The organism is Hydrogenophaga sp. FG152 (assembly GCF_057809615.1).
The window spans coordinates 111,213-167,264 of record NZ_JBMDKH010000006.1; the positions used below are offsets into that span (position 1 = coordinate 111,213).

51 protein-coding genes and 1 other RNA gene (2 of these 52 running past the window's edge) are annotated in these 56,052 nt (G+C 67.5%); 21 read left to right on the plus strand and 31 right to left on the minus strand.

Annotation, left to right across the window (positions count from 1 at the left end; translation table 11 throughout):
- A protein-coding gene (locus tag ACODTB_RS09245; RefSeq protein ID WP_291118892.1) for a sodium-translocating pyrophosphatase crosses the window boundary here: on the plus strand, positions 1–962 show its end. Its footprint begins 1,102 nt before the window's first position; only the last 962 of its 2,064 coding nucleotides appear in the window; the start codon falls outside the window, past its left edge; its stop codon occupies positions 960–962.
- Positions 963–978: 16 nt separating this feature from the next.
- On the opposite strand, the gene ACODTB_RS09250 is transcribed toward ACODTB_RS09245, so the two are convergent.
- The gene (locus ACODTB_RS09250) at positions 979–1,602 is read right to left on the minus strand and encodes a TetR/AcrR family transcriptional regulator (protein ID WP_291118889.1); all 624 of its coding nucleotides are present in this window, start codon (positions 1,600–1,602) and stop codon (positions 979–981) included.
- Between the two features lie 119 nt (positions 1,603–1,721).
- On the opposite strand from ACODTB_RS09250, the gene ACODTB_RS09255 reads away from it, so the two are divergent.
- The 4 genes from ACODTB_RS09255 to moeA all read left to right on the plus strand — a co-directional run bounded on the left by ACODTB_RS09255 (position 1,722) and on the right by moeA (position 5,696).
- On the plus strand, positions 1,722–2,552 hold the full coding sequence (locus ACODTB_RS09255) for a metal-dependent hydrolase (RefSeq protein WP_291118886.1): 831 nt from the start codon (positions 1,722–1,724) through the stop codon (positions 2,550–2,552).
- 92 nt (positions 2,553–2,644) lie between these two features.
- Entirely contained in the window at positions 2,645–3,760 is a 1,116-nt protein-coding gene (moaA, locus tag ACODTB_RS09260) for a GTP 3',8-cyclase MoaA (RefSeq protein ID WP_291118883.1), read from the plus strand.
- An 8-nt stretch (positions 3,761–3,768) separates the two neighbouring features.
- Positions 3,769–4,392 (plus strand): molybdenum cofactor guanylyltransferase MobA, encoded by a 624-nt coding sequence (mobA, locus tag ACODTB_RS09265; protein WP_291118881.1) that lies wholly within the window; start codon positions 3,769–3,771, stop codon positions 4,390–4,392.
- Positions 4,393–4,418: 26 nt separating this feature from the next.
- Entirely contained in the window at positions 4,419–5,696 is a 1,278-nt protein-coding gene (gene moeA / locus ACODTB_RS09270; protein WP_488929258.1) for a molybdopterin molybdotransferase MoeA, read from the plus strand.
- A 6-nt stretch (positions 5,697–5,702) separates the two neighbouring features.
- On the opposite strand, the gene ACODTB_RS09275 is transcribed toward moeA, so the two are convergent.
- The 4 genes from ACODTB_RS09275 to ACODTB_RS09290 all read right to left on the minus strand — a co-directional run bounded on the left by ACODTB_RS09275 (position 5,703) and on the right by ACODTB_RS09290 (position 11,339).
- Entirely contained in the window at positions 5,703–8,792 is a 3,090-nt protein-coding gene (locus ACODTB_RS09275; RefSeq protein WP_291120809.1) for an efflux RND transporter permease subunit, read from the minus strand.
- 16 nt (positions 8,793–8,808) lie between these two features.
- Complete coding sequence (locus ACODTB_RS09280; RefSeq protein WP_291120807.1) at positions 8,809–9,966, minus strand: efflux RND transporter periplasmic adaptor subunit; 1,158 nt, start codon at positions 9,964–9,966, stop codon at positions 8,809–8,811.
- 116 nt (positions 9,967–10,082) lie between these two features.
- Positions 10,083–10,517, minus strand: coding sequence for a ribonuclease HI (gene rnhA, locus ACODTB_RS09285; protein WP_291120805.1), 435 nt, complete (start codon positions 10,515–10,517; stop codon positions 10,083–10,085).
- A gap of 42 nt (positions 10,518–10,559) precedes the next feature.
- Positions 10,560–11,339: a class I SAM-dependent methyltransferase gene (locus ACODTB_RS09290; RefSeq protein ID WP_291120803.1), complete on the minus strand. Its 780-nt coding sequence runs from the start codon at positions 11,337–11,339 to the stop codon at positions 10,560–10,562.
- Between the two features lie 102 nt (positions 11,340–11,441).
- Between ACODTB_RS09290 and gloB the strand changes: the two genes are divergently transcribed.
- Both gloB and ACODTB_RS09300 read left to right on the plus strand, forming a co-directional pair.
- Positions 11,442–12,215, plus strand: a complete 774-nt coding sequence (gloB, locus tag ACODTB_RS09295) for a hydroxyacylglutathione hydrolase (protein ID WP_291120802.1) — start codon at positions 11,442–11,444, stop codon at positions 12,213–12,215.
- On the plus strand, positions 12,212–13,879 hold the full coding sequence (locus ACODTB_RS09300) for a transglycosylase SLT domain-containing protein (protein ID WP_291120801.1): 1,668 nt from the start codon (positions 12,212–12,214) through the stop codon (positions 13,877–13,879). Before gloB ends, ACODTB_RS09300 begins: the two co-directional genes overlap by 4 nt.
- A 23-nt stretch (positions 13,880–13,902) precedes the next feature.
- Here the strand turns inward: ACODTB_RS09300 and ACODTB_RS09305 are convergent, their stop codons facing one another.
- The 5 genes from ACODTB_RS09305 to dnaX form a co-directional block, all read right to left on the minus strand.
- Entirely contained in the window at positions 13,903–14,967 is a 1,065-nt protein-coding gene (locus ACODTB_RS09305; RefSeq protein ID WP_291120799.1) for an ABC transporter substrate-binding protein, read from the minus strand.
- A gap of 143 nt (positions 14,968–15,110) precedes the next feature.
- On the minus strand, positions 15,111–15,515 hold the full coding sequence (locus ACODTB_RS09310; protein WP_291120797.1) for an MAPEG family protein: 405 nt from the start codon (positions 15,513–15,515) through the stop codon (positions 15,111–15,113).
- 33 nt (positions 15,516–15,548) lie between these two features.
- A complete protein-coding gene (gene recR / locus ACODTB_RS09315; RefSeq protein ID WP_488929259.1) occupies positions 15,549–16,160 on the minus strand; it encodes a recombination mediator RecR in 612 nt (203 codons plus the stop codon).
- A gap of 30 nt (positions 16,161–16,190) precedes the next feature.
- The gene (locus ACODTB_RS09320) at positions 16,191–16,523 is read right to left on the minus strand and encodes a YbaB/EbfC family nucleoid-associated protein (protein ID WP_066266019.1); all 333 of its coding nucleotides are present in this window, start codon (positions 16,521–16,523) and stop codon (positions 16,191–16,193) included.
- A gap of 38 nt (positions 16,524–16,561) precedes the next feature.
- Positions 16,562–18,475 (minus strand): DNA polymerase III subunit gamma/tau, encoded by a 1,914-nt coding sequence (gene dnaX / locus ACODTB_RS09325; protein ID WP_291120791.1) that lies wholly within the window; start codon positions 18,473–18,475, stop codon positions 16,562–16,564.
- 74 nt (positions 18,476–18,549) lie between these two features.
- Between dnaX and ffs the strand changes: the two genes are divergently transcribed.
- From ffs to ACODTB_RS09340, 3 genes are all read left to right on the plus strand, one after another.
- An RNA gene (gene ffs / locus ACODTB_RS09330) (signal recognition particle sRNA small type) lies at positions 18,550–18,646 on the plus strand.
- Positions 18,647–18,662: 16 nt separating this feature from the next.
- Positions 18,663–19,016, plus strand: a complete 354-nt coding sequence (locus ACODTB_RS09335; protein ID WP_291120790.1) for a DOPA 4,5-dioxygenase family protein — start codon at positions 18,663–18,665, stop codon at positions 19,014–19,016.
- A 10-nt stretch (positions 19,017–19,026) separates the two neighbouring features.
- Positions 19,027–19,359, plus strand: coding sequence for an SMR family transporter (locus ACODTB_RS09340; RefSeq protein ID WP_291120788.1), 333 nt, complete (start codon positions 19,027–19,029; stop codon positions 19,357–19,359).
- A 1-nt stretch (position 19,360) separates the two neighbouring features.
- On the opposite strand, the gene ACODTB_RS09345 is transcribed toward ACODTB_RS09340, so the two are convergent.
- From ACODTB_RS09345 to ACODTB_RS09355, 3 genes are read right to left on the minus strand one after another with little or no spacing between them, the layout of a single operon-like run.
- A complete protein-coding gene (locus tag ACODTB_RS09345; RefSeq protein ID WP_291120787.1) occupies positions 19,361–20,623 on the minus strand; it encodes a TIGR03862 family flavoprotein in 1,263 nt (420 codons plus the stop codon).
- Positions 20,620–23,970 carry a UvrD-helicase domain-containing protein gene (locus ACODTB_RS09350; RefSeq protein WP_291120785.1) on the minus strand — a complete coding sequence of 1,117 codons (3,351 nt, stop codon included), beginning with the start codon at positions 23,968–23,970 and terminating at the stop codon, positions 20,620–20,622. The genes ACODTB_RS09345 and ACODTB_RS09350 overlap by 4 nt, the downstream gene beginning before the upstream one ends.
- Positions 23,967–26,591, minus strand: a complete 2,625-nt coding sequence (locus ACODTB_RS09355) for a PD-(D/E)XK nuclease family protein (protein WP_488929260.1) — start codon at positions 26,589–26,591, stop codon at positions 23,967–23,969. The genes ACODTB_RS09350 and ACODTB_RS09355 overlap by 4 nt, the downstream gene beginning before the upstream one ends.
- 124 nt (positions 26,592–26,715) lie before the next feature.
- On the opposite strand from ACODTB_RS09355, the gene trxA reads away from it, so the two are divergent.
- The 4 genes from trxA (at position 26,716) to ACODTB_RS09375 (ending at position 30,665) form a co-directional block, all read left to right on the plus strand.
- On the plus strand, positions 26,716–27,048 hold the full coding sequence (gene trxA, locus ACODTB_RS09360) for a thioredoxin TrxA (RefSeq protein WP_291120781.1): 333 nt from the start codon (positions 26,716–26,718) through the stop codon (positions 27,046–27,048).
- A 183-nt stretch (positions 27,049–27,231) separates the two neighbouring features.
- Positions 27,232–28,494 (plus strand): transcription termination factor Rho, encoded by a 1,263-nt coding sequence (rho, locus tag ACODTB_RS09365; protein ID WP_159594444.1) that lies wholly within the window; start codon positions 27,232–27,234, stop codon positions 28,492–28,494.
- An 86-nt stretch (positions 28,495–28,580) separates the two neighbouring features.
- Entirely contained in the window at positions 28,581–28,835 is a 255-nt protein-coding gene (locus ACODTB_RS09370; RefSeq protein WP_382157412.1) for a type B 50S ribosomal protein L31, read from the plus strand.
- A gap of 96 nt (positions 28,836–28,931) precedes the next feature.
- Entirely contained in the window at positions 28,932–30,665 is a 1,734-nt protein-coding gene (locus ACODTB_RS09375; RefSeq protein WP_488929261.1) for an ArnT family glycosyltransferase, read from the plus strand.
- Here ACODTB_RS09375 and phoR read toward each other — a convergent pair.
- The 7 genes from phoR to pstS form a co-directional block, all read right to left on the minus strand.
- Positions 30,655–31,974: a phosphate regulon sensor histidine kinase PhoR gene (gene phoR, locus ACODTB_RS09380; RefSeq protein ID WP_291121917.1), complete on the minus strand. Its 1,320-nt coding sequence runs from the start codon at positions 31,972–31,974 to the stop codon at positions 30,655–30,657. The genes ACODTB_RS09375 and phoR overlap by 11 nt on opposite strands.
- Positions 31,971–32,702, minus strand: coding sequence for a phosphate regulon transcriptional regulator PhoB (phoB, locus tag ACODTB_RS09385; RefSeq protein WP_488929262.1), 732 nt, complete (start codon positions 32,700–32,702; stop codon positions 31,971–31,973). Before phoB ends, phoR begins: the two co-directional genes overlap by 4 nt.
- Complete coding sequence (gene phoU, locus ACODTB_RS09390; RefSeq protein ID WP_382157403.1) at positions 32,699–33,400, minus strand: phosphate signaling complex protein PhoU; 702 nt, start codon at positions 33,398–33,400, stop codon at positions 32,699–32,701. The genes phoB and phoU overlap by 4 nt, the downstream gene beginning before the upstream one ends.
- A 33-nt stretch (positions 33,401–33,433) precedes the next feature.
- Entirely contained in the window at positions 33,434–34,228 is a 795-nt protein-coding gene (gene pstB / locus ACODTB_RS09395) for a phosphate ABC transporter ATP-binding protein PstB (RefSeq protein WP_488929263.1), read from the minus strand.
- A 42-nt stretch (positions 34,229–34,270) separates the two neighbouring features.
- Entirely contained in the window at positions 34,271–35,125 is an 855-nt protein-coding gene (gene pstA / locus ACODTB_RS09400; RefSeq protein WP_488929264.1) for a phosphate ABC transporter permease PstA, read from the minus strand.
- Between the two features lie 11 nt (positions 35,126–35,136).
- Positions 35,137–36,117: a phosphate ABC transporter permease subunit PstC gene (gene pstC, locus ACODTB_RS09405; RefSeq protein WP_291112945.1), complete on the minus strand. Its 981-nt coding sequence runs from the start codon at positions 36,115–36,117 to the stop codon at positions 35,137–35,139.
- Between the two features lie 108 nt (positions 36,118–36,225).
- Complete coding sequence (gene pstS, locus ACODTB_RS09410) at positions 36,226–37,257, minus strand: phosphate ABC transporter substrate-binding protein PstS (RefSeq protein WP_291112943.1); 1,032 nt, start codon at positions 37,255–37,257, stop codon at positions 36,226–36,228.
- 210 nt (positions 37,258–37,467) lie between these two features.
- On the opposite strand from pstS, the gene ppx reads away from it, so the two are divergent.
- Positions 37,468–38,952, plus strand: a complete 1,485-nt coding sequence (gene ppx / locus ACODTB_RS09415; protein WP_291112941.1) for an exopolyphosphatase — start codon at positions 37,468–37,470, stop codon at positions 38,950–38,952.
- 99 nt (positions 38,953–39,051) lie between these two features.
- Entirely contained in the window at positions 39,052–39,540 is a 489-nt protein-coding gene (locus tag ACODTB_RS09420) for a hypothetical protein (RefSeq protein WP_366832992.1), read from the plus strand.
- Here ACODTB_RS09420 and ACODTB_RS09425 read toward each other — a convergent pair whose 3' ends face one another.
- From ACODTB_RS09425 to ACODTB_RS09445, 5 genes are all read right to left on the minus strand, one after another.
- Positions 39,541–40,023 carry a SixA phosphatase family protein gene (locus ACODTB_RS09425; RefSeq protein ID WP_291112939.1) on the minus strand — a complete coding sequence of 161 codons (483 nt, stop codon included), beginning with the start codon at positions 40,021–40,023 and terminating at the stop codon, positions 39,541–39,543.
- A gap of 19 nt (positions 40,024–40,042) precedes the next feature.
- Positions 40,043–42,121: a polyphosphate kinase 1 gene (gene ppk1, locus ACODTB_RS09430; protein ID WP_291112937.1), complete on the minus strand. Its 2,079-nt coding sequence runs from the start codon at positions 42,119–42,121 to the stop codon at positions 40,043–40,045.
- Between the two features lie 76 nt (positions 42,122–42,197).
- Positions 42,198–43,298 (minus strand): glycosyltransferase family 4 protein, encoded by a 1,101-nt coding sequence (locus ACODTB_RS09435; protein WP_291112935.1) that lies wholly within the window; start codon positions 43,296–43,298, stop codon positions 42,198–42,200.
- A 28-nt stretch (positions 43,299–43,326) separates the two neighbouring features.
- On the minus strand, positions 43,327–44,259 hold the full coding sequence (locus ACODTB_RS09440) for a UDP-2,3-diacylglucosamine diphosphatase (protein WP_488929265.1): 933 nt from the start codon (positions 44,257–44,259) through the stop codon (positions 43,327–43,329).
- A gap of 1 nt (position 44,260) precedes the next feature.
- A complete protein-coding gene (locus tag ACODTB_RS09445; protein WP_291112931.1) occupies positions 44,261–45,103 on the minus strand; it encodes a GNAT family N-acetyltransferase in 843 nt (280 codons plus the stop codon).
- 161 nt (positions 45,104–45,264) lie between these two features.
- Here ACODTB_RS09445 and ACODTB_RS09450 point away from each other — a divergent pair, with 161 nt between their 5' ends.
- Positions 45,265–45,837: a DOMON-like domain-containing protein gene (locus ACODTB_RS09450; RefSeq protein ID WP_291112929.1), complete on the plus strand. Its 573-nt coding sequence runs from the start codon at positions 45,265–45,267 to the stop codon at positions 45,835–45,837.
- Between the two features lie 10 nt (positions 45,838–45,847).
- On the plus strand, positions 45,848–47,050 hold the full coding sequence (locus tag ACODTB_RS09455; RefSeq protein WP_291112927.1) for an exo-beta-N-acetylmuramidase NamZ family protein: 1,203 nt from the start codon (positions 45,848–45,850) through the stop codon (positions 47,048–47,050).
- A 4-nt stretch (positions 47,051–47,054) separates the two neighbouring features.
- Here the strand turns inward: ACODTB_RS09455 and ACODTB_RS09460 are convergent, their stop codons facing one another.
- From ACODTB_RS09460 to ACODTB_RS09480, 5 genes are all read right to left on the minus strand, one after another.
- Positions 47,055–47,546, minus strand: coding sequence for a GNAT family N-acetyltransferase (locus ACODTB_RS09460; protein WP_291112925.1), 492 nt, complete (start codon positions 47,544–47,546; stop codon positions 47,055–47,057).
- Complete coding sequence (gene glmM, locus ACODTB_RS09465; protein ID WP_291112923.1) at positions 47,543–48,886, minus strand: phosphoglucosamine mutase; 1,344 nt, start codon at positions 48,884–48,886, stop codon at positions 47,543–47,545. Before glmM ends, ACODTB_RS09460 begins: the two co-directional genes overlap by 4 nt.
- A gap of 66 nt (positions 48,887–48,952) precedes the next feature.
- On the minus strand, positions 48,953–49,783 hold the full coding sequence (gene folP / locus ACODTB_RS09470) for a dihydropteroate synthase (RefSeq protein ID WP_291112921.1): 831 nt from the start codon (positions 49,781–49,783) through the stop codon (positions 48,953–48,955).
- A 71-nt stretch (positions 49,784–49,854) separates the two neighbouring features.
- A complete protein-coding gene (gene ftsH / locus ACODTB_RS09475) occupies positions 49,855–51,774 on the minus strand; it encodes an ATP-dependent zinc metalloprotease FtsH (protein ID WP_291112919.1) in 1,920 nt (639 codons plus the stop codon).
- 144 nt (positions 51,775–51,918) lie between these two features.
- Entirely contained in the window at positions 51,919–52,590 is a 672-nt protein-coding gene (locus ACODTB_RS09480; protein WP_291112917.1) for an RlmE family RNA methyltransferase, read from the minus strand.
- A 44-nt stretch (positions 52,591–52,634) separates the two neighbouring features.
- On the opposite strand from ACODTB_RS09480, the gene ACODTB_RS09485 reads away from it, so the two are divergent.
- The 3 genes from ACODTB_RS09485 to ACODTB_RS09495 all read left to right on the plus strand — a co-directional run bounded on the left by ACODTB_RS09485 (position 52,635) and on the right by ACODTB_RS09495 (position 55,954).
- A complete protein-coding gene (locus ACODTB_RS09485; RefSeq protein WP_291112915.1) occupies positions 52,635–53,111 on the plus strand; it encodes a YhbY family RNA-binding protein in 477 nt (158 codons plus the stop codon).
- 73 nt (positions 53,112–53,184) lie between these two features.
- A complete protein-coding gene (locus ACODTB_RS09490; protein ID WP_291112913.1) occupies positions 53,185–55,266 on the plus strand; it encodes a M3 family metallopeptidase in 2,082 nt (693 codons plus the stop codon).
- Between the two features lie 31 nt (positions 55,267–55,297).
- On the plus strand, positions 55,298–55,954 hold the full coding sequence (locus tag ACODTB_RS09495; RefSeq protein WP_488929266.1) for a glutaredoxin family protein: 657 nt from the start codon (positions 55,298–55,300) through the stop codon (positions 55,952–55,954).
- A gap of 33 nt (positions 55,955–55,987) precedes the next feature.
- Here ACODTB_RS09495 and rpiA read toward each other — a convergent pair whose 3' ends face one another.
- Positions 55,988–56,052, minus strand: partial view of a ribose-5-phosphate isomerase RpiA gene (rpiA, locus tag ACODTB_RS09500; RefSeq protein ID WP_488929267.1) — the 3' portion only. The gene runs 607 nt beyond the window's last position; only the last 65 of its 672 coding nucleotides appear in the window; its start codon lies beyond the right edge, outside the window; the stop codon is at positions 55,988–55,990.

Consider the following 56,052-nt stretch of genomic DNA (forward strand, 5'->3'; position numbering starts at 1 on the left):
AAGCCTCGACCACCGGCCACGGCACCAACATCATTGCCGGCCTGGGCGTGTCCATGCGTTCCACCGCCTGGCCGGTGCTGTTCGTCTGCGTCGGCATCGTGGCCTCCTACACGCTGGCGGGCCTGTACGGCATCGCCATCGCCGCCACCGCCATGCTGAGCATGGCCGGCATCGTGGTCGCGCTGGACGCCTACGGCCCCATCACCGACAACGCCGGCGGCATCGCCGAAATGGCCGAGCTGCCCAGCAGCGTGCGCGACATCACCGACCCGCTGGACGCGGTGGGCAACACCACCAAGGCCGTGACCAAGGGCTACGCCATCGGCTCCGCCGGCCTGGCCGCGCTGGTGCTGTTCGCCGACTACACCCACAAGCTGGAAACCTACGGCCACCAGATCAAGTTCGACCTGAGCGACCCGATGGTGATCATCGGCCTGTTCATCGGCGGCATGATCCCCTACCTCTTCGGTGCCATGGCGATGGAGGCGGTGGGCCGCGCCGCCGGTTCGGTGGTGGTGGAGGTGCGCCGGCAGTTCAAGGAGATCCCCGGCATCATGGAAGGCACGGCCAAGCCCGAGTACGGCAAGGCGGTCGACATGCTGACCACGGCAGCCATCAAGGAGATGGTGATCCCCTCGCTGCTGCCGGTGGTGGTCCCCATCCTGGTGGGCGTGTTCCTGGGCCCGAAAGCGCTGGGCGGCCTGCTGATGGGCACCATCGTCACCGGCCTGTTCGTGGCCATCTCCATGTGCACCGGCGGTGGGGCCTGGGACAACGCCAAGAAGTACATCGAAGACGGCCACCACGGCGGCAAGGGCAGCGAGGCGCACAAGGCCGCCGTGACCGGCGACACCGTGGGCGACCCCTACAAGGACACGGCAGGCCCTGCCGTCAACCCGCTGATCAAGATCATCAACATCGTGGCGCTGCTGATCGTGCCGCTGCTGCCGCTGGCGGCCTGATCCCGCTCTCGAAGGTTCAAGGGGCCCGCTTCGGCGGGCCTTTTTTCTGGCTGGCCCCCGCCAGCAGGCGGACCACCGCGCTGGCACTCGGGGTGAGGCGATCGAGCTGGGCCGCTTCGCCCCGCTCGATCGCTTGCAGCACCAGTTCCTGGATGCCACCCACGGCCGCCACCGCCATGGTGGGGATAAGCACCTCACGCTCGGCGTTGATGGTCTCGAGCATGAAGTCGGCCAGGTGCTGCATCACCTCGCGGCGCACCAGGGCACCGGCCGGCCCGAGGTGGTGGATTTCCACGAACAGCATGCGGATCAGCTGCGGCCCGCTGGCCAGGTGCGCCAGGTACGCGCCCAAGGCATGTTCGACCTGGTCCTGCCAGGGGCGTTCGGGCTGCACGGCCTCGCGCAGGGTGCGCAGCGCGGAGGCGCTGGCCGCCCGGTACAGCTCGAGAAAGCAGGCATCCTTGTCCGCGAAATGCTCGTAGAACGTGCGTTTGGACACCCCCGCCTCGGCCACCACGGCCGCGATCGACGTGGCCGCCAGACCCTGGGCCGCCGCGACCGTGGCCATGGCCTGCAGCAGGCGACCGCGGTGTTCATTCGGCACGGTGGCGTCGGCGCTGCGGGTGTTTTTCGGCTTCATGGACGGGCATCTTAGGGCCTGCACTCCATTCTTCTCCGCTTGACAGGCCGAATCGAAACACGCACCATCGTGACTTGGTACGATGCGGTACCAATCCGTTTGTCAACCCACGCCCTACCATGACCGAACTCGTTGTCCGTCGCCTGCTGATCGATCTGGAACAACCGGTGGCCCGCCACTGGTGCGGCGGCGACGCCTTTCTGACCGCGTGGTTCAACGCGCTGTCGATGAGCTTTCCCATCGGCGAGCAGTTCTTCATCGACTCGGTGCGCAACGGCTTCAAGGCCCTGCCGCCCGAGCGCCAGGCCGAGCTGCAGGCCGAGGTCCAGGGTTTCGTGGGCCAGGAAGCCACCCACCGGCGCATCCACGCGCTGTTCAACGCGCAGATCGAGAAACACGGCCTGGTGAACGACTGGGAACCCCGTGCACGTGACCGCCTCCAATTGCTGGAGGGCGCGGACCCGCGCCACGGCCTGGCCATCACCGCCGCCAACGAACATTTCACCGCCCTCTTTGCCGAGTGGATGCTGTCTCATCCCCAGCTGCTGGACGGCAGCGAGCCGCGATTGAAAACCCTTTGGCTCTGGCACAGCGCCGAAGAGGCCGAGCACAAGTGCACCGCCTTCGACCTGTACCAGGCACTGGGCGGCAGCCACACCTGGCGCACGACCTGGATGCGCCGCATCACGCTGGTCTTTCTCACCGACACCTTGCGCCAGACGGTGAACAACCTCAAACGCGACGGCACGCTCTGGCGCTGGAGCACCTGGCGCAGCGCGGCCCGCCATATGCTTGGCCGCGACGGCCTGCTGCGCCAGACCTTCAAACCCTGGCGCGCCTACTTCCGCCGCGACTTCCACCCGGATCAGCAATCCAGCGAGCTCTCCGCCCACTGGCTGCGCGACAACGCCACGCAATACACCCGGGTGGGCCGCGCCGAGCCGGCCTGACCTGGGCCGCTCAGGCGGAATGCCCTCGCGGCAACACCGGTACCCCCGGGTGTTCCCGTGCGGCCCGGCGGTCACTCGCCCATAATCGGTCCATGTCCGAACGCGTCATTCCCCTGATCGACCAGCGCCTGGTCTCCGTGGCCGCGCGCGTCCCTCAGGTCGGCACAGCCCCGACCGGCCTGCTCGGCGACGCGCTGGGCCGCCCGCTGCGCGATCTGCGCATCAGCGTGACCGACCGTTGCAACTTCCGCTGCAGCTATTGCATGCCGAAGGACATCTTCGACAAGGACTACCCCTACCTGCCGCACAGCTCGCTGCTGACCTTCGAGGAAATCACGCGCGTGGCGCGCCAGTTCGTCGCGCACGGGGTGCAGAAGATCCGCCTCACCGGCGGCGAGCCGCTGCTGCGCAAGAACCTCGAAATCCTCATCGAACAGCTGGCCGCGCTGCGCACGGTGGAAGGCCAGCCGCTGGACATCACGCTGACCACCAACGGCTCGCTGCTCGCGCGCAAGGCGCACGCCCTCAAGGCCGCCGGCCTGCAGCGTGTCACGGTCAGCCTGGACGGGCTGGACGACACCATCTTCCGCGCCATGAACGACGTGGACTTCCCCGTGGCCGATGTGCTCGACGGCATTGCCGCCGCGCAGGCCGCGGGCCTGGGGCCGATCAAGGTCAACATGGTGGTCAAGCGCGGCACCAACGACCACGAGATCCTGCCCATGGCGCGCCACTTCCAGGGCACGGGCATCGTGCTGCGCTTCATCGAGTACATGGACGTGGGCGCCACCAACGGCTGGCGCATGGACGAGGTGCTGCCCAGCGCCGAGGTGGTGCAACGCATCCACCGCGAACTGCCGCTGGTGCAGCTCGGCGCATCGGCCCCCGGCGAAACCGCCGAGCGCTGGGCCTACGCCGACGGCTCGGGCGAGATCGGTGTGATCAGCAGCGTGACGCAGGCCTTCTGCAGCGACTGCAACCGCGCCCGCCTGTCCACCGAAGGCCAGCTCTACCTCTGCCTCTTCGCCAGCCAGGGCCACGACCTGCGCCACCTGATCCGCGGCAATGCCACCGACGAGCAGCTCGCCAGCGCGATCGCGGCGATCTGGCAAGGCCGCAGCGACCGGTACTCCGAACTGCGCGCCAGCCTGCCGCCGGAAGCCAGCACCGGCACCCGGCGGGTCGAAATGAGCTACATCGGCGGCTGAGCAACCAAATGATCCATTCCCATCAAATCACGGGCCTCGTGCTCGCCGGCGGCCGTGGCTCGCGCATGGGCGGCGTCGACAAGGGCCTGCAGAACTTCAACGGCACGCCGCTGGCGCTGCACGCCTTGCTGCGCCTGCAGATGCAGGAAGGCGGGCTGGTTGGCGGTCAGATGGTCAACGCCAACCGCAATCTGGCGGCCTACGAGGCCTTCGGCGTGCCGGTGTGGCCCGACACCCTGGACGGCTACGCGGGTCCCCTGGCCGGCTTCATGACCGGCCTGGAGCGCTGCGAAACGCCCTACCTGCTCACGGTGCCCTGCGATACGCCCCTCTTCCCGCTCGACCTCGCCCAGCGCCTGGCCCAGGCGTTCGAGGACGAGACCACCGAAATTGCCATGGCCGGCGCCCTGGAAGAAGACGGCCAGCTGCGGCCCCAGCCGGTGTTCTGCCTCATTCGGGTGGAGCTCATGGAAAGCCTGCTGGTCTTCACCCAGGCCGGGGGGCGCAAGATCGACCGCTGGACCGACCAGCACCGCACGGTGATCGTGCCCTTTGACCGCCCGGGCGACGACCCCAAGGCCTTCTTCAACACCAACACCCTGGCCGAACTGCACGCCCTCGAAAAGGGCTGAGCGCCCGGCCCTTCGTTCGTTTGTCCATGAAATCCATCGAGCAGATCGCGGCCGAACTGCAGGGCTACGACCCGCAGGCCATCAGCGCCGAACGCGTCAACGACTTCCTCTCCCGCCTTGTCGAGCCAGTCACGGCCACCGAAGACCTGGGCGTGTTCGACGCGCTGGGTCGCGTGCTGGCGCAGGACGTGGTCTCACCCATCAGCGTGCCGCCGCACGACAACTCCGCCATGGACGGCTTCGCCTTCGACAGCGGGCAGCTGCGCCCGGGCGAGCCGCTGGGCCTGCGCGTGGCGGGCACGGCCTTCGCAGGCAAGGCCTGGGCCGGCACCGTGGGCGTGGGCGAGTGCCTGAAGATCATGACCGGCGCCATCATGCCGCCCGGGCTGGACACCGTGGTGCCGCTCGAATTCGTGAAAGCAGAAGGTGATCGCGTCGTGGTGCCACCCGACGTGGTGAGCGCGGGCGACAACCGCCGCCTGCTGGGCGAAGACCTCATGGCCGGCGAAGCGGCCTTGCGCCAAGGCCAGACACTCGGCCCGGCGGCGCTGGGCCTGCTGGCCAGCCTGGGCCTGCCCACCGTGAGGGTGTTCCGCCGTGTGAAGGTGGCGTACTTCTCCACCGGTGACGAGATTCTGAGCCTGGGCGAAACGCCGCGCGAAGGCGCGGTGTACGACAGCAACCGCTACACCGTCTTCGGCCTGCTCACGCGCCTGGGCGTGGAGGTGGTCGACATGGGCGTAGTGCGCGACGAGCCCGCCGAGCTGGAAGCGGCCTTCCGCACCGCCGCCCTCAAGGCCGACGCCATCATCACCAGCGGCGGCGTGAGCATGGGTGAGGCCGACCACACCAAGGCCATGATGAAGCAGCTCGGCGACGTGGCCTTCTGGCGCATCGCGATGCGCCCGGGCCGCCCCATGGCGGTGGGCCGCATCGACGAGGCCGGCAAGAGCGCCGTGCTGTTCGGGCTGCCAGGCAACCCGGTGGCGGTGATGGTCACCTTCCTGGCCTTCGTGCGCCCGGCCCTGCAGCGCCTCATGGGCGCTTCACCCAGCGAACCCGTGCTGCTGCAGGCCCGCAGCGGCGAAGCCCTGCGCAAGAAGCCAGGCCGCACCGAGTACCAGCGCGGCATCGTCACCCGCTCGCCCGACGGCGCGCTCAGCGTGCGCACGACCGGCAATCAGGGTTCGGGCGTGCTGAGTTCGATGGTCGAAGCCAACGGCCTGATCGTGCTGCACCACGGCCAGGGCAACGTGGCCGTGGGCGACCCGGTGGACGTGATGATGTTCGACGGCGCGATCTGACCCGGCTCACTTGGCCGGAATGGCGGCGTCCGCGTGGCCGCCATCGTGCTGCGCGGCCTTCGCCTTCGAATGGGACTTGTCGCGCGAGAGCAGCGTGTACATGGTGGGCACCACGAAGATGGTGAGCAGCGTGCCCACGCTCATGCCGCCCACGATCACCCAACCGATCTGCTGCCGGCTCTCGGCCCCCGCGCCGGACGCCAGCGCCAGCGGAATGGCGCCCAGCACCATGGCGCCCGTGGTCATCAGAATCGGGCGCAGGCGCAGCGCGGCCGACTGCCTGACGGCCTCGAACTTCTCCAGCCCCTGGTCGCGCAGCTGGTTGGAGAACTCCACAATCAGGATGCCGTGCTTGGTGATCAGCCCCACCAGCGTGATGAGCCCGATCTGGCTGAACACGTTGATCGTGCCCCCGGTCAGCTTGAGCGCGAGCAGCGCGCCCATCATGGACAGCGGCACGCTGAGCATGATGATGAAGGGATCGACAAAGCTCTCGAACTGCGCCGCCAGCACCAGGTAGATGAACAGCAGCGAGAGCGCGAAGACGATGGCCAGCGAACCCGAGGCGTTGCGGAACTCGCGGCTCTGGCCGTTCAGGTCGGTGGTGTAGCCGGCGGGTAGCACCTCGCGCGCGGTCTTGTCCATGAACTGCAGCGCTTCGCCCAGCGCGTAGTCGGGTGCCAGGTTGGCGGTGATGGACGCGCTGCGGCGCTGGCCAAAATGGTTGAGCTCGCGCGGCACCACCACCTCGCTGATCTTCACCAGCGAGGCCAGGGGGATCATGGCGTCGTTGCGCCCGCGCACGAACAGGCGATCGATGTCCTCCGGCGTGCTGCGGTTGCCCGAGACCGTCTGCACCACCACGTCGTACTGCTCGCCGTCGCGCTTGTAGCGGGTGACGATGCGGCCACCCAACATGGTCTCGACCGTGCGCGCGATGGCGTCCACGTTCACGCCCATGTCGGCCGCGCGCTCGCGGTCCACGTCCATGCGGATCTCGGGCTTGTTCAGGCGAAGGTCGGTGTCGATCTGCACCAGGCCCGGATTCTTGCTCAGCTCGTCCTGGAAGCGGCGCACGGTCTGAGCCAGGTTCTCGTAGCTGTCGGAGGTGACGATCACGTAGTTGATGGGGCGCTCGCGAAAGCCCTGCCCGAGCGAGGGCGGTGTGATCGGGAAGGCGCTGATGCCGGGCAACGACGCCAGGCGCGGCGTGATCTCGCGCGCGATGCGCTGCGTGGAGCGATCGCGCTCTTCCCAGGGCAGCGCGCGCATGAACACCACGCCCTGCGCCACCGAGGGGTTGCCCACGTTGACGAAGATGCGGTCGAACTCGGGGTAGTCCTGGGCAATGTTCTCGATCGCCTCGGCGTACCGTCGGGTGTAGGCCAGCGTGGCGCCGTCGGGGCCGTTGATGTTGGCCAGGATCACACCGCGGTCTTCGATGGGCGCCAGCTCCTGGCGCATGGTCTGCAGCATCCACGCGCTGGCCAGCGCGCTGCCGGCCATCACCGCAACCACCAGCCAGCGCACCCGCAACGAGGCGGCCAACACCTGGCTGAAGCCACGCGTGATGGCGTTGAGCACGCGCTCCATGCCGCGGTCGAACCGGCCCGGGTTCGGGTTGTGCCGCAGCAGCTTGGAACACAGCATGGGTGAGAGCGTGAGCGCCACGAAGCCCGAGACCACCACAGCGCCGGCCAGCGCCAGTGCGAATTCGGCAAACAGGCGGCCGGTGCGGCCGGGCGTGAAGGCCAGCGGCGCGTACACCGCTGCCAGCGTGAGCGTCATCGCCACGATCGCAAAACCGATCTCGCGCGCACCCTGGATCGCCGCGTCGAACGGCTTCATACCGGCCTCGATGTGCCGGTAGATGTTCTCCAGCATCACGATGGCGTCGTCCACCACCAGGCCGATGGCCAGCACCAGGGCCAGCAGCGTGAGCGTGTTGATGGAGAAACCGAACATCGCCATCAGCGCGAACGCGCCGATCAGGCTGACCGGAATGGTCAAGAGCGGAATGATGGAGGCGCGCAGCGTGCGCAGGAACACGAAGATGACCAGCGCCACCAGCACCACGGCTTCGGCGATGGTGGTGTAGACCGCCTTGATCGAGCGGTCGATGAAGACCGAGTTGTCGTTGGCGATGTCCACGTTCACGCCCGCCGGCAGATCCTGCTTGACCTTCTCCAGCATCTGCCGCACGGCGGCCGAGAGCTCCAGCGGGTTGGCGGTCGCCTGCCGGATCACGCCGAGCGAGACCGCGTCGCGGCCATTGAGCCGCACCGAGGTGCGTTCGTCCTGCGGCGCCTGCACCACCCGCGCGACGTCGGCGATGCGGATGGTCTGGCCGTTGACGTTGCGGATCGCCACCGCCGAAAACTGTTCAGGCGTCTGCAGGTCGGTGGCGGCGGTCACGTTGAACTCGCGCAGCGTGCTCTCGATGCGGCCGGCCGGCACTTCCAGGTTGGAGCGGCGCAGCGCGTCTTCCACGTCCTGCACGGTCAGCGCGTAGGCGGCCAGGCGGTCCGGGTCCATCCAGATGCGCATGGAATAGCGGCGCTCGCCGTATACCCGCACCTCGGCCGCGCCGGGCGCCGTCTGCAGCACCGGCTTGGCCAGGCGGTTGGCGAAATCGCTGAGCTGCAGCGCGCTGTGCGTGTCAGAGGTAAGGGCCAGCCAGATCACCGGCGAGGCATCGGCCTCCACCTTGGCGATCACCGGCTCGTCCACGTCCTGCGGCAGGCGCTGGCGCACGCGGCTGACTTTGTCGCGCACGTCGGCGGCGGCCGAGTCGGGGTCGCGCTCGAGCTTGAAGCGCACCGTGATCTGGCTCTGCTCCTGGCGGCTGATCGAGGTGATCACGTCCAGCCCCTCGATGCCCGCGAGCGAGTCTTCCAGTGGCTTGGTGACCTGCGATTCGATCACCTCGCTGGACGCCCCGCCAAAGCGCGTGGAGACCGTGACGGTGGGCTCATCGATCTTGGGGTACTCGCGCACCGTCAGGCCGTTGAACGACACGATGCCCACCAGCAGGATGAGCAGGGACAGCACCGAGGCGAACACCGGGCGCCGGATCGAGATCTCTGGCAGTTGCATGCGAGTTCCCGAGGGTTCAGCGCGCCGGCGCCGGGGCCGTTTCAGCGGCGGCAAGCGCAGCCATGTTCACGACCCGCACCGCAGTGCCATCGCGCTGCAGCCGCTGCTGGCCTGCGATCACCACGGTGTCACCCTGCCGCAGGCCGCTGACCACCTCGACATCCGACCCCCGGCGCGCGCCCAGGGCCACTTCCACCCGGCGCGAGTGGCGCTTCTTCGCGTCGCCCTCGCCCTGTTCGTCGAGCACGTAGGCGTACTGCTTGCCGGCCTGGGGCACCAGGGCTTCCTCAGGCACCACCAGCGCGCGCTCGTTGACCGAGAAAACGATCAGCACGCGCGCGAACATGCCTGGGCGCAGCACGTTGTCGGCCGCGGGCGGCATGACGGCCCGCACGGAAATGGAGCGGCCATTGGCGTCGAGCAATGGGTCCACGGCCAGCACCTTGGCTTCGAACGAGCGGCTCGGCAAGGCATCGAGCTGCACCTGCACCACCTGGCCCGGGGCAAGCTGGGCCTGGTAGCGCTCCGGCAAGCGGAAGTCCACCGTGAGCATGGACGTGTCCTCGAGGTTCACGAGGTTGTCGCCGTCCTTCACGTAGGCGCCCAGGTTGATGCTGCGCAGGCCCACGGTGCCCGCGAACGGGGCGGTGATGCGCATGCGCTGCAGCCGCGCGTCGGCCAGCGCCACCTGGGCTTCGGCCACCTGCAGGTTGGCCTGGCTTTCCTCCACCACGCGCTGGGCCACGAAGTTCTGCGCCACCAGCTCCTGGTTGCGCTTGAGGTTGGCGCGCGCGATGGACAGCTGGGCCTGTGCCTGGCTCAATTCGGCGCGCTGCAAGGTGTCGTCGAGTTGCACCAGCAACTGGCCCGCCTTGACCCGGGCGCCGTCCGCGAAGACGATCCGGGCCACCCGGCCACTGGTCTCGGGCTTGAGCGTCACGCTCTGGCGGGAGCGCAGGGTGCCCACGGCCTGGGCGTCGTCCTGCAGCCGGATGGCCTTCACCCGCGTCACCTCCACGCCGGGTGCGCCACCGGCCGCTGTACCGGAAGCGCCCGGTCCGGCGCCGGCCACAGGCGGGGTTGTGGTATCCCGGTTCTGCAGCCACCAGGCCGCACCGGAGGCCAGACCGATGCCAACGACGGCCACCACCACGTAAAGCGCTTTGTTCGCCATGGATTCCACTGCCGGGGGGAAAGGACGCCCTACCCCCATGGGGTATGGCACAGATCGTTGAAACGAAATGTAGCAGTGGGTGAGCTCCGCCGGTGACGGGATTTCCCCTGTAGGACTCAGGCCGGCACGCCCCGGTTGGCCAGGGCGTCGGCCCGTTCGTTGCCCGGGTCGCCGGCATGGCCCCTGACCCAGTGCCATTCGATCTGGTGGGGGCCGGCGTGCACCAGGCCATCGAGCTTGCGCCAGAGGTCGGCGTTCTTCACCGGCTGCTTGGCCGCCGTGACCCAGCCCTTGCGTTTCCAGCCATGGATCCATTCGGTGATGCCCTGGCGCACGTACTGGCTGTCAAGGTACAACGAGACCCGGCAAGGGCGCTTGAGCGCCGCCAGGCCTTCGATCACCGCGGTGAGTTCCATGCGGTTGTTGGTGGTTTCTCGCTCGCCGCCCCACAACTCCTTCTCGAAACCCTCTGACTTGAGGTACACGCCCCAGCCGCCAGGCCCGGGGTTGCCCTTGCAGGCACCGTCGGTGTAGATCACCACGTGGTTCAAAAAAAGCTCCTGAATGCAAAAAGGGAACAAGGCGCGGCGGCGTCAGTGCCGGTGGGTCACCGGCACTGGGGCGGCCGAGGTGGCGCGCCTGGGCTTCCAGGCCGGGCCCAGCAGGCGCATGCCGCGCACGCGCTTGACCGCCACCACGAAATACACCGCGCCAAAAATGGGCCACCAGCGGGCACCCGCGCGGTCCAGCCAGGCATAGCGTTGCAACCAGGTGTCGGTGCGCATCGCCGGGCGGTAGCAGCCAAAGCGGTCCGACTCTACTTCAAAACTGAGCAGTCTCAGCCAGTCGCGCAGGCGCCAGGGACCGATGAAATCCCCTGCTTCAGGCAGGTACAGGCTGGAGGCGCTGAAGGCGTTGAGACCCAGCCGGGCGCAGAACCGGCCGCGCCCCTGGCGCAGGCCCCACAGGCTCGCGGGGTTGAAGCCCGAAATCACCACCCGACCTTCGGGCACCAGCACGCGCTCCACTTCGCGCAGCACGTGGTGCGGGTCGGCGCTGAACTCCAGCGTGTGGGGCAGCACCACCAGGTCCAGGCTGGCCTCGGGGAACGGAAGGGCTGCCGCGTCGGTGATCAGGGCCACGCGCGGGGCGCTGTCTTCAGCCCCGGTCTGCAACACCTCGGGCAGGGCCAGCCAGCGGTGCGGCATGCGGTTGGCTTGTAAGCCCGCCAATTCGGGCAAACCGAGCTGCAAGGCGTTGTAGCCAAAGACATCGGCCACCGCCAAGTCGAACTGAGCCTGCTCCCACGCCAGCAGGTACTGGCCGGGAGCGGTCGAAAACCAATCGGTCAACCCTATAATTTTTGCGGTCATGTGCGGTGGGGCCGAAGCCGGTTCGGGCAGGAAGTCTGCGACACTGCAAACCACCGGGAAGGCCAGCCCCGCACTCTACACGCCCTACCCGACATCCGCCCCATGCACCTCATTCCCATCCCGGCCTTCAGCGACAACTACATCTGGGCCCTGCACGACGGCGCCCAGGCGCTGGTTGTGGACCCTGGCGAAGCCGCGGGCGTGACCCGGTGGCTGGAACAGGAAGGCCTGCGGCTGGACACCATCCTGATCACCCATCATCACGCCGACCACACCGGTGGCGTGGCCGAACTGCGCGAGGCCACCGGCGCGCGCGTGATCGGCCCGGCCTTCGAGCCCATGCCCGAACCGCTGCTGCGCGTCGGCGAAGGCGAGTCGGTGGCGGTGCTCGGCCTGCGCTTCGAGGTGATCGAGGTGCCGGGGCACACCGCCGGCCACATCGCCTACTACACGCCCGCCATGGATGGCGCCCCGCTGCTGTTCTGTGGCGACACGCTGTTCTCGGGCGGCTGTGGCCGCCTGTTCGAGGGCACGCCCGCCCAGATGCTGGACTCCCTCACCCGGCTGGCCGCCCTGCCCGCCTCCACCCGCGTGTGCTGCACCCACGAGTACACGCTGTCCAATCTCAAGTTCGCGCAGGCGGTGGAGCCCGGCAATGCCGAGTTGGCGGCCTACACCGCCCACTGCCAGGCGCAACGCGCACAGAACTTTCCCACGCTGCCCAGCTCCATCGGGCTGGAAAAACAGATCAATCCTTTCTTGCGCACCGGCGAAACCGCCGTCGTGCGCTCCGCCCAGGCCCACGAGCCGGGCATTGCCACCGATGCCGTGTCGGTTTTCGCCACGCTTCGCGAATGGAAAAACGTTTTCAGATGACCCCTGCCTTCCCGACCGCCCTTCCCGCTCCCGCCTGTGCACCCCTGTCCGCCGGCCCCGCCCGCCGCTGGCTGACGCTGGCCGGCACGGCCCTGGTGCTGCTCGTGTCCGGCTGTGCCACCACGGCGCTGCCCGAGGCCGGCAGTGGCACCACCGGCACGCCCAGCGCCACACCCCCCGTCAGCGCCAGTGCGCCGCGCCTGCCCTCGTACCGCCTGCCCAGCGATGTGCCCCTGAGCACCATCGGCACGGCCGAAACCGCCCTCCCCAGCGTGGCGACGCTGGACGCCCCGGCCGACCTCTGGGACCGCATCCGCCGTGGCTTCGCCATGCCCGACCTCGAAGGCGACCTGGTGCGCGACCGGGAGCAGTGGTACGCCACCCGACCCGACTACATGCAGCGCATGACGGAGCGCTCCAGCCGCTACCTGTTCCACATCGTGGAGGAGATCGAGCGCCGCAACATGCCCATGGAGCTGGCCCTGCTGCCCTTCATCGAAAGCGCCTTCAATCCGCAGGCCGTCTCCAGCGCGCGCGCCGCCGGCATGTGGCAGTTCATGCCCGCCACCGGCCAGTCGTTCGACCTCAAGCAGAACGCCTTCCGCGACGATCGGCGCGATGTGCTCGCCTCCACGCGGGCCGCGCTCGACTACCTGCAGCAGCTGTACGGCCGCTTCGGCGACTGGCACCTGGCGCTGGCGGCGTACAACTGGGGCCAGGGCAACGTCAACCGCGCCATCACCAACAACCAGCGCCTGGGCAAGCCCACCGGCTATACCGACCTCAACATGCCGGCGGAAACGCGCCTGTACGTGCCCAAGCTGCAGGCGGTGGAGAACATCCTGGCACGGCCGGAGGCCTATAACACCACCCTGCCCCTGATCGGCAACCACCCCTTCTTCGACACCGTCGCGCTGGAGCGCGACATGGATGTCGCCCTCATCGCCCGCCTGGCCGAGGTCGCGGAAAAAGACTTCCGCGCGCTCAACCCCTCGCTGCGCCAACCCATCGTGATGGCCGCCGGCACGCCCCATGTGTTGCTGCCCTGGGACAACGCGTTGATCTTCCAGCGCAACCTGCAAGCCTACACCGGCCCCCTGGCCAGCTGGACGGCCTGGGTCGTGCCCACCACCATGTCCGTGGCCCAGGCCGCGGACCGGGCGGGCATGAGCGAAGCCGAGCTGCGCGCGGTCAACAACATTCCGCCGCGCATGCAGGTGCGCGCCGGCTCCAGCCTGCTCGTGCCACGCACCGACAAGCGCAACGGCGATGTGCCGGTGCACGTGGCCGACAACGGCCAGATCAGCTTCCAGCCGGAGGTCATCCTCAAGCGCACCACCGTCAGGGCGCGCAAGGGCGAGAACCTGACGCGCCTGGCCCAGCGCTATGGCGTGAGCCCGGTGAGCGTGGCGGGCTGGAACAAACTGGCCGTGAACGCAGCACTCAAACCGGGCCAGCGCATCACCCTCATGCTGCCGCAGCGGGTCGCGGTCGCCAAGGCCGCCTCACCGAGCAAGGCCCCTGCCAAGAAGTCGGCCACGGCCACGCCGGCGCGCAAGGCCTCGCCCACCGCGAGCAAGCCGGTGAAGACCAAGTCCAAGACCGCCACCAGCGCGAGCAAGACGCGCGTGGCGTCCAGCGGCAAGTCCGACAAGAAGAACTGAGCGACCGGGCGCTCGCGCCAGGATCAGGCCCGGAACCGGGCCTTGGCCTTGCGCGCGAAGTCGTTGGTGAAGGTGAGCGCCAGATCCACACGCTGCAGCGAGCCGGGCTCCTCGAACTGCGCCAACATGCGCGCCGCCGTGGCCGGCCCGGTCTCGGGCATCATGCCGTCGACCGTCCAGGCCTCGCGCACGCGGGCGAAGGCCGCCAGGTACAGCGCACGGTCACCCTGAAAGTAGCGCTCGGGCACCACCTTGATGATGTCGGATGGACCCGCGGTCTGCAGCCATTTGAGCGCGTGCACCATCGCATCGGCCATCGCCTGACTGGCCTTGGGGTACTGCGTCAGAAAGCTCCCCGGCGCGCACAGACAGCCGGAAGGCAAGGGACCGCCAAAGACCTCAGCCGTGCCGCGCGTGCTGCGCGTGTCGGCCACCACCTTGAGCGCACCCATCTGCTCCAGTTGCGTCACGGTCGGGTCGGTGTAGCTGATCGCATCGAGCTCACCGCGGCGAAACGCCTGAACCGCCGCCGCGGCATTCGCCAACGGCACGTAGCGCACATCGGCAGCGCGCAGCCCGACCTTGCCCAGCACCAGGCTCGCCACGCGGTGCGAGGCCGCACTCGTGGCCATCACGCCCACGCGGCGGCCGCGCAAGTCGGCCACCCCGCCGCTGTGGCCCATGGTCTCCAGCGACACCCCCACCACCACCTGCGGCGCTCGCCCCTGCAACACGAAGGACTGGAGGTTCTGGCCGCGCGCCTGCAGTGCGATCGTGTTCGGGTACGGACCGGACAGCACATGGGCCGCACCGCTCTGCAAGGCGTGCAGCGACTGGGCCACATCGGGAAACTCGCGCACCTCCACATCGATACCTTCCTGGGCAAAGTACCCGAGGCGTTCCGCGATGGTCAGTGGGAGGTAGCAGAACGAGGAGCGGCTATCGACCGCAATCGCCAGTTTGGGCGCACCGGGTCGAGGTGTGGGTGGCGCCGCAGAGGCCGGCGCCGGCTGCGCGCGCAAGGACGGTACGGCGACCGACGCCACGCTCAACGCACAGACACGTCCCCAGTTTCGGCGACTCCACATGACCCGGTTTCCTCTCTCGGCACATTCTTTGGATGAGCCTTGAGACTAGGGGGCGGGCCGCAAACCCGCATCAGGACCAATCCCGAGCGGGTTTGTACCGAGCAATTGCAAGCTGATGTAACGACGTCGAACGCAAGCGCGCGTCAAACGAAAAGGATCGCGAGATTGACGATCAGCGCCAGGGTCCACGCGAGGCTGCGCGCCGTGGCGAGGTTGGCCACGTACATCATGATGTAGAGCACCCGCAGCACGACAAACAGAAAGGCGAGAACGTCCAGGCGAACCTGTGAAGCGCCGAGCTGGTGCGCGATGATCACGGCGCCAATGAAGAACGGCAGCGCCTCGAAACTGTTGGCCTGCGCGGCGTTCGCGCGGGCCCGCCAGTCGCTCTGGCGCGCCAGCCATTCGCGCGGGTGCTGGTTGTCGAAACCACCATCGCGGCGCGGCTTGGAGAACGTGCCCGATTTGGCGAGCCACGCGCAACCGATCGGCAACAGCGATGCCACCACCACCGCCCAATACGCCACGGTCAATCCTGCCAATTTCATGATGAAGCGCTTTCGAGAAGAAATGGCGCCGGGTCAGCGCCGGTCCACCAAGGCATGGGCAATCGTGCCCAGGTCCACGTACTCCAGCTCGCTGCCCACCGGCACACCCCGGGCCAGGCGGGTCACCTGCACATCCGTGCGGCCCTTAAGCGCCTGTGCGATCACGTGGGCCGTGGTCTCACCTTCGGCTGTGAAGTTCGTGGCCAGGATGACCTCGCGCACCTCGGGCTCCCCTTGTTCGGCGGGCGCGCTGATGCGGTCAAAGAGTTTCTGCAGACCGATGTCGCGCGGGCCCACGCCATCGAGCGGGCTGAGCTTGCCCATGAGCACGAAGAACAGGCCTTTGTAGGCACCGGTGCGCTCCATCGCTGCCTGATCGGCGGGTGTCTCCACCACGCAAAGCTGGCTGCGGTCGCGCCGGGGATCGCGGCAGGTGGGGCAGATGTCGTCTTCGGTGAAGGTGTGGCACAGGCTGCAGTGCTTCACCGAGCTGGCCGCGCGCTCCAGCGCGCGGGCGAGCTGCACAGCGCCGTCGCGGTCGTGCTGAAGCAGGTGGAAGGCCATGCGCTGCGCCGACTTCACTCCCACGCCGGGCAGGCGGCGCAACGCCTGCACCAGCAGTTCGAGCGAATGGTTTTCAGCCATCGGTGAGCGAAGGGGCCCGCGCGATGGGGATCAGAACGGGAACTTCATGCCGCCCGGCAGACCGGGCATGCCGGCCGTGAGCTTGCCCATCTTCTCGGCGGAGGTTTCTTCGGCCTTGCGCACCGCGGCGTTGAACGCGGCGGCCACGAGGTCTTCCAGCATGTCCTTGTCGTCGGCCAGCAGGCTGGGGTCGATGGTGACGCGCTTGACGTCGTGCTTGCAGGTCATGAGCACCTTCACCAGGCCCGCGCCCGATTCGCCCGTGACCTCGATGAAGGCCAGCTCGTCCTGGGCTTTCTTCAGGTTGTCCTGCATGGCCTGGGCCTGCTTCATGAGGCCGGCGAGTTGTCCTTTGTTGAACATGGTCTTCCTAACGTTCCGAGTGAAAAAAGAAAAGAGGCTCAGGCCGTGGTGATGGCCTTGAGGGTACCGGGCACGATTTTGCCGCCAAAGTCGCGCATCATGGTCTGGACGAAGGGGTCGTTCAGGATGTGCGCCTCGGCCTCGCGCTGGCGGCGCGCCGCTTCCGCCGCCACGCGGCGCGCGGGCGAGTCCGAAACGCTGCCGATCTCGACCGAGAGGCGCACCTCGTGGCCGATGGTCTTCAGCGCCGTGGCCAGGCGTTCGCGCGTATTGCCCTGGTTGAGCGAGCTGCGCTCCACGCGCAGCATCCACTGGTCCGTGTCGCGCGCGATCAGTTGCGATTGCAAGCCCAGTTCGCGCACCAGCGCGGTGATGGCTTCCGCGCGCACGAGCTGCATTACCGTCTCGAACCAGAAATCGCCTTCGACGCTGCCCCCGGGCGCGGCGGGCAACACAGTTTGTGTGCCGTGTTCGTCGCGGGCCTGTGGCTGATCTGCAGGGCCGGGTTCACCGGCATCGCGCACCGGGATGGCCATGACACGGGGTGGCGCCGGTTCGGCCTCTTCCCAGGGTGGACCATCGTCCTCGGGCCAGGGCGCATCGTCCACCGGCTCGGCGGGCATCTGCGGCGCGGCGGCGGGTGCCGACACAGCCATCGCAGAGGGCTGCGGCGCCCTCACGGGCGCGCGTGGAGCAACGGCCGGCGGCGGGTTCACCACCGGCAAATGCACCATCGGCACCGGCGTGGGCGCCAACGCAGCCGCGGGTGCAGCCACCTCCGCGACGGGCGCTTCAGCCGTTTTCAGTGTTTTTTTTTCCGCCGCGGCGCTGACAGCGGCCGTGTTGGCGGGTTTGAAGGCCATCAGCCGCAGCAGCACCATGGTGAGCGCGGCGTACTCGTCGGGGGCCAGGCCCAGCTCGGCGCGCCCGTGCAGGCACAGGCTGTAGAGCAGTTGCGTCTCGTCGGCCGGCAGGCTTTGCGCCAGCCGCGCGATCTGCGCTTCATCGGGGTCGTCCAGGCCTTCGGCCTGGGCGCGGTCGGGCACGGCCTGCAGCACGGCCATGCGCTGCAGCACGCCGGTCATCTCCTCCAGCGTGGACGCGGCGTTCAGGCCATTCACGCGCAGCGCGTCCACGGTATCGACCACCGTGGCGCCATCGGCGCGGGCCAGCGCATCGATCAGGCGCAGCACATAGGAGCGGTCCACCGCGCCCAGCATCTGGCGCACCGTGACCTCCTGCAACTGCCCGCCGCCAAAGGCAATCGCCTGGTCGGTGAGCGAGAGCGCGTCGCGCATGGAGCCGCGAGCGGCGCGAGACAGCAGGCGCAGCGCCTGCACCTCAGCAGGCACGTTTTCGGCTTGCAACACCTGTTGCAAATGCTCCAGCACGGTTTCGGGCGCCATGGGACGCAGGTTGAACTGCAGGCAGCGCGACAGCACGGTCACCGGCACCTTCTGCGGGTCCGTCGTGGCCAGCACGAACTTGAGGTACTCGGGCGGCTCCTCCAGCGTCTTCAACATGGCGTTGAACGCCGTGTTGGTCAGCATGTGCACCTCGTCGATCATGAAGACCTTGAAGCGCCCCTGCACCGGCTTGTAGACCGCCTGCTCCAGCAGGGCCTGAACTTCGTCCACGCCCCGGTTGGAAGCGGCATCGAGCTCGGTGTAATCGACGAAACGGCCACTGTCGATGTCGGTGCAGGCCTGGCACACGCCGCAAGGCTCGGCGGTGATGCCGCCCTGCCCGTCGGCACCCAGGCAGTTGAGCGACTTGGCCAGGATGCGCGAGACCGTGGTCTTGCCCACGCCACGCGTCCCGGTAAACAGGTAGGCGTGGTGCAGGCGCTGGGTCGTCAAGGCATTCGAGAGCGCTTGCACCACATGGCCCTGCCCCACCATTTCGGTGAAATTGCGCGGGCGGTATTTGCGGGCCAGGACGACATAGGACATGGCGACGATTCTAAGCGGCGGGGTATTGCAAGGCGATCCGGCATCGGCACACCCCATCGCCTACAATCGACCTCGACGGGCCTTCCCGCATGGTGAAGCGGCCAACCGGGTCAGGTGGGGAACCAAGCAGCCCTAACTGTGAATCCAGTGCCGGGGTCAAGGCTCGTCACCTTCTTCTCTTCCCACCATGTCCGTGCGCGATCCCGCCTCCATTGCCAGCTGGCATGCCCACGTGTATTTTGGTGCGGACACGCGCGATGCCGCCTGGGCTTTGCGCGAAGTCATCGCCGCCGAACTCGCCGCCCACGTGCAGATCGGGCGCTTCCATGAAAAACCGGTCGGGCCGCACCCGGCCTGGACCTACCAGGTGGCTTTCGATGCCGACGAGTTCGCTCACGTGGTGAGCTGGCTCGCCCTGAACCACGCTGCGCTGGATGTGCTCATCCACCCCAACACAGGCGACGCGCTGAGCGATCACCGCGACGGCGCGCTGTGGCTGGGCAAGTCCTATCCCTTGAACCTGCAGGCCCTGGTGGACTGAACGGCCGGCGATGAACCCCTGGATCCTGCTCGGGCTGGCCATTGCCGCCGAAGTCGTCGGCACCTCCGCCTTGAAGGCCAGCGAGGGCTTCAGCAAGCTCTGGCCTTCGGCGATCGTCTTGGTGTCCTACGGCGCGGCGTTCTACCTGCTGTCGCTGACCTTGCGCACCATTCCCGTGGGCATCGCCTACGCCGTCTGGTCGGGCGTGGGCGTGGTGCTCATCGCATTGATCGGCTGGCTGGTGTTCGGCCAGAAGCTCGATGCCGCCGGCATGCTGGGCATGGGCCTGATCGTGGCGGGCGTCCTGGTGCTCAACCTGCTCTCGAAAAGCTCGGCCCACTGAATCAGGTGGCCAGCCAGTGGCGCACGCCCTCACCGGCCGCCACCCCACTGGCCAGGCAGGCCGTCAGCAGATAGCCCCCGGTGGGCGCTTCCCAGTCGAGCATTTCGCCTGCACAGAACAGGCCCGGTCGCGACCGCACCATCAGGCCATCGTCCAGCCCCTCCCAGCGCACGCCACCGGCGCTGCTGATGGCTTCGTCGATGGGCCGCGTGGCGACCAGCGTGATGGGCAAGGTCTTGAGCGCGGTGGCCAGTCGGGCAGGCTCGTGCATCGCGTCCTTGCTCAGCAATTCGTTGACGATGGCCATCTTGATGCCCTCCAGGCCGAGCCGGCTCTTGAGGTGGCTCGAGAGGCTGCGCGATCCGCGCGGATGCGCGACCTGGGCCAGCACCTGTTCGGCCGTGCGGTCGGGCAGCAGGTCCAGTTCGAACGTGGCCCGGCCCTCGCGCGCGATCTGATCGCGCAACTGGCCCGACATGGCATAGATCAGGCTGCCTTCGACACCGGTGGCCGTGGCGACGAATTCGCCCTTGCGCTGAAAACCGTTCGCCAGGCTGTCCGTGAACCGCACGGCCACCGACTTGAAAGGCTGGCCCGCGAAACGCTCCAGGAAGAAAGGGCTCCAGCCGCCCGCCACGTCGAAGCCGCAGTTGCTGGGCTGCAGCGGCGCCACGTCAACGCCCTCGGCTTGCAGCCGGGGCACCCAGGCACCGTCGGAGCCCAGGCGCGCCCAGCTCGCACCGCCCAGCGCAAGCACGGTGGCGCGAGACTGCACCCGCAGCGGCTCCTGCGGTGTGTCGAACACCAGGGCTGTGCCGTCCCAGCCGGTCCAGCGGTGGCGCATGTGGAAGCCCACTGGCGTGCCACCGGCCTCGGGATGGCGCAGCCGGTGCAGCCAGGCTCGAAGCAGCGGCGCGGCCTTCATGTCGGTGGGAAAGACGCGCTGGGAGCTGCCCACGAACGTGCTGATGCCCAGGCCGGTGGCCCAGTCGCGCACGGCCTGCGGCCCGAAGGTCTCGAGCAGCGGGCGCAGCCGGCCTGCCTGCGCGCCGTAGCGGCCCACGAAGGCCGGCAGCGCCTCGGCGTGCGTGAGGTTCATGCCGCCCTTGCCCGCGAGCAGGAACTTTCGGCCCACCGAAGGCATGGCGTCGAACAGGTGCACATTGAGGCCGGCGCGGCCCATGACTTCGGCGGCCATCAGGCCGGCGGGACCACCGCCGATGACGGCCACATCGACTGGCAGAAAAGAATTCGAATCGGTCATGAAGAACTTGATGCAGCGGCCAGCTCGATGAGCCGGCCCTGAGCGTTGATGAAGGCCAGCCGCACGGTTTCGCCCGGCCGGGCCTGCGCCAGGGCCTGGCGGTAGCCCTCCATCTGCGCGAGCAGCTCGGGCTGGCGCTCGGGGTGGGCGGCGCTCTTGTAGTCCAGCACCCACCAGTCGCCGCTGTCGCGGCGGCGCACCAGGCGGTCCAGCCGCAGCAACTCGCCCTGGTGAAAAAGCTCGACCTCGTTGCCCCAGTGGTTGAGCGCCTCCGCGTCCCAGGCCCAGGCGGCCTCGCCGCTCACGATGCGTTGGGCCATGGCGAGCACATCGCGCGCCTGGGCTGGGTCGAGCGCGAACTCGCGCGCCACGGCCTGCGTGTGTTCGGGTGCCCAATCGAAACCCTGGGCCGGCGTGGGCCGCCACTCCAGCAGGCGGTGCAGCGCCAGGCCAATGCGGTTGGCGGTGTCGTCCACGGGCAGTGCGACTTCCGCATTCACCACGGCGGCGGTCTCCACTGTCAGAGGAGGCAAGCTCGGCAGGTGGAAGACCTGGGCTTGCACCGAAGGGGTGCCATCGGCGTCCGCCGCGGGCAACGGTGCCTCCAGCGGCGCGGCCAACGGCTGCAAGCGTGCGTACCAGGTGGTGGTGCCGCGCTTGTGCGGTTCAAAGCTGGAGATCACCAACCGCGACTCGGCGCGCGTCAGGGCCACATAGAGGGCGTTGAGTTCCTCCAGCGAGCGCGCCTGCTGCTCCTGCTGCAAGGCCTCCACCGCGCAGGCTGGTGGCGATTTTTCGCTGGCCAGGAACACGAAGCGGCGGGGCAGCGGGTCTTCGCCCGGCCAGTCCACCAGCACGCCCATGCTCTCGGGCCGGGCGGAGCCGGAATCGGTGTCGAGCATCAGCACGGTGTGGGCTTCCAGGCCCTTGGCCCCGTGGATGGTGAGCAGGCGCACAGCCCCGGGCGTCTGCACCGCGGTGGCCTTGATGCCACCCGCCTTGAGCGCGCGCACGAAGCGGTACGGGGTGAGGAAGCGGCCGCCATCCTGCGCGAGCGACTGGGTCAGCAGATCGCGCAGTTGGGCGAGCACGGCGGCGCGCTGGCTCGCTGGCACGGCTTGCGCGAAGCGCGCGAGCACGTCCCCATGGTCGTAGAGAGCCGACAGCGCGTCATGAGGCGGCAGGCTGAGCAGCCAGCCCCGGTAGAGCGCGAGGCGCTGCGCGGTGTCCTGGAGCCGCGCAGCCTGCACCGGGGTGGGGGCGGCCGCCGCTTGTTCATCGGCGGGCATGGCGCCGAAACGCTGCAGCACCTCCCACCACGAAGGCCGAGGGGCTGGTGAGCTCGCGCCATCGGTGCGCGGCGGCGTCCAGCGCTGGCGCAGGCGCGCGAGCTGGGCCAGGTCGTCGTCGTTCCAGCCACACAGCGGCGACTTGAGGGCCCGCGCCAGGCTCAGGTCGTGCCGGGTCGAGACCAGGGCGTCCAGCAACGCCACCACGTCCTGCACCGCGGGCGCTTCGCCGAGCTCCAGTTTTTCGGGTTGTTCGCTGGCCAGGCCGCGTTCGAGCAGCGCCTCGTGCATCCAGGCCAGGCGCTCGCGGCGGCGCGACAGCACCATGATGTCGTCGGGCAGCAGGCGCCCGTCGGCCACCTCGGTGGCGATCCAGTCGGCGGCCTGCCCGGCTTCCAGCGCGGCCAGGCTGTCTTCGGGCAGCACGCGCGGCGTGGTCAGGCTGTCGCGCCACACGGGCTCGCCATCGTTCCCCGTCTGGCTTCGCTCCAGCAGGCTGCGTGGCAGCTGCGGCAGACACAACACCTCGCCTTGCGCGTTGCTTTCGGTGGTGTGGGGACGGTAGTCGCTGCCGTATTCGCCGGCCTGCACCGCCGCCCCCATGGCGGCGTTGAGCGCGTCCACCACCGCAGGCGCACAGCGGCGCGTGTGATCGCAACTGAGCAGCGCACCGGCCAGGCCTTGCACCACGAAGGCCTGCGCCGCCTTGAACACCTGCGGCTCGGCACGGCGAAAGCGGTAGATCGATTGCTTGGGGTCGCCGACCAGGAACACGCAGGGCGCCTCGCCCGGGCCTGCGCCCGCATAGGCCGAGAGCCAGCCGTAGAGGGCCTGCCATTGCAGCGGGTTGGTGTCCTGGAATTCGTCGATCAGCACGTGGCGCACGCGCGCGTCCAGCCGCTGCTGGAGCCAACCCGAGAGCTCGGCATCGCCCAGCAGGCGACGCGCCGCACCCTCCACGTCGTTCATGTCGACCCAGCCGCGTTCGCGCTTGAAAGCGGCAAAGCTCGTGAGCAACACGCGGGCCAGGCGCGAGAGGCGCTGGTGGTGCAACCAGGCGCGGTGCTGGCGCATGGCTTCGAGCGTTCGCAGCGCCAGTTGCTGCGCGGCGCGCACGGCCTCGATGCCGGTGAGCTTGTCGCTGAACTTGCGCGGCTCGTCCTTCTGCGTGAGCAAGGCCGTGAGCGCACCCGTGCCATCGGCCTGGCCCAGCGCCTGCTCCAGCTCGACGCCCTTGGCGGAGAAGGTCGGCGCGCTCGCGCGCCCCAGGGCGTGAGCGGCTTCGCGCAGCAGCGTGACGGCGCGGGCGTCCTGCACCAGCCATTGCGCCGGCTCGTCGAAACCCGCGAACTCCGGGTAGCGCTGCGCCATCGGATCGACCGATGCCTCGACCACACCCGCCGCATCGGCCAGCGCGAACTCCACGCGCTTGTCGAGCGTCTTCTTCAGCGCCACCAATGTCTGGTGGCGGCCATGTTCGGCCACGCTGGCCATGAAGTCCTCTCGCTCGACGGGACTGGCGGCGAGCGCCGCGTAGAAACGCGGCCAGACCTGGGCCACCGCGCGCGCGTCGTCTTCGAGCAACTCGTACTGCACCGGCAACTGCAGTTCCTGCAGCACCGACAACGGTGCTCCGCGCAGCAACGCGGCAAACCAGCTGTGGAAGGTGCGCACCTGAACGGGACGACCGATGGCGGTGACGCGCGCACGCAGGCCTCGGGCCTCGGGCACGCGCCGCCGGGCATCGGGCTCGCTCAGACCACGCGCGCGCAACTCATTGGCCAAGGCATCGTCGGCCAGCGTGGCCCAGCGGCGCAGCTCGGTGTTGAGCCGGTCGCGCATTTCACCGGCCGCCTTCTTGGTGAAGGTAATCGCCAGGATGTCCTGCGGCGCACAGCCGTCGAGCATCGCGCGCAGGATGCGCGAGACCAGCATCCAGGTCTTGCCGGCGCCGGCACAGGCTTCCACGGCAATGCTGCGCGCGGGATCGCAGGCCAACGCATAGAAGGCTTCGCGCGCGGCAGGCGCGCCGTTGATGCGGTAGGCGGGTGCCGTCATGCGGGCGTCCAGAAATCTTTGCGGCACAGGCCCCGTGCGGCGCAAAAGTCGCACACGCGGCCTTCGCCGAGCGCTGGCATGGGCTGGCCGGCGGCCACGCGCGCCATGTCGTGCGCAAGGCCGGCCTGCAGGTGCTCACGCGCCATCAGCACGTCCGGTTGCTCCACGAGCCAGGTGGGGCCGTCCTTGCCGCTGTCGCCGCGTTTGTCGGTGATGCTGAGGTAGGCGGCGCGCAGGTTGTCGTCGGGCAGCAGGGCCGCGTAGAAGGCCAGCTGGGTGTCTTCCAGTGGTTCTTTCACGCGGTCGTGGGTCTTGCTGCGGCTTTCGGTCTTGTAGTCGATCACGAAAGGGATCGGTCCTTCGGGGCTGTGCTGCGCATCGATGCGGTCCAGCTTGCCGTAGAGCTTCCAGGGTCCTGCGTTCGCGACGCGTTCGGCCTCGGCCTGGACGAAGCGCGGGCCCGGCCGCTCGTCGGTGGCTTCGAAACCGGCCAGCCAGTCCAGATAGCCCTCGCGCAACGCGGGCCACACCGCCTGGTAAGGCAGGAAACCAGCCCCACCCTCGCCCGCGTTCAAGCCCATGGCGGTGGCGGTCTCGTCGGCCAGCCGGTCGAGCCAGGCCTGGTCCACCTCGCGTCCCGGGCGGGTGTCGCCGCGCTGTTCATGGAAGGTGCGCAACACCGCATGCAACCAGTTGCCCATGTCGCGCTGATCCGGCTCGGCTTCGAGCTCGGCGGCCTCGACCAGGCGCAGCTGGCGCAGCGCGAAGAAACGGTAGGGGCAATCGCGCAAGTCCTGGTAGGCGCTGGCCGAGAGCGACTCGGGCAACACATCGCTGGCGGAAGGCGTGGGCCTCGGTTGGGTCGCTGGCGTGAGCGGGCGCAGGTCACGTGGATCCATCCCTGGTTGCACCGGCAACACCTGCACCCAGGCACTCGGCAGCACGGCCTCGCCGCGCTCCTGCGTGCGCCACAGCAGATCCAGACGCGGCAAGGCGAGCGTGGCCCGCCAGGCACTGGCCGCGGCCTGGGCCAAGGCCTCACGGGACGGCAGGCCCAGCAACTCGCGCTGCGCCGTCGTCCAGTCGCCGGGTGGCTCGGGGCTGGGACTCAGGTGCGTCTCGTCGCAACCCGGCACCACGGTGGCGGCGAAAGACCGCCCCAGCAACTGCGCCATCGGCAGCACCACCACGGCCGCGTCGCCCGCGCTGCGGGGCATGAAGCTCGCCCCCTCCAGCACATCGCGCACCCAGGCGGTGAAGGCGCTGAGGGACAGGCGCGCACCACCGCGCGTGGACCCGTCCACCGCCTGGGTCACGCCGGCCAGCTCCATGGCCGCGCCTTCGCCCAGGCGCAAGGTCTGCACCAGTTGTTGTCCGGCGGGATCGCTCTCGAACGAAGCCCACAGGCCACTGGCCTTGAGCGCCGCGGCCAGGTCGCCCAGCCACATCGTCAAGGGCCGTCCCGCCTGCAAGCCCTCGAGCCAGGCGGGCAGGCCTTCGGGAATCACCACGGCAAGCCGCTCATGCTGCAGCGCGGCCTTCCAGCGCGACACACCCGCTTCGCGCGCGAGCTGTTCCAGTTGCTGCACCTGTGCCTCTGGCCAGGCCTTGGCCTGCTTGAGCAGGTCCAGCACATCGTCCATCGAGGCGCGCGCATCGACCGCGCGCAGCACGCTCATGAGTTGTGCGGCCGCGTGGGTGGTGGAGAGCTTCCAACCGGTCTCGTCGCGCACCGACACACCCACACGATGCAGCATGGCGCTGACACGCCGGGTGAGCAGCCGGTCGTTGGCCACCAACGCCACCGGCACGTGTCCGTGATTGACCTGCGCGATCACACAGGCGGCTGCGCGCTGGGCTTCGTCTTCCGCGTCGCCGCAGGCGTGCAAACCCGGCACACCGCTGGCGCCATCCATTTCGCCCAGCGACAACACCAGCGATTGTTCGCCCCAACGCGCGGCCAAGGCCATGGCCAACGGGTCTTCCTGAAAGCCCTGCAGCACCACCAACAGATCGGCATGAGCACCGGGCTGCGCCATCGGCGCCCACAGCACATCGGTGGCATAGGCGGAGGTGCTCACCCAGGTCAGCGCCAGCGTGGCCAACAGCCCCTCCCAGTACAACGAGGAAGCGGCGGGCGCCAGCGACGCGCGCAGTGGTTCGGCCCAGGCCAGCCGTTCCTCGGGCGGCACCGCGGCGGCCAACGGGGCCAACTGTCGCGCGGCCTCCACAAGGCGACCCACCATGATGGCGCGCAAGGCGGCATCGGCACGCGTGGGCGCCACGCGTTCGATCAGGGCCGCGGCCATCAGGCTGTCGCGCGCCATGTCCATGCTCAGATCGCCCGGACCCGGCAGGAAGGGCCGCAGGCTGGCGGCCCAGTTGCGGCTGGATTCGAAACGCGGGGCAAACCCGCTCGGGTGCGACGCGGCCCAGGCCTTGCGCCCGGCGTCCATCAACTGGGCGTAGGGCACCAGCACCACCACACGGCTGGCGGGCACGGCACGGTCCTGCATGGCCTGATCGATGTGCGCGATCCAGCGCGCCCATTGGCGCATCGATGGATGGCCCTCCCCCGCGGCCGGCGAACCGGCCTCTCGGATCGAGCTTACAGGCGTCATGGAAATGGGTGTTTCTGTCACAATGATGCGGACCGTGCGCTCAGAGGGTGTGAGAACACCTTGAACTGCTGGCATGTGACCCAAACTGTAACCCCTCCCCGTTCAACGACTTTTAGGATGAATCATGGCCAGCGACCTGATCAAACACGTTTCCGATGCCAGCTTCCAGGCTGATGTGCTGGAGGCCGGAGCGCCGGTGCTGGTGGACTTCTGGGCCGAGTGGTGCGGTCCTTGCAAGATGATTGCGCCGATCCTCGATGAAGTGGCCGGCTCGTACAACGGCAAGCTCAAGATCGCCAAGCTCAACGTGGACGACAACCGCGACGTGCCCGCCAAGTTCGGCATCCGCGGCATCCCCACGCTGATGCTGTTCAAGGATGGCCAGTTGGCCGCCACCAAGGTCGGCGCCGTGAGCAAGGCGCAGCTCACCGCCTTCATCGACCAGCAACTGGCCTGATGCCTAGCTGAAGGGTGCCCGGGTGCAACGCCCGGGCACGGTTTCCCCGGCCCCCTATTTCCTGTCATAATTTGCGCCAGCGGGCCTGACAGACGCCCGCCCTTCTTTCCGCGCACCGTCCGCCATCCGGACGCCGGCGCCCCCTCCCCCGGTTTTGACTCAACTCCCTTCGGAGTGAATTCCATGCACCTTAACGAACTCAAGGCACTGCACGTGTCTGAAGTCCTCAAGCAGGCCGAAGCGCTTGAGATCGAAAACCCTGGCCGCATGCGCAAGCAGGAGCTGATGTTCGCCATCATCAAGAAGCGCGCCAAGGGCGGTGAACTGGTGTATGCGGACGGCGTGCTGGAAGTGCTGCCCGACGGTTTCGGCTTCCTGCGGGCCCCGGACACGAGCTACACGGCGAGCACCGACGACATCTACATCTCGCCCAGCCAGATCCGCCGCTTCAACCTGCACACCGGCGACATGATTGAAGGCGAGGTGCGCATCCCCAAAGATGGCGAACGTTACTTCGCCCTCAACAAGCTCGACAAGATCAACAGCCTGCCCCCCGAGGACAACAAGCACAAGATCATGTTCGAGAACCTGACGCCCCTGTTCCCCAAGGAACAGATGCGACTGGAACGCGACATCAAGAGCGAAGAGAACATCACCGGCCGTGTGATCGACATCATCGCCCCCATCGGCCGCGGCCAGCGCGCGCTGATCGTGGCCCCGCCCAAGAGCGGCAAGACGGTGATGATGCAGCACCTGTGCCACGCCATCACGGCCAACCACCCCGAGGTGGTGCTCATGGTGCTGCTGGTCGACGAGCGCCCCGAGGAAGTGACCGAGATGCAGCGCACCGTGCGCGGCGAGGTCATCGCCTCCACGTTCGATGAACCGGCCGCCCGCCACGTGCACGTGGCCGAGATGGTGATCGAGCGCGCCAAGCGCCTGGTGGAGCTGGGCAAGGACGTCGTGATCATGCTCGACTCCATCACCCGCCTGGCCCGTGCCTACAACAACGTGCTGCCCTCCAGCGGCAAGGTGCTCACCGGCGGCGTGGACGCCAACGCCCTGCAGCGGCCCAAGCGTTTCTTCGGCGCGGCCCGCAAGATCGAAGAAGGTGGTTCGCTGACCATCATCGCCACGGCCCTGGTCGACACCGGCAGCCGGATGGACGAAGTGATCTTTGAAGAATTCAAGGGCACCGGCAACTGCGAAATCCACCTGGACCGCCGCCTGTACGAAAAACGCGTGTTCCCCTCGATCCAGCTCAACCGCAGCGGCACGCGCCGCGAGGAATTGCTGCTTCAGCCGGAAATTCTGCAAAAAACCCGCATCCTGCGCCAATTCATGTACAACATGGACGAAATCGAGGCGATGGAGATGGTGCTCAAGAGCATGAAATCGACCAAGAACAACTCCGAATTCTTCGACATGATGCGTCGGGGCGGTTAAGGCTATAATCCGAGGCTTTGCTATTTGCGGCAAGTACAACGAAACGGTTTCGTTGCGGCTGCGGCACCTGAACTGAAAGAAACGCCATGAAAGACGGTATCCACCCCAACTACCGCGAGGTCTGCTTCCAGGACCTCTCCAACGGTTTCAAATTCGTGACCCGCTCCTGCGCGAACACGAAAGAGACCATCAAGATGGAAGACGGCCGCGAGCTGCCGCTGTACAAGCTGGACACCTCCAGCGAGTCGCACCCCTTCTACACCGGCACGCAGAAAAGCGTGGACAACATGGGTGGCCGCGTCGAGCGCTTCCGCAACCGTTACGCCAAGACCGCCAAGTAAGCGGCGTGTGCCCGGGCTTTTCCCGGGTGCTCGCACCTTGCTCAGAAAAGCAGCCCGATCCGGCTGCTTTTTTTTCGCCCCTGTATATTCGCCGCAGTGAACCAGCCCACCCCCGCCATCGTCACCCAGTCGGCCGTGCGCCGTCTGCCGCGGCTCGCGCTCATCCTGTTCTGCGTGGCCTATGTGCTGCCCGGTTTCCTCGGCCGCGAGCCCTGGAAGAACGCCGACGTGTCCGCGTTTGGCGTGATGCTGGAAATGGCCGCGGGCCACAGCGGCTGGTGGAGTCCCCAGGTGCTGGGTCTGGCGGTGGAAGAAGCCGGTCCCTTGCCCTATTGGCTGGGGGCTGCCTTCATCCGGCTGCTGCCCTTCGTCTCACCCGATTTCGCGGTCCGCATCCCGTTTGCCTTGCTGCTGGCACTCACGCTGGTCTGCACCTGGTACACGGTGTACCACCTGGCACGCCAACCCGCCGCGCAACCGGTGGCCTTCGCCTTCGGTGGCGAAGCACAACCCACCGACTACGCGCGCGCCCTGGCCGATGCAGGCCTGCTGGCACTCATGGCCTGCCTCGGCCTGGCCCAGCTCTCGCACGAAACCACGCCCGACCTGGCCCGCCTGGCCTGGGTGTCGCTGCTGCTCTTCGCGGCGTCGCGGCTCGCGCACGCGGGCAGCCGTCGGCCGCTGCGCAGCGTGTTCGCCTGGGGCGTCGCGGTGCTCGGGCTGGTCTTCAGCGGCGCGCCCTGGATCGCGGTGCTGCTGGCCAGTGGACTGCTCCTGATTCTGTGGCTCTCCCGCCGCACGCCCCCCTCATCCGTTCCGCAGACCGACTGGTTGCTGGAGGCACCGGTCTCCGGGCGCGACCCGTTGCTGTCGGCGGCGCTGTCGCTGGTGGTGGTGTTCGCTGTGGCGATCTACCTCGGTCAAGTGCCCGCCCCTGCCCTGCAAACGCCTTGGGCTGAAGTGCAGTGGCGCAGCTGGGGCAAGCTGCTGGTGTGGTTCACCTGGCCCGCCTGGCCGCTGGTGCTCTGGACCCTGTGGCGCTGGCGCCACCAGTTGCTGCGGCCCCATGTGGCGCTGCCCTTGTGGGCGGCGCTGGTGAGCGTTGCGGACAGCGCGCTGTCGGACGAACGGGATCGCGCCCTGCTGCTGGGCCTGCCCGCGCTGGCTTCGCTGGCAGCCTTCGCCCTGCCCACCCTGCGCCGCAGCGTGGCCGCGCTGGTGGACTGGTTCACGCTGGTGTTCTTCTCGGGCTGTGCGCTGGTGATCTGGGTGATCTGGCTTGCCATGCAGACCGGCGTTCCCGCCAAGCCCGCCGCCAACGTCGCCCGCCTGGCGCCCGGGTTCGTGCCCGAGTTCTCCTTCCTGCTTTTCGCCGCCGGTGCGATCGCGACGGCCGCCTGGCTCTGGCTCGTGGCCTGGCGCGTCGGCCGGCACCGCCAGGCGCTGTGGAAGAGCCTGGTGCTGCCCGCGGCCGGCAGCACATTGTGCTGGCTGCTGTTGATGACGCTCTGGCTGCCTCTGCTGGATTTCGGCCGCAGCTACGGCCCGATCTCGCGGAGCATCGCGCGCCTGGTCTCGCCCCAGAGTTGTGTGCTGGTCGATGGCTTGAGCCAGGCGCAGATCGCGGCCTTGCAGTACCACGGCCGCCTGGAATTGGTGCGCACCGGTGCCTCGGATGAAAACCGGTGCCGCAGCCTGGTGGTGGATCCCGAGAACCAACGCTCGCTGGACCAGCGTGTCGACCTCACGCAATGGGCTTTCAAGGCCACGGTGCGTCGGCTGACCGACAACAAGGAAAGCCTGCTGGTCTACCAGCGCGTCAGCCGCTGACGCGCTCGCGCACCCGCGACGGGGGCAAGGCAATGGCGAAAGTCGAGCCTTCGCCCAGGACACTCTGCACCTCGATGTGGCCGCCATGGCGCTGCGCCACGTGCTTGACGATGGCCAGCCCCAGACCGGTGCCACCGGTTTCCCTCGAACGGCTGCGGTCCACGCGGTAGAAGCGCTCGGTCAGGCGCGGCAGGTGTTCTGCGGCCACGCCCGGCCCCGTGTCGTTGACGAAGAACTCCACCCAACCGTCTGCACGCCGCCGCCAGCCCGAGCGGATGCGCCCGCCGCCCGGCGTGTAGCGCACCGCATTGCTCATCAGATTCGACATCGCGCTCAGCAACTCCGTGCGGGCACCGGAGACCCAGAGATCGGGACCATCCACCGGCTCGATGTCGTGCGGCGTGGCGGCAATCGCTTGCGTCAGCCCACGCGCCTCGGCCACCACGTGGTTCAGCAGTTCGTCGGCATCGATCCACTCGCCCGGCCCGGGTGCGGGACTGCCTTCCAGCCGGGAGAGGGTCAGCAAATCGCTCACCAGGGTCTGCATGCGGTGCGCCTGCTGGCTCATGAGATCGAGGTAACGCGTGCGGTCGGCCTCTTCCAGCGGGATGCTCTGCATGGTCTCCACGAAGCCGCTCAGCACCGTGAGCGGCGTGCGGATCTCGTGCGACACGTTCGCCACGAAGTCGCGCCGCATCGTCTCGGCCAGCTGCACGGCGGTCACATCGCGCGTGATCATCAGCTTGCGCTTCTTGCCATAGGGGTGGATCTGCAGCGAAATCTTGGTGGGCTGCGATGGCCGTGGGCCGGGCCCGTCGATCTGGATCTCGTGGCCGAAATCGCCCCCCGCCAGGTAAGCGGTGAAGGCCGGGTTGCGCACCAGATTCCTCACGTACTGCCCGAGATCGCGCTGGGGGTCGAAGCCGAGGTGGTTGGCGGCGGTGAGGTTGGACCACTCGATGCGCCCGGAGGAATCGAGCAGCACCACGCCATTGGGCGAAGCCTGGATGGCGGCCAGGAAATCCTCCAGGCGCGCGTCGCTGCTTTGCGCCTTTTTCTCCAGCTTCTTGATGACCTTGCGGCAGCGCTCCACGAGCTCGCCCCATGCGCCGCTGAGATTGGGGGCCCGGGTCGCCTCGCCCTTGTTGAGCCAACGCAGCACGCGCCGTGCCCTCAGGCCATCCACGAAAGACCACACCAGGGCGCCCACGAGGCCGCCTGCGAAGGTGATGCCGGGCGACTCATGGGCCCAGCCCCAGACCGCTCCCAGGGCGACCAGGAGCAGCAATTCGATGGCACGACGGGTCATGCGGCCGGGATCGGTGCGCCTTGAGCCGGTTTTCCGGTGTGATTCATCGCCGTGAGGCGGTAGCCCGCGCCGCGCACCGTTTCCACCATGCCGGACGCTTCACCCAATGACTCTCTCAATCGCTTGACGTGCACGTCCACGGTACGCTCCTCGATGAACACATGGTCTCCCCAGACCTTGTCGAGCAGCGTACCACGGGTGTGCACCCGCTCGGCGTGTTTCATCAGGTAGTGCAACAGCTTGAATTCCGTCGGCCCGACCTTGAGCTCCACTCCGCGGAAGGTCACGCGGTAGGTGGCGGCATCCAGCGCCAGCTCACCCACCTGCACCGAGTCGTTCACGATCTCCGGCGCCCGGCGGCGCAGCACGGCGCGGATGCGCGCGAGCAGCTCCTGGGTGGAGAAGGGTTTGGTGATGTAGTCATCGGCACCGGCATCCAGGCCCTGCACCTTGTCGCTCTCGTCGCTGCGCGCGGTGAGCATGAGGATGGGCACGGTCTTGGTGCGTTCGCTCTTGCGCCATTGGCGCGCCAGCACGGCACCGCTTTCGCCAGGCAGCATCCAGTCGAGCAGGATCACGTCGGGCAGCACCGCATCCACCTCGCGCTGGGCAGCGGCGCCATCGAACACCACGGTGGGCGCGAACCCGTTGTGGCGCAGGTTGACCGCGATCAGTTCGGCGATGGAGGGTTCGTCCTCGACCACGAGAACGCGTGGCAGCTTTCTCATCCGACCACCGACTCCACGGCCGACATGGGCACGTGCCGCACGTCTTCACCCTTGACGATGAAGATGATCTGTTCCGCGATGTTCTTGGCATGGTCGCCCACACGCTCGATCGACTTGGCCAGGAACAGCAGGTCCAGGCTGGGCGAGATGGTGCGGGGGTCTTCCATCATGTAGGTGATGAGCTTGCGCAGGAAGCCGTTGTACTCGTGGTCGATCGCGTCGTCGCCCTTGATGATGGCCACGGCCATGGCGGTGTCGAGGCGCGCGAACGAATCGAGCGACTTGCGCAGCAGCGCGGCGGCCAGGTCGGCGGCCATGCGCAGCTCCGAGCTCGGCAGGTTGCGCGGCGAGCCATTCTGGATGATGGACTTGACCATGCGGGCGATGCGGGCCACCTCGTCACCCGCGCGTTCCAGGTTCTGCGTGGTGCGGGAAATGGCCATCAGGAAACGCAGGTCGCGGGCGGTGGGCTGGCGACGGCCGATGGTGGAGATGATCTCGTGATCGATCTGCACTTCCATCTGGTTGATGCGGTTTTCGTTCTCCATCACCTGCTCGGCCGATTCCAGGCTCATATGGATCAGCGCATAGACCGCCTGGTGCAGCTGGGACTCGACCAGGCCGCCCATTTCGAGCACGTGCGTGGAAATGGAGTTCAGCTCGGCGTCGAACTGGCTGGAGATGTGTTTGTCGGTCATGTAGGGCCTCCTTGGGTCGCTGAATGAGCGGGCTCAGCCGAAACGGCCCGTGATGTAGTCTTCCGTCTCGGTCTTGTTCGGCTTGAAGAAGATCTGCTCGGTCGAACCGAATTCGATCAGCTCGCCCAGGTACATGTAGGCGGTGTAGTCGCTGCAGCGGGCCGCCTGCTGCATGTTGTGCGTGACGATGGCGATGGTGTAGTCCTGCTTGAGCTCGTGCACCAATTCTTCCACCTTGCCGGTGGAGATCGGATCCAGCGCGGACGTGGGTTCGTCCAGCAGCAGCACCGAGGGCTTCACGGCCACGCTGCGCGCGATGCACAGGCGTTGCTGCTGGCCGCCGGAGAGCGACAGGCCGCTCTGGTTCAACTTGTCCTTGACCTCGTTCCAAAGGGCCGCCTTGGACAGCGCCCATTCCACCCGATCGTCCATCTCGCCGCGGCTGAGATCTTCGTACAGCTTCACGCCGAAGGCGATGTTGTCGTAGATCGACATCGGGAAGGGTGTGGGCTTCTGGAACACCATGCCGATGCGCGCGCGCAGCAGGTTGATGTCCTGCTTGGCGTCCAGGATGTTCTGGCCGTAGAAGTTGATTTCGCCCTCGGCGCGCTGGCCGGGGTACAGGCTGTACATGCGGTTGAGCGTGCGCAGCAGCGTGGACTTGCCGCAACCCGAGGGGCCGATGAAGGCGGTGACCTTGCGCTCCTCGATGTTCATGTTGACGTTCTTCAGGCCCTGGAATTTGCCGTAGAAGAAGTTCAGGTTGCGCAGCTCCAGCGCATTCTTGGCGGTGGCCGTGGCGGCCGTGGCAGTGGCGGTGTTGGGCATGGTCGGTTCCGTGTCGGGTGTTCGGTTGTGCGGGGACGGGGCTCAGCCCGCCTTCTTTTCGCGCAGGAAGACCCGCGCCACGATGTTGAGGGCCAGCACCGAAAGGGTGATCAGCAACGCGCCCCCCCAGGCCAGTCGAATCCAGTTGTCGTAAGGGCTCAGGGCGAACTGGAAGATCACCACGGGCAGATTGGCCATGGGCGCCCCCATGTCGGTGCTGAAGAACTGGTTGTTCAGGGCGGTGAACAGCAGCGGCGCGGTTTCGCCGCTGATGCGGGCCACGGCCAGCAACAAACCGGTCATCACGCCGCTCTTGGCCGCGCGCAGCGTCACCAGCGTGGCCACTTTCCAGCGCGGTGCGCCCAGGGCGAAAGCGGCTTCGCGCAGACTGCCTGGCACCAGGCGCAGCATGTTCTCGGTGGTGCGAACCACCACAGGCACTGCGATCAGCGACAGGGCCAGGCTGCCGGCCCAGCCGGAGAAATTGCCCAGCGTGGCCACGGCGATGGCGTACACGAACAGGCCCAGCACGATGGAAGGGGCCGACAGCATGATGTCGGTCACGAAACGCGTGAGCTCGGCGGTCTTGCTGGTATCGCCGTACTCGGCCAGGTACACGCCGGCAAAGATGCCGATGGGCGTGGAGACCAGCACCGAGAAGCCCACCATCATCAGGCTGCCGACAATGGCGTTGGCCAGGCCGCCGCCGTCCGTGCCCGGCGCCGGCGTGGACTGGGTGAACATGTTCCAGTCCAGCGCGGACAGGCCGTTGCTGAACAGCACGCTGAGGATCCAGAGCAGCACGAACAGGCCCAGCACCATGGCGCCCATGGACAAGGTCAGGCCGATGGCGTTGGCGCGCTGGCGGCGCTTGTAGAGGCGGTGGTTGAATTCCATGGTGGGGTGTCTCAGAGACCTTTGGCCTTTTCAGCGCGCAGCAGCATGATCTTGGCAGCCGACAGCACGATGAAGGTGATGACGAAGAGCAGGAAACCGAGGGCGAACAGGGTGGAGAGGTGGAAGTCGGCCGCTTCACCGAACTCGTTGGCCAGCGTCGAGGCGATCGAGGTGCCGGGCGAGAACAGCGAAGTCGGCAGGCGGTTGGCGTTGCCGATCACGAAGGTCACGGCCATGGTCTCCCCCAGCGCGCGGCCCAGGCCCAGCATGATTCCGCCGATCACGCCTTTTTGCGTGTAGGGCAGCACCACGCGGCGCACCACCTCCCAGGTCGTGCAACCGAGGCCATAGGCCGATTCACGCAGGATGGGCGGCACGATCTCGAACACGTCGCGCATCACGGCGGCAATGAAGGGCAGCACCATGAAGGCCAGCACGATGCCGGCGGCCAGGATGCCGATGCCGTTGGTGGCACCACCGAACAAGGGCCCGATCAGCGGCATCGAGCCCAGCAGACCTTGCATGCCCGGCTGTACGTAGTCAGCGAACAGGGGAGCGAAAACGAACAGACCGAACATGCCGTAGATGATGGACGGCACGGCTGCCAGCAGCTCAACGGCCGTGCCCAGGGGGCGGCGCAGCCAGACGGGACAATTTTCGGTCAGGAAAAGCGCGATGCCGAAGGCCAGGGGAACGGCAATCAGCAAGGCGATGCCGGCGCTGGCCAGCGTGCCCACGATGGCGATCGCGGCGCCGAACTCCTCGTTGACGACGTCCCATTCGACACGCCAGACGAAACCCAGGCCGAACTTCTGGAAAGCCGGCCAGGCATTGACAAACAGGGAAATGATGATGCCCATCAGGGCCACCAGCACCAGCAGCGAGAAGCCCTGGGTGACCCGGTGAAAGAAGATGTCTTCGATGCGTTGCCGTTTGGCAATCGACACCATGCTGGGATTGCCGGACGCTACCGGCGCAGATTTCGAACTCATGGTTGTTCCCACGCTCATGTTGACTCCGTATTGTGATCCTGAGAGCAACGGGATCCGCCGGCCAGCCCTTTCCAGCCGGCGGATGTCATCGGACAAGTCGGTTGCTGATTACTTCTGGATCTGCGACCAGACCTTGGAACGGATCTCGTTCGTCAGGCTGTCGGGCAGGGCCACATAGTCCAGATCGGCGGCCATCTGCTTGCCGCTCTTGAAGGACCAGTCGAAGAACTTCAGCACTTCGGCGGACTGGGCCTTGTCGGTCGGCTGCTTGTACATCAGGATGAACGAGGCGGTGCTGATGGGCCAGCTGTCGGCGCCCTTGGCATCGACCATGGACACGCCCATGCCCGGCACGCTGAACCAGTTCACGCCAGCAGCCGCGGCGGCGAACGACTTGTCGTCCGGGCTCACGTACTTGCCGTCCTTGTTCTGCAGTTGCAGGAAAGGCATGTTGTTCTTCTTGGTGTACGCGTATTCCACGTAGCCCAGCGAGCCCTTCACGCGGCTCACGTTGGCGGCCACGCCTTCGTTGCCCTTGCCGCCGACGGAGGAAGCGGCCGGCCATTTCACGGCAGCGCCCTTGCCCACCTTGTCGGCCCAGTCCTTGCTCACGGTGGACAGGTAGTCGGTGAAGTTGAAGGTGGTGCCCGAGCCGTCCGAGCGGTGGATGACGGTGATGGCCTGGTCAGGCAGCGCCTTGCCAGGGTTCAGGGCGGCCAACTTGGGGTCGTTCCACTTGGTGATGGTGCCCAGGAACATGTCGGCCAGCACGGGGCCGGTCACGCGCAGTTCGCCCGGCTTGAAGCCTTCGAGGTTGATCACGGGCACCGTGCCACCAATGATGGCTGGGAATTGCACCATGCCGTCTTTGTCGAGGTCTTCACCGGAGACAGGGGCATCGGTAGCACCAAAGGCCACAGTTTTGGCCTTGATCTGGCGGATGCCACCCGAAGAACCGATGGACTGGTAGTTCAGGCCAACGTTGGTTTCCTTCTTGTAGGCCTCAGCCCACTTGCCATAGATCGGGTAGGGGAAAGAAGCGCCTGCGCCGGTGATGTCGGCGGCCAGTGCGGAACCCATGCCAGCGGTCGCCATGGCGGCTGCGGCCACGGTCTTGAGGAAAATTCGTTTGTTGATCATGAAGTGACTCCTAGCGGTTGGGGATTCAGAACAAGGAGGACTTTAGGCAGGCAATATGACATCCATGTGACATCGAACGCTTGTCACACAACAGGCGATCGACCGTGAGTCCCCCGACAGGCGGCGCTTCACGGCCATGCGTCACAATCCGGGCTTTCCCGCTCAATCCAGCCCCTGGGGCCACCCCTCGGCCCCGCGCCGTCGTCTCGCATGCAAAACGGAACCCTCCTCGCCGCCATCGACCTCGGCTCCAACAGTTTCCGGCTGGAGATCGGCCGTTACCACTCGGGCCATATCGAGCGCATCGAATACCTGAAGGAAACCGTGCGCCAGGGCACCGGGCTGGACGAGGAAAAGAACCTCAGCCAGGCCGCCATGGAGCGAGGCTGGGAGTGCCTGGCGCGGTTCGCCGAGCGGCTGCACGGCTTCAAGAAACAGCAAGTCCGGGCCGTGGCCACACAGACCCTGCGCGAAGCGAAGAACCGCGACGAGTTCCTGCGCAACGCCCAGGCCATCCTGGGGTTCTCGATCGATGTGGTGTCGGGCCATGAAGAAGCCCGCCTGATCTACCAGGGTGTGTCCCGCCTGCTGCCCCACTCGGACGAAAAGCGGCTGGTGGTGGACATTGGCGGGCGCTCGACCGAGATGATCCTGGGCCAGGGCTACACGGCGCGCGCGATGGAGTCGTACCGCCTGGGCAGCGTGGCCTGGTCCACGCGCTACTTTCCGCGCGGCCAGTTCACCGCATCGGCCTTCAAGACCGCCGAAGTGGCGGCCAAGGCCGTGATCGACGAGGCGCTGGACAAATTTCCGCCGCCCGAGTGGACCATCGCCTACGGCTCCTCGGGCACCGTGGGGGCGGTCGCCGACATGCTGGCGGCCAATGGCTGGGCCTCCGGCGTGGTCACGCGCGCCGGACTGGACTGGCTGACCGAGCGGATGATCAAGGCGGGCAGCGCGGACCAGTTGCGCCTGGAAGGCCTGAAGGACGACCGCCGCCCGGTGATCGGAGGGGGTGTGAGCGTGCTGCGCGCCATCTTCGACCTCTTCGGCATCGAGCAGATGGTGCCGGCCCAGGGCGCGCTTCGCCACGGTGCGCTCTACGACCTGATCGATCGCGACACCGACGGTGGCGACGTGCGCGAGCGCACCGTGCGCTGGCTGGCCCACCGTTTCTCGGCCGACGACGCGCAGGCCCAACGGGTCAGCGAGGTCAGCACCGCCCTCTTCGCCCAGATCGCGGCGCTCGACGCGCAGAACGAGCGCTACTCGCAGAAACTGGCGTGGGCGGCGCGCCTGCACGAGATCGGCACGCACATCTCGCACGAACGCTCCCACCACCACGGCGCGTACATCCTGGACAACATGGATGCCCCGGGCTTTTCCCTGCCCGAACTGCACCGCATGAGCCAGCTGGTGATGGGCCAACGCGGCAAGCTGCGCAAGCTCGAAGACGCCCTGATGGACGAGCTGTTCGCCAAGCAGCTCATGGCGCTGCGCCTGGCCGTGCTGCTCTGCCACGCCCGCCAGATGCCGGAGTACCAGTCGGTCAAGCTGAGCTACAAGCCGCGCGCCTTCAAGCTCTCGACCAACCCGGGATGGGCCAAACGCTATCCGCAGTCGGCCTGGCTGCTGGGTGAAGAAGTGGTGGCCTGGCAGAAGTCGGCCTGGAAGTTCACGGCGGACATCCGGTAGCGCCCACACCGTCACACAGCTGTCACGGTTCCGAGGTAGACGGAAAACGGTATATACGGTTTATACTCCGGCCCCTTTTGTCATCCCCGGAGTGCATTCATGGCCAGTCAGAGCAACAAAACCAGCCCCAAGAAACCCAAGCTGGTGCGCGACAGCTTCACCATCCCCAAGACCGAGTTCGCCGCCATCGACCAGCTCAAGACCCGCGCGATCGCACTGGGCACCAGCGTCAAGAAGAGCGAACTGCTGCGCGCTGGTTTGATGGTGTTGCAGGGCCTGAATGACGCGGCGTACAAGGTGGCACTCGCCGCCGTGCCCACGCTCAAGACGGGCCGTCCGACGGTGACCGGCAAGCCGACGGCCACCAAGCCCGTGGCAAAACCCACCGCCAGGAAGGCCGCGAAACCCGCAGCCAAGGCGATTGCCAAGCCGGCCGCACCCGCGACCCAAGCTGCGGCCAAGGTGGCATCCCCTGCCGCCAAGCCCGTGGCCAAGAAGGCAAGCGCAAAAAAATCGGCACCCGCACCCAAGGCCGCCGCCAAGCGCCCGGTGGTCCGCCGCGCGGCACCCGCCAAAAAAGCCGCCTGATCAGATCAGCTCGGGCGTCTGCACCGTGACCACCACGGTCTGGCCCACGCCATCGCGCTCGCGGTGGCGCAGCCACCACACGGCGCCCTTCTTCACCGAACAGTCCTCTTCGGTCAGGCCCAGCAGGCGGGCCACCACGCGCCCCAGCGTGGGCTGATGGCCCACCACCACCACCGGTGATTTGCCGTAGGGCCATTGCACCAGTTCCAGCAAGGCCAGCGGGTCGCCGTCGGGCGAGAGGTCGTCGCGCAGCTTGTACTTGCGCCCCAGCGCCAGCACCGTCTCTTCACAGCGAACGGCCGGGCTGCTCCAGATGCGGGCGCCCTCGGGCAGTTGCCGATCCAGCCAGGCGGCCATGCGGGTGGCCTGTTTTTCGCCGCGCGGGGTCAGGCGCCGCGCCAGATCCTGGGAATCACCGGGCCGCCCGGTCAATGGCTCGGGGTGGTCGTGCGCCTCGGCATGCCGCCACAGAATCAGGTCCATGGTCCGGTTTTCCATGTCGTCAGCCTTTGCTGCCATACAAGGCCATCAGGCTGGCCTGCGCCGAATGCAAGGTGATGCGGCCCCGGCCGTTGCCATTGGCCCCGGCCGGCACGTAATTTCCGTCCGGCCGCAGCAGCCAGGCGTCCTTGGTGTCGTGCAGGTAGGCCTGCAGGCACTCGTCGATGATGCGATGGCGCAGCGCGCTGTCGGTCACAGGCCATGCGAGCTCGATGCGCCGCAGCATGTTGCGGTTCATCCAGTCGGCGCTGGAAAGCCAGAGTTCCTCCACCTCGCCAGTGCGGAAGTAGAACACCCGGGAGTGCTCCAGCAGGCGCCCGATCACCGAGCGCACGTGCACGTTGTCGGTAAAGCCCGGCACCTGCGCAGGCAGGATGCAGGCGCCGCGCACGATCAGGTCGATCTTCACGCCCTGCTGAGAGGCCACGGCCAGCGCGCGCGCCATCGGCTCGTCAGTGAGGGCGTTCATCTTCAGGACGATGCGAGCGTCCAGCCCGGCCTTGGCGGCGGCACCCGCGGCCTCCACCTTGTCGAGCATGGCCTTGTGAAGATGGAACGGCGCGATCAGGGCCTTGTTGAGCTTGGGCAGGCGGTTCTGGCTCGCCAGGTGCAGAAAGATCTGCTCCAGGTCGGCGGTGAGCGCGTCATCGGCCGTGAGGTAGCTCAGGTCGGTGTAGAGACGTGCCGTGCCGGGGTTGTAGTTGCCGGTGGACAGGTGGGCGTAGCGGCGCAGGCCCGTGGCCTCGCGGCGCGTCACCAGCAGCATCTTGGCGTGCGTCTTGAGTCCCACCACGCCATAGACCACCTGGGCGCCCACCGACTCCAGCCGCTCGGCGTAGTTGATGTTGGCCTCTTCGTCGAAGCGCGCCTTGAGCTCCACCACCGCCGTGACTTCCTTGCCACGGCGCACGGCTTCGCGCAGCAGGTTCATCAGCTCCGACTTGGCGCCCGTGCGGTAGATGGTCTGCTTGATGGCCAGCACGTCGGGGTCTTCCACCGCTTCGCGCAGGAAGCCCAGCACCGCATCGAAACTCTCGAAGGGCTGGTGGATGAGCACGTCGCCCTGCCGCAGGCGCTCGAAGTACGACTGCCCGGGTGTGAGCTGGGCCGGCCAGCCCGCGCTGTAGCTCTCGAAGCGCAGCGCGGGTGCTTCGACCTGGTCGATCAGCTGGTTCAGACGCACGAGGTTGACCGGGCCGGGCACGCGGTACAGCGCCCGCTCGGTCAGCGCGAACTGCTCCAGCAGGAAGTTGGAGAGGTGGACCGAGCAGCCGGCCGAGACCTCCAGCCGCAGGGCCTGGCCATAGTGGCGCTGCTGCAGGCCCTTGCGCAAGGCGGTGCGCAGGTTCTTCACCTCTTCCTCGTCCACCGCCAGATCGGAATGGCGGGTGACACGGAACTGGGAAAACTCGGTGACCTGGCGCCCCGGAAACAGGTCGTTCAGGTGCGAACGGATCAGGCTGGAGATGGAGACGAAGTGCGTCTGTTTGGAGCCCTTGACCGGTGGCATGCGGAAGAAGCGCGGCAGGATGCGCGGCACCTTCACGATGGCGATCTCGTTCTCTCGGCCGAAAGCGTCCCTGCCCGTGAGGCGCACGATGAAGTTGAGCGACTTGTTCGCCACCTGCGGGAACGGGTGGGCCGGGTCCAGACCCACCGGCATCAGCAGCGGCTGCACTTCCTTGATGAAGAACTCCTTGACCCAGCGGCGCTGGCGCGGATTGCGCTCGCCGTGCGAGATGAGCTTGATGCCCTTCTTCTCCAGCAGCGGCAGCAACTCGTCGTTGTAGATGGCGTATTGCTGGGCGACCAGCGAATGCACCTTGTCCGAGAGCTGTTCGTAGGACAGCGAGGTGAACGGGCCGCGCTGTTCGTTGGCCCGGGCAGCGGTCAGGTGGGGCGCCACGCGGACCTCGAAGAACTCGTCCAGGTTGCTGGAGACGATGCTCAGGTAGCGCAGGCGCTCCAGCAACGGCACGTCGGCCCGGCGCGCCCAGTCCATCACGCGTTCGTTGAAGGCGAGGATGCTGTGATCGCGATCGAGGAGGGGTAGCTTCTGATGCAGGGTGTTGCCGCTCATGGATGCCGCTGGAATCGAAGGGTTCGCCCGCTGCCCGCCGCTCCCGGCCGGCGATCCCTGGCGCACCATGTGTCGATTATTCAACGATTGGAAGACGTTTGTGTGACAGTGCCTTGCCATCCACCTCCTGCATGGCGCGAACCGCAGACCTCGGTCGGCGCGGTCTGGGCAGGACGCTGAGGTGGGACACGAACAGCGTCGCCGCCCGCCCCCATCCGAACTGGAGGGCGCGATCCCGCGCTTCGTGGCGTTTGATCTTGAGCGCGTCCTTCCAGGCCTCGTGCAGATCGTCGCGCAGGGCACCGGCCCCGCTGTTGCCAACCACCTGCAAGGGGCCGTCCACCGGGTAGGCGGCCACCGGCACGCCACAAGCCATGGCCTCGAGCATCACCAGGCCAAAGGTCTCGCTGCGACTGGGAAACACGAACACGTCCGCCGCGGCGTACACCTGCGCCAGCTCATGGCGGGGCAGCACCCCGAGCCAATGCACATTCGGGTAGCGCTGGCGCAACGCCGAGGTCAACGGCCCCACACCGCACACCACCTTGCTGCCAGGCAGGTCCATGCGCAGGAAGGCATCGACGTTCTTCTCGTAGGAGAGGCGGCCCACGAACAGGCTGACAGGGTGCGCCAGCGGCCCCAGCGGCGCATAGCTGGTGGGTGGGTCCATCAGCGAAAAAAGGCGCGTGTCCACACCGTGCGTCCAGGCGCGCAATTGGCCGAAACCCCGCGCCTTGAGCATGTCGAGCACGCCCTGCGTGGGCACCATGACGCCGCTGCTGGGGCGGTGGAAGCGGCGACACAGCGCGTACCCCCACGACACGGGGACGCCCAGGGCCGCGTGCAGGATCTCGGGAAACTTGGTGTGGAAGGCGGTGGTGAAAGCCAGTTTGCGCCGCAGGCAATGGCGCCGCGCGGCCCAGCCCAGCGGGCCTTCGGTGGCGATGTGGATCGCCTCCGGTTCGGCCGCGTTGATCAATTCGCGCATGCGGCGGCCGGGAAACAGCGCGACGTCGATGCCTGCATAGCCAGGGCAAGGCCGTGTGCGGAACTGGCCCGGATGGATCACCACCACCTCATGGTCGCTGGCCTGCAGCTGCCGCGCCAGTTCCACGAGCGTGGTCACCACGCCGTTGACCTGGGGTTGCCAGGCATCGGTCACGATCAGGATCTTCATGTTGTCTCTCTCCCTGGTGCGGCAAGGCTCAGAAAGCCTGGCGTTCCGTCTGCGGTTCTGGCGACCACTCGTGTGACAGCTTTCTTTCGATGTCGGTGTTCCAGTGCACGAGCTCGAGCCGTCCGTCGAGGTGCTCGACCAGCGCGGTCAGGCTCTCCACCCAGTCGCCGTCGTTGCAGTACAGCGTTCCATCGATCTCACGCATCTCGGCCCGGTGGATGTGACCGCAGACGACACCCTGGTAGCCGCGCGAGCGGGCTTCGGCCGCCACCGCGCGCTCGAAGTCGGTCACGTAGTTCAGCGCGCTCTTGACCTTGTGCTTGAGGTACTGCGAAAGCGACCAGTAGGGCAGGCCCAGGCGCGCCCGCAGCGAATTGAGGTGGCGGTTCAGGCGCAGCGTGAGTTCGTAGGCGTTGTCGCCCAGGTACGCCAGCCACTTGGCGCACTGGATCACGCCGTCGAAGTGGTCACCGTGCACCACCCACAGGCGCTGGCCGTCGGCCGTGGTGTGCACCGCCTCGTTCGCGACCTCGATGCCGCCGAAGTTGTGGCCGTCGAACTGGCGCGCGAATTCATCATGGTTGCCCGGCACGAACACCACCCGGCAGCCCTTGCGCGAGCGACGCAGCAGTTTCTGCACCACGTCGTTGTGCGCCTGCGGCCAATACCATTTGCGGCGCAGTTGCCAGCCGTCGATGATGTCTCCCACCAGGTACAGGGTGTGGCTGGGGTGGTGCTTGAGGAAATCGAGCAGCGGCCTCGCCTGGCAACCCGCCGTGCCCAGGTGCAGGTCGGAAATGAAAACGGCGCGGTAGCGGGCCTTTTCGCCGCCATCGCCGTGGGGATCGTCGTCGGGCGGCGGCGCGGCGCCTCCATTGTCCAGGACACCGCGGAACTGGCTTTGCCAGGCCGCCAGTGCCGCCCCCTGGGGGATCGCGCGAAGCGCGGCGGGGGGGGCCATGTCAGGCCCCCAGGAAATGCTTGCGGTAGCGCGCCGGCAGGTCCGAGATGCGCATCAGCATGGGCAGATCGGCCGCGTTGAAGTCTGGGTCCCAGGCCGGTGGGCCCAGCACCTTGGCGCCCAGGCGCAGGTAGCCCTTGATCAGCGCGGGCGGCTCCACGTCGAGTGTGTCGTCGAGCTGCTCGATCGGCAGCGGCAGGCGGGGCCGCACATGGCAGTCGATGGGCGCCAGGTGCGTCGCCTTCACCTGCCGCCAGATGCTGGCCGCCGCATGGCCCCCGCCCACCATGCCGTGCGGGCCTTCGTGCTGCATCGGGATGCTGGCGCAGCCGATCATGGTGTCGAGCTGGTTGCGCACCATGAACTCGGCCAGCGCGCCCCACAGCGCCATGATCACGCCACCGTGGCGGTGATCGGGGTGCACGCAGCTGCGGCCCAGTTCGACCATGCGCTCGCGCACGGCACGCAGGCGGGTCAGGTCGAATTCGGTGTCGCTGTAGGTGCTGCCCACGCGTTTGGCCTGGGCCGGGGTCAGCACGCGGTAGGTGCCGATCACGCGCTGGCTCGCGGCATCGCGCACCAGCAGGTGTTCGCAGAAATCGTCGAACAGGTCCACGTCGTGGCCGGGCACCTGCTGCGGCAGGCGCGCGCCCATTTCCGTGGCGAACACATCGAACCTCAGCCTTTGCGCTTCACGAACCTCGTCCAGATGCCGCGCCCAGGAGACGGCGATGCCACCGCTGACGGGCTGCGGCGCTGGCGAGAAAAGCGGGCGGGGATGAAGTGACCCCCGTGGCAACGAGACCGGCGAAAGGTCCAGCGTGGGGGTGGGCAGTTCTTTCATGGCGGGCTCCTGGGTCAGTGCGCCCACCAGGGGCGCGGAGTTGAGTGAAGCTGTGGTCATGAACAGGCAGTGTGCGAACCACGGGTGTCTCCCGCATGGCAATCGCATGAAGTTTTGGTGACAACGGCCCACCCCCAGGGGGCCTGCCAGAATACGGGGCTGTGAACCCCAACCCCGCCCCCCTCCGTGCGCAGTTGCGCTGCCACCCCGCCACGCCCTGCGGTGTGGTGCTGGCGGTGTCGGTGGAGGTCCGCGTCCATGCCGATGGCTTGCGGCTGCGCTACGCGCTGCGGGGGGACACCACGGCCTTGCGCATCCCGGAACCGGCCGCGCCCGTGCCCACCGACGGCCTGTGGCGGCACACCTGCCTGGAGGCCTTCGTGGCCGCCGACGGCGAGGCCGCCTACCGCGAGTTCAATTTCTCGCCGTCGAGCGAGTGGGCCGCCTACCGGTTCTCATCCGAACGCCAGCGCGATAAGGCGGCCGAAGCCCGCGACCGCGCGCAGCTGCGCCCACCGCTGGCCCACACCACGGCCCGCGCCTTCACGCTCACCGCGCGACTGACGGCCGCCGCCCTGCCCCGCAGCCCTTCCGCGCTGTGCCTGGGCCTGTGCGCCGTGATCGAGGAGCGCAATGGCCAGCTGAGCTACTGGGCGCTGCACCACCCCAGCGAACGCCCCGACTTCCACCACCCCGACGGCCGCGCCCTGCGGCTGGCCGCACCCCTGCCCTGAACAAGACCCCATGCAATTCGGCATCGAACGCTTCCTGCAAGACCCTGCCCTGCGCGCCCCCCTGAAAGAGCGGCGCGTGGCCCTGCTCGCGCACCCGGCCTCGGTCACGCGCGACCTGACGCATTCGCTGGACGCCCTGGCCGCCCTGCCCGACGTCCGGCTCAGCGCCGCCTTCGGCCCGCAGCACGGCCTGCGCGGCGACAAGCAGGACAACATGGTCGAGTCGCCCGACTTCAACGACCCCCGACTCGGCATCCCGGTGTTCAGCCTCTACGGTACGGTGCGGCGGCCGACCGACGCCATGATGGACAGCTTCGACGTGCTGCTGGTCGACCTGCAGGACCTCGGCTGCCGCATCTACACCTTCATCACCACGCTGCGCTATGTGCTGGAGGCCGCCGCGCGGCACGGCAAGGCGGTGTGGGTGCTCGACCGCCCCAACCCGGCGGGCCGCCCCATCGAAGGCCTCACGCTGCGCGAAGGCTGGGAAAGCTTCGTGGGCGCAGGTCCCATGCCCATGCGCCATGGCATGACCATGGGCGAGCTGGGCCACTGGTTCATCGCCACGCTCGGCCTGCAACTGGAATACCGCGTGATCACCATGGCCGGCTGGCAGCCCGAGGCGGCACCGGGGTTCGGCTGGCCCGAAGGCCGCACCTGGGTCAACCCCAGCCCGAACGCGGCCAACCTGTCGATGGCGCGTGCCTACGCCGGCACCGTGATGCTTGAGGGCACCACGCTCAGCGAAGGCCGGGGCACCACGCGGCCCCTGGAGCTCTTCGGTGCGCCCGGCATCGACACCCGCCGTCTGATCACCGACATGCAGGGCCTGGCTCCGCAGTGGATCAGGGGCTGCGTCTTGCGCGAGTGTTTCTTCGAGCCCACCTTCCACAAGCACGTGGGCCAGCTGTGCGCCGGCGTGCAGATCCATGTGGAGGACCCGACGCACTACGACCACGCGGCCTTCAAGCCCTGGCGCCTGCAGGCGCTGGCGTTCCGGGCCTTGCGGCTGCAGGCGCCGGACTACCCGCTGTGGCGTGATTTCGCCTACGAGTACGAGCACGACCGGCTGGCGATCGACCTCATCAACGGCGGGCCGCTGTTGCGCGAGTGGGTGGACGATGTGTCGGCAGCGCCCGATGTGCTGGACGCCGCGGCGGCGGCCGACGAAGCCGCCTGGGCCGAGGCGCGCCGGCCCCACCTGCTCTACTGAACGCTCAGAGCCACTTCTGCAGGAACTGGGCGCTGCCCATGGCCGGGTCGAGCTGGTAGCCGGCAAAGCCGATGCGCTCGTAGAGGCGCATGGCGGGCTGGTTGCCGGACAGCACCTCCAGCGTGAGCTTCACCGCGCCGCGCTCGCGCGCGATGAGTTCGGCCTGGGCCAGCATCTGCTCGGCGATGCCGCGGCCCCGGTGGCTGGCCAGCACGGCCACGTCGTGCACGTTCACCAGCGGCTTGCAGGCGAAGGTCGAAAAGCCTTCGATGCAATTCACCAGGCCCACCGGTTGCCCGCCGTCAAAGGCCAGCACGCTGTAGGCCTGCGGCCGCGCCGCCAGGCAAGCCACCAGGTTCGCTTTGGCAAAGGCCGACAACCCCTGCCCACCACCCGCGGGATCGCTGGCGTAGGCATCGAGCAGCAGGACCAGCGCCGCCGCGTGCGCGGGGTTGGCGTAGTCGGCGCGCAGCGTGGTGATGCCGGCCGTGGTCACGCCGGCACCTGTGCCTGCACCGCAGCGGCCAGACGCTCGGCGCAGGCCTGGGCCTGCTTGGCGTCGCGCGCTTCCACCATCACACGCAGCAGGGGCTCGGTGCCACTGGCGCGGATCAGCACGCGGCCGCTGTCGGCCAGTTCGGCCTCCACCGCGCGGGTCTCTTCGTCCAGGAAGGTGTTGGTCTTCCAGTCCTGACCGGGCTTGAGCCGCACGTTGATCAGGGTCTGCGGAAACAGCGTCACGTCGGCCAGCAACTGGGCCATGGTCTTGCCGCTGTCGACGCAGGCGTGCAGCACCTGCAGGGCCGACACCAGGCCATCGCCGGTGGTGTGGCGGTCCAGCACCAGCAGGTGGCCGGAGCCTTCGCCGCCCAGGATCCAGCCATGGCGCTCGAGTTCTTCCAGCACGTACCGGTCTCCCACCTTGGCGCGCACGAACTTCACGCCGCGCGACTTGAGCGCGACCTCCACCGCCATGTTGGTCATGAGCGTGCCCACCACGCCCGGCACGTCTTCGTCGCGCGCGATGCGGTCCGCCACGATCAGGTACAGCAGCTCGTCGCCGTTGTAGAGGCGGCCCTGGGCATCGACCATCTGGATGCGATCGGCATCGCCATCGAGCGCGATGCCGTAGTCGGCGCCATGGGCCTTCACGGCCTCCAGCAAGGCCTGCGGGTGGGTGGCACCCACGTGGTGGTTGATGTTCAGGCCATCGGGCGAACAACCGATCTTGATGACCTCGGCGCCCAGTTCATGGAACACGGCGGGCGCGATCTGGTAGGCCGCCCCGTTGGCGCCATCCACCACGATCTTCAGTCCCTTGAGCGTGAGGTGGTAGGCGCAGGTGCTCTTGCAGAATTCGATGTAGCGGCCGGCCGCGTCGTCCAACCGGCGAGACTTGCCCAACAAGGCCGACTCCACCCACACGGGCGGCTCTTCCAGCGCGGCCTCGACCGCGAGTTCCCAGTCGTCCGGCAGCTTGGCCCCCAGGGCGCTGAAGAACTTGATGCCGTTGTCGGCAAACGGGTTGTGGCTGGCCGAAATGACCACCCCCAAGCTGGCACGCTGCGCCCGGGTGAGGTAAGCCACCGCAGGCGTGGGCACTGGGCCGAGCAGCACCACGTCCACCCCCGCCGAGTTGAAACCCGATTCGAGCGCCGACTCCAGCATGTAGCCGGAAATGCGCGTGTCCTTGCCGATCAGCACGGTGGGGTGCGCCTCGGTGCGCCGCAACACGCGTCCCACCGCATGCGCCAGGCGCAACACGAAATCGGGGGTGATGGGGGCCTGCCCGACGGTGCCTCGGATGCCGTCGGTGCCAAAGTATTTGCGGGCCATGTTGCTCCTGTCCTCTCTCTTGTTGTGGGATTCTGGTCCCCGCATTATCGCGGGCGGCCCTGACGGTCAGCTGATTTGCAATGCCTGCCAGACCTTGAGCGCGTCCACCGTGTCACGCACGTCGTGCACACGCACCACGCGCGCACCGCGCTCCACCGCCAGCAAGGCCGCCGCCACACTGGCCGCCGCGCGGTCGGCGGGCCGCTCGTGGCCGGTGACCGCACCCAGTGTGGACTTGCGCGACCAGCCGGCCAGCAGGGCATATCCCAAGGGCAGCAACTCCGCCTGGCGCGCCAGCAGGCTCAGGTTCTGGGCCACGGTCTTGCCAAAACCGATGCCGGGGTCGAGCACGATGCGCTCGCGCGCCACGCCATTCGCCATCAGCGCGCCGGCCCGTTCGGCCAGGAAGGCGAGCACGTCGGGCAACACGTCGCCGTCCATGGGGGCCACCTGCATGGTCTGGGGATCGCGGTGCATGTGCATCAGGCACACGCCGCAGCGCGGGTGCGCCGCCACCGCCTGCAGCGCGTCACCGCGCCGCAGCGCCCAGATGTCGTTGACGATGTCAGCCCCCGCGTCGAGCACCGCCCGCATCACCTCGGGCTTGTAGGTGTCCACCGAAATCGGCGCGTCCAGGCGCACCGCCTCCCGGACCACGGGCAGCACGCGCGCCAGTTCTTCATCCAGCGGCACCGCAGGGCTGCCCGGGCGCGTCGATTCACCACCGATGTCAAGGATGTGAGCCCCTTCCTTCAGCAACTGCTCGCAATGCCGCAGCGCGGCGGCTGTGCCGGCATGCAGCCCGCCATCGGAAAACGAATCGGGCGTGACGTTGACGATGCCCATGACGCGCGGGCTCGTGAGATCGATATCGAAACGGTTGGTTTGCCAGCGCATGGGAAAACAAAAGAACGGTAGAAACGACAACGGGGCCGAAGCCCCGTATGTGCATGAAAAATCCGCGCCGCTCAGGCGGCCGAGGGTGTGGGATCGGTGGTCACCGCCGGGGTGCCTCCGCTGCCACCACCGCCACCCACCGAGGGGTTGCGCGGCGTCCAATCCTTCGGCGGGCGCGGCGGCTTGCCGGCCATGATGTCGTCGATCTGGTCGGCATCGATGGTTTCCCATTCCAGCAACGCGGTGGCCATGGCGTGCATCTTGTCGCTGTGCTGCTCGATCAGGTCGCGCGCCAGCTTGTACTGGGCGTCGATGATGCGGCGCACCTCGGCGTCCACCTTCTGCATGGTCGACTCGCTCATGTTGGTGGTCTTGGTCACCGAGCGGCCCAGGAACACTTCGCCTTCGTTCTCGGCGTAGACCATCGGGCCCAGCGCGTCGGTCATGCCATAGCGCATCACCATGTCGCGGGCGATGGTGGTCGCGCGCTCGAAGTCGTTCGAAGCGCCGGTGGTCATCTGGTTCATGAACACTTCTTCGGCGATGCGGCCACCGAACAGCATGCTGATCTGGTTTAGCATGTAGTCCTTGTCGTAGCTGTAGCGGTCCTGCGACGGCAGGCTCATGGTCACGCCCAGCGCGCGGCCGCGCGGGATGATGGTGACCTTGTGCACCGGGTCGCACTTGGGCAGCAGCTTGCCGATCAGCGCGTGGCCCGACTCGTGGTACGCCGTGTTGCGGCGCTCTTCCTCGGGCATGACCATGCTCTTGCGCTCGGGGCCCATGAAGATCTTGTCCTTGGCCTTCTCGAAGTCCTGCATCTCCACCACGCGTGCGTTGCGGCGCGCGGCCATCAGGGCGGCTTCGTTGCAGAGGTTGGCCAGATCGGCACCGCTCATGCCCGGCGTGCCGCGCGCGATCACGCTGGCGTTCACGTCGGTGCCCAGCGGCACCTTGCGCATGTGCACGTTCAGGATCTGCTCGCGGCCACGGATGTCGGGCAGCGTGACATAGACCTGGCGGTCGAAGCGGCCCGGGCGCAGCAAGGCGGCGTCCAGGATGTCCGGGCGGTTGGTCGCTGCGACCACGATCACGCCCAGGTTGGTCTCGAAACCGTCCATCTCCACCAGCATCTGGTTGAGGGTCTGTTCGCGCTCGTCGTTGCCACCGCCCAGGCCCGCACCACGCTGGCGGCCCACGGCGTCGATTTCGTCGATGAAGATGATGCAGGGCGCGTTCTTCTTGGCGTTCTCGAACATGTCGCGCACGCGGGCCGCGCCCACGCCGACGAACATCTCCACGAAGTCGGAACCCGAGATGCTGAAGAACGGCACCTTGGCTTCACCCGCAATGCCCTTGGCCAGCAGCGTCTTGCCAGTGCCCGGCGGGCCGACCAGCAGCAGACCACGCGGAATGCGCCCACCCAGCTTCTGGAACTTGGCCGGGTCTTTCAGGAAGTCCACGACCTCCTTGACTTCTTCCTTGGCCTCGTCGCAACCCGCCACGTCGGCGAAGGTCACGGTGTTGTTGTTCTCGTCGAGCATGCGGGCCTTGCTCTTGCCGAAGCTGAAGGCTCCACCCTTGCCGCCGCCCTGCATCTGTCGCATGAAGTAGATCCAGACGCCGATCAGCAGCAGCATCGGTCCCCAGCTGACCAGCAGGGTCATGAGCAGCGAACTCTCTTCGCGCGGACGCACGTCGAACTTGACGTTGTTGTTGATCAGGTCACCCACCAGGCCGCGGTCGAGGTAGGTGGCGGTGGTGCGCACGCGACGGTCGTCCTGCGTGATGGCCACGATTTCGGTGCCGCCCTGGCCTTCCTGGATGGTGGCGCTCTTGATGCGCTGGGCCTTGACCTCGTCGAGGAACTCGGAATACCCCATGTAACCCGAACCCGCCGCGGAGCGCGTGTCGAACTGCTTGAAGACGGTGAAAAGCACCATGGCGATGACCATCCACACGGCGATTTTCGAAAACCACTGGTTGTTCAAGTGCAGCTCCTGGAGACGATAGTGACTGACAAGCTCATATGTTTCCCATTCTAGGACTTTCAAGCCCCCATGCCCCTGGGGCACGACGTGGCAATGTCAATCAAAGGGTTGGCATTTTTCAATGGCGCCAGGGCGTCAAGCCCCTCAACCGACCTTTTTGAGACCCAGTCCCACCAGGAAGGTTTCCGAGGATTTGTCCCGGGAGGCCTTGGGTTTGACCGCCTTGACCGTGCGAAAGGTCTCGCGAAACAGCGCCACCATGGGGTCATAGGCGCCACCATGGAACAGTTTGACCACCAGCGCACCGTCGGGTTTGAGGTGATGAACGGCAAAATCCACCGCGAGTTCGACCAGATCGGAGATCCGGGCGGCGTCGGTCATGCCGATGCCCGAGAGGTTGGGCGCCATGTCCGACACCACCAGATCGACCTGCTGCACACCCCGTTCCACCAGGGACTGCTCCAGTTCGGCGAGCACCGCCGCCTCGCGGAAATCGCCCTGGATGAAGTGCACGCCTTCCACCGCCTCCATGGGCAACATGTCCAGCGCAACGATGGTGCCATGCAATTCGCCCACGGCCGCCCCGTTCGGGCTGAGCCGGCGGCGCAGGTACTGGCTCCACGCCCCGGGCGTGGAGCCCAGGTCCACGACCGCCTGTCCGGGCCGCACCAGCCCCAGCGTTTCGTCGATTTCCTGGAGCTTGTAGGCCGCCCGCGCACGGTAGCCATCCTTCTGCGCCAGGCGCACGTACGGGTCGTTGACGTGCTGGTTGAGCCAGGCCTTGTTGACCTTCTTGCTCTGTGTTTTGACTTTCATGCCCATGAGGGACGCCTGGGGTCTGTGTAAACGATAATTGTCCCATGCCTCAGATCACACTCACCCCCGCCCAGCGCAAAGTCCACCGAGCCGAGGCCCACCACCTCGATCCCGTCGTCCACATCGGGGGTGACGGTCTGAGCGCCTCGGTGAAGAAAGAAGCCGACGCCGCGCTCAAGGCCCACGGCCTGATCAAGATCCGGGTGCTCAACGACGACCGCACCGCCCGCGAAGCCATGCTCCAGACCCTGGCCGACGAGCTGGACGCTGCGCCGATCCAGCACATCGGCAAGCTGCTGGTGCTCTGGCGCCCCATGCCGGAGAAGGAAAAGGTCGTCGATGAGGATCGCAAGCCGGGCCCGCGCGACGTCAAGGTGCTGAAATTCAGCAAGCGCGGCGGCCAGCGCCCCGAGGTCAAGGTGGTGCGCGTGCTGGGCAACCAGCGCCTCACGCCCGGTGGCCAGGTCAAGCGCGCCAAGGTCATGAAAAAGAGCGTGAAGAAGAGCGCGCAATCCCAATAGCGATAGCCTCTGGCTCCCCGTTCGTGCAGGGCCGCGCCTTGAACTTCCCTCATACCGCCACATCTGAGAACGCATGAACGACCGAACCGCCCCAGCCACCCTCAATCCCCTGCTCGACTTCAGCGACCTGCCCCGCTTCGACGCGATCACACCGGCGGCGGTGGGTCCCGCGATGGACCTGCTGCTGCAGGCCGCGAGCACGGCGCTGGAAGAGGTCACGGCACCCGGTTTTCCCAACGATTGGGCCCGGATTTCCCTCACGCTGGACGTGCCTGCGGAGCGCCTGTCGCGCGCCTGGGGCGCGGTGAGCCACCTCAACAGCGTGGCCGATACCCCCGAGCTGCGCGCCGCCTACAACGAGGCGCTGCCCAAGGTCACCGAGTTCTGGACGCGGCTGGGTGCCGACGAGCGCCTGTACGCCAAGTACAAGGCCATGGACCCCGCCACGCTCAATGCCGAACAGGCCCAGGCCCACCACAACGCCATGCGCGGCTTCGTGCTGGGTGGCGCGGCCCTGGAAGGTGAGGCCAAGGCCCGCTTTGCCTGGCTGCAGGAACGCCAGGCCGAGCTGGCCCAGAAGTTCAGCGAAAACGCATTGGACGCCACCGACGCCTTTTCGCTGATCGCCACGGCCGACGAGATGGCCGGCGTGCCCGACGACGTGCTCCAGGCCACCGCCGCGGCGGCCCAGGCCGACGGCAAGACCGGCCACAAGCTCACGCTGAAGATGCCCTGCTACCTGCCGGTGATGCAGTTCGCCCACAGCAGCCCGCTGCGCGAGAAGCTCTACCGCGCCTACGCCACCCGCGCCAGCGATCAGGCCGCTGGCGAGGCGACCAAGTTCGACAACACCGCGATCATGGGCGAGCTGCTCGCACTGCGCCACGAAGAGGCACGCCTGCTGGGCTACCGCCACTACGCCGACGTGTCGCTGGTGCCCAAGATGGCCGAGTCGCCCGAGCAGGTGATCGCCTTCCTGCGCGACCTGGCCGCCAAGGCCCGGCCCCATGCCGAGAAAGACCTGGCCGACCTGCGCGAATTCGCGGCCACCGAACTCGGCCTGAACGATCCCCAGGCCTGGGACTGGCCCTACATCGGCGAGAAGCTCAAGGAAGCGCGCTACGCCTTCAGCGAACAGGAAGTCAAACCCTACTTCACCGCCCCCAAGGTGTTGGCCGGTCTGTTCCAGATCGTCGAAACCCTGTTCGAGGTGGCCATCCGCCCCGACCAGGCGCCGGTGTGGAATCCGGGCGTGGCGTTCTACCGCATCGAGCGCTCGGGGCCCCAGGGCACCGAGCTGGTCGGGCAGTTCTACCTGGACCCTGCCGCCCGCACCGGCAAGCGAGGCGGCGCCTGGATGGACGACGTGCGCGCGCGCTGGCTGCGGCCCGACACGGGCGTGCTGCAGACGCCGGTGGCGCACCTGGTCTGCAACTTCGCCGAGGGAGTGAACGGCAAGCCCGCACTGCTCACGCACGACGACGTCATCACCCTGTTCCACGAGTTCGGCCACGGCCTGCACCACATGCTCACGCAGGTGAACGAGCGCGATGTCTCTGGCATCAGCGGCGTGGAGTGGGACGCGGTCGAGCTGCCCAGCCAGTTCATGGAGAACTTCTGCTGGGAGTGGGATGTGCTCAAGCACATGACGGCCCACGTGGACACTGGCGAGCCGCTGCCGCGCGCACTGTTCGACAAGATGCTGGCCGCCAAGAACTACCAGAGCGGCCTGCAGACGCTGCGCCAGGTGGAGTTCTCGCTGTTCGACATGCTGCTGCACAGCCTGCCCGAGCCCGCTTCGAGTGGTGCGGCCATTCTGGCGCTGCAGCAACAGGTGCGCGACGAAGTGGCCGTGCTGCAACCGCCAGCCTACAGCCGCACGCCGCACACCTTCAGCCACATCTTCGCCGGCGGGTACTCCGCAGGCTACTACAGCTACAAATGGGCCGAAGTGCTGTCGGCCGACGCCTACGCCGCCTTCGAGGAAGCGGCGCTGCAAAATGGCCACAGCACGCTGGACGTCGCCACGGGGCGCCGCTATCGTCAGGCGATCCTGGAAGCCGGCGGCAGCCGCCCGGCCATGGAGTCGTTCAAGGCCTTCCGGGGCCGCGAGCCGAGCATCGACGCCCTGCTGCGCCACCAGGGCATGGCTTGATTTGTCCCGTGGCCTGCCAATAGGAACCGCCATGAACGCCCACTACCCCGCACCCCGACTGCTTGCCCTGGCCGTGCTGGCCGGCCTGCTCGCCGCCCCCGTGCTCGCGCAAGGCGTCTATCGGATCGTGGGGCCAGATGGCAAGGTCACCTACTCCGACCAACCACCGCCAGCAACCACCCCGGCACGGCCCGTGGGCACGGCGGCGGGCGCCTCCGCCGGCGCAAGCGCCCAATTGCCCTTTGAACTGCGCCAGACCAGCAGCCGTTACCCGGTCACGCTCTACACCAGTCGCGACTGCGCCCCCTGCAACAGCGGGCGCAACCTGCTCAATGCGCGTGGCATTCCCTACAGCGAGAAAACGGTCGAGACGCCACAGGATGGTGAAGCGCTCAAGCGCCTCAGCGGCGAGGCCTCTCTGCCCTTCCTGACCATCGGCAGCCAGCAGATCAAGGGCTATTCGGACACCGAGTGGTCGCAGTTCCTGGACGCCGCCGGTTACCCCAAGCAATCCGCCCTGCCCTCCAGCTACCGCCGCCCGGCCGCCACGCCTCTGGTGGCAACGGCGCGGCCCGCTGAAGCGGCGGGCGCGTCTTCTGCCGCGCGCGAACAACCCACAGCGCCCTCGGCACCGGCCGAAGTGCCCGTGACGCCGCCCCCTCAGAACCCCGCCGGCATCCGTTTCTGATCGCCAGGCCGTCTTCGGTGGCGGCCCAACCTCTCAGAACGTCAGTGTCTTCACGCCATCCGGCGTGCCCAGCAGGCACACGCCCGCCTTCTGGTGGG

What these genes read in the sequence shown, in the direction of transcription:
- ACODTB_RS09340 (WP_291120788.1), top strand. Translation starts at nt 19,027, where the DNA reads ATGAACCCCTGGATCCTGCTCGGGCTGGCCATTGCCGCCGAAGTCGTC.
- phoR (WP_291121917.1), bottom strand. Translation starts at nt 31,974, where the DNA reads ATGACCCGTCGTGCCATCGAATTGCTGCTCCTGGTCGCCCTGGGAGCG.
- ACODTB_RS09480 (WP_291112917.1), bottom strand. Translation starts at nt 52,590, where the DNA reads ATGAAAGTCAAAACACAGAGCAAGAAGGTCAACAAGGCCTGGCTCAAC.
- ppk1 (WP_291112937.1), bottom strand. Translation starts at nt 42,121, where the DNA reads ATGAGCGGCAACACCCTGCATCAGAAGCTACCCCTCCTCGATCGCGAT.
- ACODTB_RS09280 (WP_291120807.1), bottom strand. Translation starts at nt 9,966, where the DNA reads ATGGCGAACAAAGCGCTTTACGTGGTGGTGGCCGTCGTTGGCATCGGT.
- pstA (WP_488929264.1), bottom strand. Translation starts at nt 35,125, where the DNA reads ATGGAATTCAACCACCGCCTCTACAAGCGCCGCCAGCGCGCCAACGCC.
- ACODTB_RS09350 (WP_291120785.1), bottom strand. Translation starts at nt 23,970, where the DNA reads ATGACGGCACCCGCCTACCGCATCAACGGCGCGCCTGCCGCGCGCGAA.
- recR (WP_488929259.1), bottom strand. Translation starts at nt 16,160, where the DNA reads ATGGCTGAAAACCATTCGCTCGAACTGCTGGTGCAGGCGTTGCGCCGC.
- ACODTB_RS09370 (WP_382157412.1), top strand. Translation starts at nt 28,581, where the DNA reads ATGAAAGACGGTATCCACCCCAACTACCGCGAGGTCTGCTTCCAGGAC.
- ACODTB_RS09300 (WP_291120801.1), top strand. Translation starts at nt 12,212, where the DNA reads ATGACCCCTGCCTTCCCGACCGCCCTTCCCGCTCCCGCCTGTGCACCC.
- ACODTB_RS09290 (WP_291120803.1), bottom strand. Translation starts at nt 11,339, where the DNA reads ATGACCGCAAAAATTATAGGGTTGACCGATTGGTTTTCGACCGCTCCC.
- ACODTB_RS09320 (WP_066266019.1), bottom strand. Translation starts at nt 16,523, where the DNA reads ATGTTCAACAAAGGACAACTCGCCGGCCTCATGAAGCAGGCCCAGGCC.
- pstC (WP_291112945.1), bottom strand. Translation starts at nt 36,117, where the DNA reads ATGAGTTCGAAATCTGCGCCGGTAGCGTCCGGCAATCCCAGCATGGTG.
- ACODTB_RS09490 (WP_291112913.1), top strand. Translation starts at nt 53,185, where the DNA reads ATGAACGACCGAACCGCCCCAGCCACCCTCAATCCCCTGCTCGACTTC.
- ACODTB_RS09275 (WP_291120809.1), bottom strand. Translation starts at nt 8,792, where the DNA reads ATGCAACTGCCAGAGATCTCGATCCGGCGCCCGGTGTTCGCCTCGGTG.
- ACODTB_RS09445 (WP_291112931.1), bottom strand. Translation starts at nt 45,103, where the DNA reads ATGAAAGAACTGCCCACCCCCACGCTGGACCTTTCGCCGGTCTCGTTG.
- phoU (WP_382157403.1), bottom strand. Translation starts at nt 33,400, where the DNA reads ATGACCGACAAACACATCTCCAGCCAGTTCGACGCCGAGCTGAACTCC.
- rho (WP_159594444.1), top strand. Translation starts at nt 27,232, where the DNA reads ATGCACCTTAACGAACTCAAGGCACTGCACGTGTCTGAAGTCCTCAAG.
- ACODTB_RS09455 (WP_291112927.1), top strand. Translation starts at nt 45,848, where the DNA reads ATGCAATTCGGCATCGAACGCTTCCTGCAAGACCCTGCCCTGCGCGCC.
- moaA (WP_291118883.1), top strand. Translation starts at nt 2,645, where the DNA reads ATGTCCGAACGCGTCATTCCCCTGATCGACCAGCGCCTGGTCTCCGTG.
- ACODTB_RS09310 (WP_291120797.1), bottom strand. Translation starts at nt 15,515, where the DNA reads ATGAAATTGGCAGGATTGACCGTGGCGTATTGGGCGGTGGTGGTGGCA.
- mobA (WP_291118881.1), top strand. Translation starts at nt 3,769, where the DNA reads ATGATCCATTCCCATCAAATCACGGGCCTCGTGCTCGCCGGCGGCCGT.
- ACODTB_RS09485 (WP_291112915.1), top strand. Translation starts at nt 52,635, where the DNA reads ATGCCTCAGATCACACTCACCCCCGCCCAGCGCAAAGTCCACCGAGCC.
- gloB (WP_291120802.1), top strand. Translation starts at nt 11,442, where the DNA reads ATGCACCTCATTCCCATCCCGGCCTTCAGCGACAACTACATCTGGGCC.
- ACODTB_RS09250 (WP_291118889.1), bottom strand. Translation starts at nt 1,602, where the DNA reads ATGAAGCCGAAAAACACCCGCAGCGCCGACGCCACCGTGCCGAATGAA.
- ACODTB_RS09355 (WP_488929260.1), bottom strand. Translation starts at nt 26,591, where the DNA reads ATGACGCCTGTAAGCTCGATCCGAGAGGCCGGTTCGCCGGCCGCGGGG.
- ACODTB_RS09345 (WP_291120787.1), bottom strand. Translation starts at nt 20,623, where the DNA reads ATGACCGATTCGAATTCTTTTCTGCCAGTCGATGTGGCCGTCATCGGC.
- ACODTB_RS09440 (WP_488929265.1), bottom strand. Translation starts at nt 44,259, where the DNA reads ATGGCCCCCCCCGCCGCGCTTCGCGCGATCCCCCAGGGGGCGGCACTG.
- ACODTB_RS09305 (WP_291120799.1), bottom strand. Translation starts at nt 14,967, where the DNA reads ATGTGGAGTCGCCGAAACTGGGGACGTGTCTGTGCGTTGAGCGTGGCG.
- ACODTB_RS09335 (WP_291120790.1), top strand. Translation starts at nt 18,663, where the DNA reads ATGTCCGTGCGCGATCCCGCCTCCATTGCCAGCTGGCATGCCCACGTG.
- glmM (WP_291112923.1), bottom strand. Translation starts at nt 48,886, where the DNA reads ATGGCCCGCAAATACTTTGGCACCGACGGCATCCGAGGCACCGTCGGG.
- ACODTB_RS09435 (WP_291112935.1), bottom strand. Translation starts at nt 43,298, where the DNA reads ATGAAGATCCTGATCGTGACCGATGCCTGGCAACCCCAGGTCAACGGC.
- moeA (WP_488929258.1), top strand. Translation starts at nt 4,419, where the DNA reads ATGAAATCCATCGAGCAGATCGCGGCCGAACTGCAGGGCTACGACCCG.
- dnaX (WP_291120791.1), bottom strand. Translation starts at nt 18,475, where the DNA reads ATGTCCTATGTCGTCCTGGCCCGCAAATACCGCCCGCGCAATTTCACC.
- ACODTB_RS09420 (WP_366832992.1), top strand. Translation starts at nt 39,052, where the DNA reads ATGGCCAGTCAGAGCAACAAAACCAGCCCCAAGAAACCCAAGCTGGTG.
- ACODTB_RS09255 (WP_291118886.1), top strand. Translation starts at nt 1,722, where the DNA reads ATGACCGAACTCGTTGTCCGTCGCCTGCTGATCGATCTGGAACAACCG.
- folP (WP_291112921.1), bottom strand. Translation starts at nt 49,783, where the DNA reads ATGCGCTGGCAAACCAACCGTTTCGATATCGATCTCACGAGCCCGCGC.
- trxA (WP_291120781.1), top strand. Translation starts at nt 26,716, where the DNA reads ATGGCCAGCGACCTGATCAAACACGTTTCCGATGCCAGCTTCCAGGCT.
- pstS (WP_291112943.1), bottom strand. Translation starts at nt 37,257, where the DNA reads ATGATCAACAAACGAATTTTCCTCAAGACCGTGGCCGCAGCCGCCATG.
- ACODTB_RS09495 (WP_488929266.1), top strand. Translation starts at nt 55,298, where the DNA reads ATGAACGCCCACTACCCCGCACCCCGACTGCTTGCCCTGGCCGTGCTG.
- ACODTB_RS09425 (WP_291112939.1), bottom strand. Translation starts at nt 40,023, where the DNA reads ATGGACCTGATTCTGTGGCGGCATGCCGAGGCGCACGACCACCCCGAG.
- ppx (WP_291112941.1), top strand. Translation starts at nt 37,468, where the DNA reads ATGCAAAACGGAACCCTCCTCGCCGCCATCGACCTCGGCTCCAACAGT.
- phoB (WP_488929262.1), bottom strand. Translation starts at nt 32,702, where the DNA reads ATGAGAAAGCTGCCACGCGTTCTCGTGGTCGAGGACGAACCCTCCATC.
- pstB (WP_488929263.1), bottom strand. Translation starts at nt 34,228, where the DNA reads ATGCCCAACACCGCCACTGCCACGGCCGCCACGGCCACCGCCAAGAAT.